The following is a 56,649-nucleotide window of genomic DNA, read 5'->3' as shown; positions in this document are numbered from 1 at the left end:
AACTCCCGTGGCCGTCGATCCCGGCGGACAGACGCCAGTACCGCGAGCGGATCGCCGACGACCCCGTCGTCCTGGGCCGGGTCACCTTCGAGTCGATGCTCGAGGACCTACCCGGGACGGCGCAGGTCGTGTTGAGCCGGTCGCGATCCGACTTCGACGTCGACACCGCATTCCACGCCTCGGGGGTCGACGACGCCGTCGGGGTCGCGGCGTCGCTTGGCGCCGAGCGGGCGTACGTGATCGGCGGCGGCGCCATCTACGACCTGTTTCAGCCCGTGATCGACCGGATGGTGCTGAGCCGGGTCCACGGCGAGTACGAGGGCGATTCGCACTTTCCGGAGTGGGACGCCGACGAGTGGACGTTGACGGACACCGTAGAATACGACCGGTTCACGCTCGAGGAGTGGGTCCGGAAGCGGTGAGGACCGCCCCGTACGGCACGCTCCCGGGAAACGGTAACCGTTAAACGCCGCGTGGTCGAACCCCGGCGTATGCAACGACGCGCCGCGGCGATCTACGTCGCACTCTTCGTCCTCATCGGTGCGGCCTCGTACTCGCTCATCGCGACCGCACAGCAGCCGACGGTCGAGTTCGAGGACCCCGCACGCGAACTCACGCAGGGCGACACGATCGACGCCGGCGGCCAGACCTACACGGTCGCGAGCGTCTCCGAATCCGGCGGCGAACTCCAGTACACCAACGAGTCGGCCCGGTACACCGCCACCTGGGAGAACGACTCCACACGGACCGTCGACGACGAGGAGTGGCGGGTGGTCATCGAGGGCGACGAGCCCACCGAGGTGACCCTCCGCGAGGTGCTCAACGAGAGCGCCATCCTCGCTTCGGACCCCGACGCAAGCGAGGAGACCGTCGAACGGAACGGCACCCGCTACGTCGTCATCAACAACTCCCGGTTGGTGCCGGCCTCGGAGTACTTCCCGGAGCCGAAGACCCGGGCCTACGCCGAGGGCGACACCTTCGACTACCGGGGGAACGCCACCACCGTTGGTTCGGTGACTGCCGGCGCCGCCGAACTGGCGTGGACCGCACCGCGAACGAACACCGTCGCGGTCGAACACGAGTCGAACGTCACGATCGGCGATCAGACGTACTTCGCGTACGTCCCCGACGGTTCGACGATCCAGTTGGTCACGGAGTACAGCAGCTACCAGCAGCAGACCGCCGCGATCGACCAGTATCAGACCTACCGGAACGGGTTGTGGGGCGTGAGCATCATCTCGTTGCTCACTGCGGTGTTTATGATCGGGTTCGCGTACCTCCCTTCGCGGTACTGACGCCGGCGGCGGAGCTCCTGACGACCTCCCGTTGCGCTCGCCGGCGACGCACGCGCCGACCGCTGAAATCATTAGGATCTGTACTCGGACCGATACGTTTGGTCCCGGTCAGTCTCGATCGTTGACATATGGAATCGGACTCGCGAGGCGTTTCGACCGTCCTTATGATCGCGGTGGCGGTCGTCCTCGGCGCGACAATCACCGCGTACACGGCGGATCTCACCTCCGATACGCAGCCGACCGCGCCGGCGATCGAGGCGTCCGACGACCCCGTCGCGGCCCTCGACGACGGCGAGAGGGCGGTCGTGATCACGCTCACTGCGGGCGATGCGGTCCGGACCAGCCACCTCTACGTCGTCGGCTCGAAGCCGCTCGATGTCGGTGGACGGCCCGGCGAAAGTTCCACACCCGCAAACGACGAGTACGCGAGCCGCCGGGAGAAGTTCACGGAGTCGAGCGGCGACAACCCCCCGCAGGTCGGGATCGGGGACACTTGGGAGGCCGGCGAGACGGTCTACGTCGATCCGGAGAGGAGCGTCGATGGGGTCACCATCTCGATCTACTGGACGAGCGACCCCGTCGAGGGGATCAACCCCGGCACGCCGAGGGGTGACGCCGCGTACGAACTCGTGACTGTCGAGATCGGATCCACGACTCAGCTCCGACCCGGTGACGCCGGTGTCACTCCGACATTTAATCCTGTTGCGTCCCTACCCCGTGTATGAGCGACGACCCGACAGTCACCGCGGAACGCCCCGACAGCCCGATCCGAACCACCGGCACCGACCACGTCACCATCTGGGGGAGCAACGAGGAAGACACCCTCGCCTTCTACCGCGACCTGCTGGGGATGCCGCTCGTGCTCCGGCAGCCCAACCTCGACGACCCCTCCCAGACCCACCTCTTTTTCGACACCGGCGACGGCCGGATCCTCACGGTGTTCGTCGGCGACCGGGAATCGAACCGCGGCCCCCAGCGCGGCGGCACCGGCTCGGTACATCACCTCTGTTTCAGCGTCGCCCCCGAGGACTTCGAGGACGTCGCCGCGGCGCTCGACGACGACGGCCGCAACTACAACGTCTTCGACCGCGGGATCTTCTTTTCGCTGTACACCCACGACAACAACGGCCTCGTGATCGAACTCTCCACCGACAAGTACGACATCCCCGACGACCGCCGCGGGGAGGTGCTCGCGAAGGCCCAGAAGCTTCGTGTGGAAGACGGCGCCGACTACGCGAAGGACGAACATCTCGCGGCCGCCCTGGCGGAACTGGGTCTGGACGCCGACGCCCACGACCTGCCGGACGCCGCCTCGGGCGTCGGCGGCGTGAACTGAGTCGGTCGCGACCCGGCGCCGGCCGCCCTCACACCTCGACGAGCACCTTGACCGCCTCCCGCTCGTCCATCGCGCGGTAGCCCTCCGCGACGTTCTCCAGATCGACGGTCTTCGTGAACACCGGCGCGGGGTCGAGGGTTCCCTGCAGGATGTCCGCCATCAGCTCCTCGGCGTACGCCCGGACCGGGGCCATCCCCCCGCGGAGCGTGAGGTTGTTCGGGAAAAAGTCGAAGAGGTCGAGCCCGCCGTCGAGGCCGTGTGGGACGCCGACGTAGCCGATCGTGCCGCCCGGCCGACACACCTCGGTCGCGAGTTCCATCGACGACGACGCGCCGACGCATTCCAGCACGTGGTTGGTGCCGCCGTGGGTCAGCTCTCGGATCCGCTCCCCGGCCGCGTCGCCGCGCTCGGCGACCGTGTCGGTCGCGCCGAAGGACTCGGCGAGGTCGAGCCGGTCGTCGTGGTGGCCGACGGCGACGATGCGTTCGGCGCCGAGCCTGCGGGCCGCCGCGACGCCACACAGCCCGACCGCGCCGTCGCCGATCACGACGCAGGTGTCGCCGGCGCCGACGCCCGCGCTGACCGCGGCGTGGTGGCCGGTCCCCATCACGTCCGTCAGCGGGAGCAGCGACCGGAGGGCGTCCTCATCGTCGGCGTAGCGGTCCGGCACGCGGACGAGCGTCCCGTCGGCGTGGGGACACCGGATCTTCTCGCCTTGGGCGCCGCCGTTGTCGCCGCCCCACCCCTCGCCGTTGACACAGGAGGTATGGAGCCCCTTCCGGCAGAACTCACAGGCGCCACACGAGATCTTGAAGGGCGCGAACACCCGGTCGCCCGGCGCGACCGACCGGACGTCGTCGCCGACCGCCTCCACGATCCCCATCGGTTCGTGCCCCACGGTCGAGGGCACGTCGCGGTCGCTGTCCCCGCGGTAGAACCACAGGTCCGACCCGCAGACCGCGGTGTGGGTCACGCGGACGACGGCGTCCGTCGCGGCCTCCAGTTCCGGTTCGGGGACGTCCTCGACCCGGACGTCCCGCGGGCCGTGGTAGACTGCTGCGCGCATACCGGACCTGGAGTGGGCGCGGACAAAAAGCCCGCTGCTCGTCCTCGCGGGGCCCGATATGTCGCGGCGGGACTGTTTACTCCCGCTACGACACAAAAGCGTTAAGACGAGACGGCTATATATCCTAAATAGCGGAAATACCAGTATATATTCGTATGGCTCCTACCCACCGAGCGACGCCGGCGGCTCCCGGACGATGATCCAGATCGTCCCCGAGGCGCTCCCGGTCAACGCGGACGTGTTCAACCTCTTCGTCGCGGGAGCCCTGGGTATGTTGCTCGGGCTGGAGCGGGAGTGGTCGAACAAGTCCGCGGGGATCCGGACGTTCACGCTCACCAGCCTGGTGGGCGTCGCGGCCGCCACCCTGGGACAGACGGTCCTGATGGCGCTGGGCGGTCTCCTGGTGCTCGGCCAGGGGCTCCTGCTCGGCGCCCGCGGGCTGGTGTACGACGCCCGCGGGGAGGACGTCGACGACGACTACGGGCTGGCGTTGACCACCTCGACCTCGCTACTCGTCGCGTACATCGTCGGCATCCTGGTCGGGATGGAACTCGTCCTCGTTGGCGTGGTGATCGCGATCACCTCGTCGTTCCTGCTCGTGCTCCGCCGGGAGCTCCACGGGTTCGCCCGCCAGCTCTCCCACAGCGAGGTCCGCGGCGCCGCGGAGTTCGCCATCATCGCGTTCGTGGTGTATCCTCTCCTCCCGACGGGCACCTACGGCCCCTGGAACGCGATCGACCCGCGGCTCATCTGGACGTTGGTGATCGCGGTCAGCGGGATCGGCTTCGCCAACTACGCGATCATGCAGCGGTACGGCGGCCGCGGGATGCTCATCACCGGCTTCTTCGGCGGGCTCGTCAACTCCACTGCGGTCATCGGCGAGATCGCAAACCGGGCGAAGGCCAACGACGGGATCCTGACGCTCGCGGTGGCGACGGTGCTGGTCGCCGACGCCGCGATGGCGGTCCGGAACCTGGTGATCGTGGTGGCGTTCGTCCCCCAGTCGGCGCTGAGCGTGGGGCTTCCCCTGGGGCTCATCGCGGTCGGCGGCGTCGGTTTGACGGTCTACGAGCGCAACTGGGGCGGCGACATCGACCTCGACCTCGAATCGCCGTTCTCCAGCCGAAACGCCCTGACGTTCGGGGTGCTGTTTCTCACGGTGCTCGTCGCCACCGCCGCGGCTCAGGAGATGTACGGGACCGCGGGCTTCCTGGTCACGAGCTTCTTCAGCGGCCTGCTCTCCAGCGGCACCACGACTGCGACCGCGGTCTCGCTCACTTCCACCGGACAGATCTCCCCGACGACCGCCGCACAGGGCGTGCTGGCCGGCACGCTCGCGAGTATTATGGTCAAGATCTGGCTCGCCGCGGGCATCAACCGGAACCTGTTCAACCCGGTCACGGCACGGTCGGGGTTCCTCGCGGCCTTAGGGCTCGCCGGGGTCGTCGTCGTCCAGTTCCTGTAGCCGCCGCCCGGAGCGACACGTCGCCGCGAACCGGCAGTCGTTGATGACCGCGCCGTCGACGCCCCGGTCGCGGAGCGCGAGGATCTCCGATTCGCTTTCGGCGGTCCAGGCGTTGACCCCGACCCCGCGGGCGCGGGCCTCGCTCACCATCCCGGTTTCGAGACAGATCCCGACGTCGGGGTGGACGTACGCGCAGTCGAGGTCGGCGGCGGCATCGAGCGCCGCTTCGACGTCGAAGTCGGCGGGCTCTTCGGCGTAGAACAGGTGTGCGACCGCCTCGGCGCCGGCGTCGCGGGCCGCAGCCACGTCGTCGGGGTAGAACGACGACACGATCACCTCGTGGCCGTACTCGGCGGCGGTCGCGACCGTCTCGGCTGCGACGTCACGGCCTTTGAGTTCGAGATTCAGGCCGACCGTTTCGGGGACGGCCTCGAAGGCTTCGGTCAACGTCGGGACCGACTCCCCGCTTCCGAGGACCGACACCGTCTCCAGTTCGGCCAGCGGCGTCGACGCAACCTCGCCGGTGGCGTCGGTCACCCGATCGAGGGCGTCGTCGTGGAAGATCACCAGCTCGCCGGAGCCACACCGCCGGACGTCGGTCTCGATCATTTCGACGCTCGGCGCACAGCCCCGGAACGCCGCGAGCGTGTTCTCGGGGTACTGCGTGAGACAGCCGCGGTGGGCGATCGGACGCACGCCGCCGGCCGGGTCGACCCCCGACGTCACGGTTCCGGCGTCGTGTAGACGGTGTCGGAGGCGGCCTCCTCGCGCTTCGAGGAGTGGTAGATGGCCCTGCCGGCGTCGTCGAAGACGTGCAGCCGCTGTTCGTCGACCGCAAGTTCGAGGGTGTCGCCGGGGTTGATCGCGCTCCGGGCCTCCGCCTTGACGTGGAGCTCGTCGCTTCCCACATAACAGTGGATCAGAAGCGACTCCCCGAGCGGTTCGGTGACCGACACCTCGGCCTCGAACGTCTGAGCGTCGTCGGGGGCGTTTGCGGCCAGCGACACGTCCTCCGGGCGTACGCCGAAGGCGGCCGCCGGCGGGCGGTCGGTGAACCGCTCGCCGTCCGGTAGCGACAGGTCGAACGCCCCGTGGACCGCGCGGACGCCGTCGCTGTCGTACTTCAGATCGACGGGGAGGACGTTCATCGCGGGACTGCCGATGAACTCCGCGACGAACCGGGTCTCGGGGTAGTCGTAGAGCACCTGCGGCGGGTCGACCTGTTCGATGTGGCCGTCGTTCAGCACCGCCACCCGGTCGCCCAGCGTCATCGCCTCGGTCTGGTCGTGGGTCACATACAGGGTGGTGGCGTCGAGTTCCTGGTGCAGCTGCAGCAGCTCCGCGCGCATCTGAACCCGGAGCTTCGCGTCGAGGTTCGAGAGCGGCTCGTCGAGCAGGAACACCTCGGGTTCGCGGACTAACGCCCGGCCGATCGCGACCCGCTGGCGCTCCCCGCCGGATAGCTCCCGCGGCCGGCGGTCGAGCAGCTCCGGGATGTCGAGGATCTCCGCGGCCTCCTCGACGCGTTCGTCGATCTCGTCGTCGGTGTAATCCGAGACCGACTTCATCCCGAACTTCATGTTCTCCGCGCCGGTCATGTGCGGGTACAGCGCGTAGTTCTGGAACACCATCGCGATGCTTCGCTCCTTCGGGGGCAGGTCGTTGACCCGCCGGCCGCCGATCCGGAGCTCGCCGCTCGTGATCGACTCGAGCCCCGCGATCATCCGGAGCGTGGTCGACTTCCCGCACCCCGAGGGGCCGACCAAGACGAGGAACTCCTCGTCCCCGATTTCGAGGTCGATGTCGTCGACTGCCGTTACGTCGTCGAACTTCTTTGTGAGCCCGTCAATGGATATGTCTGCCATATGGAATCACTTCTGTTGGATCGCCAGCGTCTCGAGCAGCGGCCGGTGCATCACGATCAGCACCGCAAGCGGCGGCAGCAGGGCCAGGATCGCGCCGGCCATGATCAGCCCCCACTGTGTGAGCCCCGACTGCGCGGCCCCCTGGAGGAACCGCAGCCCGACCTGGACGACCTGTTTGCTCTGGTCGGTCATGATGATCAGCGGCCAGAGGTACTGGTTCCACGAGTAGATGAACGTGATCACCGACACCCCGGCGATCATCCCCTTCGACATCGGGATCAGGACCTCCCACAGGAAGGTCAACGGTCCGACGCCGTCGAGGTGTGCGTTCTCCACCAGCGAGGCCGGAATCGACATGAAGTGCTGTCTGAACAGGAACACCGCGGTGGCGCTCGCGATGTACGGCCCGGTGATCGCCATCAGGGTGTTGCCCCAGCCGAGCCGCGCCATGAGGTCGAAAAGCGGCACGATCCGCACCGGCACCGGGAGCAGGAGCGTGAGGAGGATGAACATGAAGATCGCGCGCTCGTACGGCAGCTTGTAGTAGACCAGCGCCAGGGCGGCGAAAAGCGACAGGACCACCTTCCCGACCACGATGATCAGGGACATCACGATCGAGTTGATGATGTACTGGCCGAAGTTGAACTCGCCCAGCGCGTCCCCGTAGTTCGACAGGCCCTCGCTGCCGATCCCGACGTTCGTGACCTGATACACTTCGGAGGTGCTCTGGGTGCTCATGATCAACGCCAGGATCAGCGGCAGCCCCATCAGGAAGATGGAGACGATCAGGCCCCCGTGGATGAGCACCCGCTCGGCGTCGACGCCCTCCGGCAGCAGCCCCGCCAGCGCGGAGTCGGGGTTGGTTCGCGTCGCCATCTACGCTCCCCTCCCGGCCGGCGTGTGAAGGTATCCTGTCATACTAGCCTCCGTAGTGGGCGTGACTCTCCGAAATTCGTAACTGGACGTACATGAGTATTGCGACGATTGCGAACAGCACGACCGATTCGGCCGACGCGAGCCCGAGGTTGCTGAACTCGAAGGCGTCGCGGTACAGCTTGAAGATCAGCAGGTTCGTCGCGCCGCCCGGCCCGCCGCTGGTCATCAGGTCGACCAAGGGGAACGTCGCGAAGAACGCGTAGATGGTGTCCATAATCACCAGGAACACCAGCGTCGGCGACATCAGCGGCACGTACACCTTGTAGAGCATCTTCAGGTGGCCGACCCCGTCGAGTTGCGCCGACTCGGTCAGCGTGCCGGGGATGTTGTTCAGCGCGGCGACCATGAAGATGATGTTGTACCCCAACTGCTTCCAGATGGCGACGATGGCGACGATGAAGAACGCCTGCGGCCCGTTCGTGAACCAGTTCAGGGACGTCCCCGTCAGCAGTTCCAGGTAGTGGGTGATGATCCCGAGCGAGGGGTGCAAAAGGAACAAAAGCACCGACGCCGCGACCGCCGTCGGCAACGCGTACGGCCAGATTGCGGCGACGAGGTACGTCGACGACCCCACGTCGACCTGGAAGAGCAAGTAGGAGACGAAAAGCGACAGCGCCAGCGTCCCCACGACGACCACCGCGGCGAACGCCACCGAGATGGCGAAGCTCTTGTGGTACGCCGCAGACGTCGCGAGCGTCCGGTAGTTCTCGAGTCCGACGAACGTCTTCCGAGCGCCCAGCAGGATCGTCTGCTGGAGGCTCAACCGGAAGGTCTCCAGTCCGGGGTAGTAGAGGAACGCGATCAGGACGACGAACGTCGGCAGTAACAACACCAGCGCCTGCCACGTCGAATCGTACGGTTTGGTGAATTCCGGCATTACTGTCGGTGAAAGCGGTATATTAGCTCAGTACTCGACGTCGGGCCGGGAGCTTATGAAACCCGGTCGTTGTAGCTCTGGATCGCGCTGTCCACGTCGCTTTTGACGTTCGAGAGCGCGCTGGGGATGTCGGGATCGTTGCTCTGGATCATACTGACGTAGCCCTCCTCGATGATGGTCCGGACCTCCGGGAACGGCCCCATCAGCGCGCCGCTCGTTGCGGGCGTGCTCTCGGTCTCGTTGAGCTGGTCGATCGCCGTCCGGAACGACGGGTTCTCCTCGTAGAAGCCGTCCTCCTCTAGTTGGGTGATGGCCTCCTGGCGGACCGGGAAGTACCCCGTGCCGCGGTGCCACGACGCCTGCTGCTCCGGCTGGGTCAAATACAGCAGGAGTTCGCCGGCCGCCTGCTCCTGGTCGCTCGACAGCCCGTCGGGGACCCACAGCGACGCCCCGCCGATGGGGAGGCCGGTGCGGTTGCCCTCCGGAACTGGCAGGTACGCGGTGTCAAGCTCGAAGCCGTTGTCCGCGGCGCCCTGCTTCATCGGCGCGATGCTCGACGTCGAGTAGATGATCATCCCGGTCTGCTGGGTGAGGAACGCCTGCTGGGCCTCCCCCCACGCCTCGATGCCGGGGTTCAGGTACTGGTCTTGGTTGTAGAGGTCGACCCACCACTCGAAGATGTTCCGTGCGGCGTCGGAGTCGAGATTGGATTCGGTTGCACGGCCCGACCGCCCGTTGTCGTTGTTGACCAGGAGGGCGTTCTGCTCGGCCATCCACCCCTCGACGAACCACGAGTGGTTGGGGAAGGTGATCCCCTTCTCGATGTCGGTTTCGCTCGTCAGCGTGTTCGCGGCGTCGGTGATGCCCTGGTAGGTCGTCGGCGGGGAGTCGGGGTCGAGTCCCGCCTCCTCGAAGGCGTCCCGGTTGTACATCATGATCGAGTTACTCGAGTTGAACGGCATCGAGTTCAGCTTCCCGTCGATCCGGTAGAAGTCCAGCACCGGATCCAGGAAGTTGTCGTAGTCGATCTGGCCGCTCGGGATGATGTCCTCGACGGGTACGAACGCCTGGCTGTCCAGCGCGAGCTGGGTCCCGATCTCGAAGATCTGCGAGAGCGCCGGCGGATCGCCGGAGCTCACCGCCTGGGTCGTGGCGTTGAGGTTGTCGCGGTAGCTGTTCCGGGAGGTGGTCTCGACGGTGATCCCGTCGCTTTGCTCCTCGAAGCCCGCGACGATGTCGTCGATCCGCTGGGCGAGCGAGCCGCCCATCGCGTGCCAGAACTTGATCGTGACGGAACTGCCGCCGCCCGATCCCATCGTGGTGCTCTCGCCGCCGTCGCCGCCGGAGTCACCGTCACCGCCGGAGCCGCCATCCCCGCCGTCCCCGCCCTGACCCGAACAGCCGGCGAGCCCCGCAACGGTCGCCGCGCCGGCCGCTTGAATGAATCTACGCCGTGACTTGGCTGAGTTCATACTCACACGAGTCTCGTTGTAGGAAGCCTACATAATAGTTTGGATCTTCTATATATACCATTCCGATACGGCATCCGTTCGGCGGCGGGTGCCGGACACCGAACGCCATTTGGTTCTGGACGGCCTTTCTGACCGCTGCACGACCCGAACTCAAAAATATATCCACAAAAGTAGGAATATATAACACAATATAGGTATATATCCGGTTTTACGAAACGGAACTCCCCGGCCGGATCACCGGTCGTGTTCCCGCGTCTACGAGCGGTCAGTTCGATTTTGTGAAACTCGGTCCGGCAGCCACCCACGGGCGTCAGCGCACCTTCCGTCGCAGATACGCCGACACGACTTCGCTGACGATGACGATCCCGAGGATCGCGATCAGGATCGTGAGCACCTGTTGCCACGCGAAGAAGTTGATCGAGGTGTTGAGTTCGACGCCGATCCCGCCGGCGCCGACGAACCCGATGATCGTCGACGCGCGGACGTTGATGTCCCACCGGTAGGTGGCAACGCCGATGAACGCGGGTTTGATCTGCGGGACGATCGCGTAGATCGCGGCCTCGATCGAGTTCGCCCCGGTCGCCTTGATCGCCTCGACCTGCCCGGGGTCGATCTCCTCGATCGCCTCCGCGATCAGCTTCGAGCAGAACCCGATCGACCGGACCGCGATGGCGAGCGTGCCGGCCAAGGCGCCGGAGCCGAAGACGATCACGAACACCAGCGCCCAGATGATCACGTTCACCGACCGCGACCCCGAGATGATGAGCTTCCCGAGGAGGAACGTATACCGGTTTGGCGTGGTGTTTTCCGCGCCGAAAAGCGCCACCGGGATCGACATCAGGACCGCGAGTGCGGTCCCCAGGATCGCGATGTGGACCGTCTCGATCAGCGGCGAGAGGATCTCGCCGGTGTACCCCACGTTCGGGGGATACATCCGGTACATCAGGTCCATGAACTCCGTGGGCGCAGTGCCGAGGTAGTTGTACTGGATCTGCAGGAGCTGCCAGGAGATCGCGGCCGCGACGATCCCGATCAGGATCAGGACGTACCGCCCGATCCGCTGTCGCGGCGTCCGCCGTTGCCAGGTCCGGTAGTCGGTCATTGGATCCGCCCCCTGACGTAACTGCTGATCAGTTCACCGATCATGACGATCGCGATGATCGCGAGGATGATCGTGAGGAAGAAGTCGTAGTCGTACTTATCGAAGGAGTTCAGCAGGGTCGCGCCGATCCCGCCGGCCCCGACGATCCCGACGATGGTGCTGTGGCGGATGTTGATGTCCCACCGGTAGATGGTCAGCCCCACGATCCGCGGCATCACCTGCGGCACCACCCCGAACAGCATCGTCTGTATCCGGCTCGCCCCGGTGGCCTCGACGGCCTCCATCTGCCCGGTGTCGATGTCCTCGATCTCCTCGGCCAGGAGCTTCGCGAAGAAGCCGATGGTCTTGTACGACAACGCGATCACGCCGGCGAGCGCACCGATCCCGACCGCCTTGACCGCGATGATCGCGATGATGAGTTCGTGAAGCGCCCGGGAGCCGGTGATGATCCCCCGTCCGGTCCAGTAGACCGGCTTCGGCGCGATGTTCTCGGCGGCCATGAACGCCACCGGGATCGACAGGATCACGCCGACGATCGTGGCGATCACCGACATCGCGACGCTCTCGACTAACCCCTCGATCAGGAGTTCGTTCTTGAACTGGGTGGTGATCTCCGGCGGCACCATCCCCTGGACGAGCCCGACGGCGGCTCCCCACCCGGCGGCGACCCGTTCGAGTGAGATCCGCATGTTCCAGACGCTCCACAGCAGGAACACCGCGATGGCGAGGTAGACCGCCCACTTCACGTAGTGGTTGTAAAACGCGGTGGGGCGGGACCACTCCCGGCCGGGTTGTTGTTCGGTCGCCATTTCAGGTACTTCTGAGGCTGCCTTCTTCGGTGGCCGATTCGCCCGGGTCGCCGGCCTCCGCGGCGACCTTTCCGGTGGGGCCGGCGCCCTCGGGGATCTCCTCGCCGCGGTAGATCTGGCCCTTTGCGGTCTCGTCGAGGTCCCCGGGGTCGCCCTCGAAGACCTTCCGGCCGTCGCGGAGTCCGACGACGCGGTCCGCGTACTCCACCGCGAGGTCGACCTCGTGGATGTTGATCAACACCGGGATGTCGTCCTCGGCGGCGATCTCGGTGAGGAGGTCCATCACCGCACCGGAGGTCTCGGGGTCGAGGCTGCTCGTCGGCTCGTCGACCAGCAGGATCTTCGGGCGCTGGAGGATCGCCCGCGCGATCCCGACCCGTTGGCGCTGACCGCCGGAGAGCTCGTCGGCCCGGTTGTTCTCGTGCCCTTCGAGCCCGACGCGGTCGAGCACCTCGTAGGCCCGCGCGATGTCGTCGCCGGCGAACTTCCGGCGGAACGCGTCCCAGGTGCTGACGTACCCGAGCCGTCCCGACAGGACGTTCTCCATCACGGTCAGCCGCTCGATGAGGTTGTACTCCTGGAAGATCATCCCCATGTCCCGGCGGGCGTTCCGGAGCTCCTTGCCCGAAAGCCCGGTAACCTCCAAGCCGTCGAGCTTCACGCTTCCGTCGCTCGGTTCGGTGAGGCGGTTCACACACCGGATGAACGTGCTCTTGCCGGCCCCGCTTGGGCCGATCATCGAGACGGTCTCGCTGCCGGTCACGTCCAACGAGACTCCTTTCAGTGCCTCGTCGCCGGAGGGGTACGTCTTCTGCAGATCCGTTACTGAAAGCATTGTTGAGTCTGAAACGGGTGTTGTATAAAAACGGCGGGGGACCGCGGCCGTTACTCCCCGATGTTGCCGGTCTGGTACTCGACTTCGAGCGACTCCTGAATCTGGAGGATGATGTCCCAGACCGTCGCGTAGTCGATCTCCACCCAGGTCCCGCGGTTCTCGAACTCCTCGGCGATCGAGGTGTCCTGGTAGTTGTACTCAAGGAACGCCGCGCGGACGCCCTCCTGGATGTCGGGGTGGAGGGTGTTGACGTACGAGAACGCCGTCGTCGGGAACGGCTCGGAGGCGTACACGCACTTGATCCTCGTGGGATCGATCTGGCCGTCGGCCACGACGCGGGCGTAACACGTCGAGCAGACCGGGGCCGCCTCGTAGTCGCCGTTTGCGACGCCGAGGGAACTCTGCTGGTGACCGCCGGAGTAGCTCACCTCGTAGTCCTCGCCGGGCACGACGCCCTGGTTCGCAAACAGTGCACGCGGCGCGAGGTTTCCGGAGTTCGACGAGGGGTCGGCGTGGGCGACGTTCTCCATCGGGTCGCCCGCGAGGTCCTCCAGCGAACCGATGTCGGGGTTGTCGAGCTGGGTGATCAGGAACAGTCGGTAGCCGAACGACCCGTTCTCGCCGGAGCCGTCGACCTGGATCGAGAACGGCACCGCGTTGGCGATGTTGACCGCAAACGGGACCGTCCCCGTCGAGAAGCCGGCGAGGTGGAGCCGCTCGGAGCGCATCGCTTCGACCTGTGCGGCGTAGGAGTCGAGCGTGGCGTAGTTGACCTCCTTGCCGGTCTCCTCGGCGATGTTGTCGAGCAGGGGCCGGAGGGTCTCCTCGTAGACCGTCGGGTCCTCGGTCGGGGTCAGCGAGAACTCCAGCGTGTCGGGGTCGAGCCACTCGCTCTCGTCGTCCGGCGTCTCCGCGACCGGCTGACCGTATCGGGGCTCGTCGCGGGGGTCCGACTGGAGCCGTTCGAGGTCCTGAAGCGATCCGGTCTCGAAGCCCGCGTCCAGCAGCGTGCTGGTGAGTTGCGGGAACTCGGGGTCCGCCGGGTCGAACTCGGGGTACGTCGACGGGTCGGTGTGGGCGGGCATATCGCTCCCCGTATCCGTCTCCGTGTCGCCGCCGTCGCCGCCGGAGTCGCCCCCGCTGTCGCCGCCGTCGCCGCCGTCGCCGCTCCCGCCGCCACCGCCGCTACACCCGGCGATGCTTGCGAGGGTCGCTGCGCCGATGCCGCTCACGAACTTCCGTCGGTCAACTTTACGCATACCTGCATCTTTAATGATTCCTAACTTAATCCTTTTCATTGATCTTCATTCGCGTGGCTATCAGGCTGTACCACTCCGGAGACCTACTGATCGATATGGTACCACGCCCCAGTCCGGTGGTTCCCTCGACAGCCTCAGGTGACTCGGGATCCTCTGCCCCGCCCGTGCAGCTCCTGCAACGACTCCGACGCCCCGAGTATACCGGCGTCAACCGGTGCCGTGCCTGTACGGTCGTGAACGTCGCCGCCCTGGTCGTCGCGGTCTCACTCGTCGCGCTCCGAAGTCCGCCGGTCGCCGCCGGAATCGGCGGTCTCGGGGCGGCGGTGATCTGGCTCCGCGGCTACCTGCTCCCGTTCACCCCGCGCTTTGCGCCCGCGCTCGTCGACCCGCTCCCCGGGGAGTTCTTCGACCACGGCGCACCCGCCGACTCCGACGCGCTCGCGGATCCGGACGCCGACGACGCGGACCCGGACGCGGTCCTCGGAGCGCTCGCCGAGGCCGGGGTCGTCACCCCCGACGGCGACCGGCTGACGGTCTCGCCGTCGTTCGAGACGGCCTGGCGCGAGCGGATGGACGACCTCGCGGCCGCCCCCGACGACCGGCTCGCGGCGACCGCACGCGAGACGAGTTCGGCGGTCGCGTCGGCGCGGGTCGAGCGCGTGGGCTCGGACACCCTCCTGGTCGTCACCGGAACCGACGGCTCGACGAGTTGGCTTCACCGCCCGGTCGCGATCGCGGAGGTCGCCGCGGTCGCGGCCCTCCGCGACGCCGACGTCCTCCCGGCGCTCCGTGCGGTCGCCGCCGACGCGCTGTGTGCGTTCCTCGAAACCTGCCCCGACTGCGGGAACGACCTCGTGGAGGGGCCGCTCGAGGACTGCTGCGGCCACGACCTCGGGGAGCCGGGGGCGGAGCCGCCGGAGGGGCTGGCGTGTGCGCGGTGCGGGGTCGCGTTCCACCGGTTCGAGTGAGGCTCACCCGTCGTAGCTGAACCGCCCGACCGTGGCGTCGTATGCCGTCCGGCTCGGGTGCCGCGGGTGTCCCGCCCGCGTCGTGCCGATCGCGTACACCTCGGCGTCGAGTTGGGCGGCCACCTCGCGGCCCCGCTCCCCGCCAGCGTTGCCCCACCCGACGATCACCCTGTCAGCCGCCTCGCAGGCGGCCGCGACGTGGGCGTCGTTCTCGGGTCCCACGGGCGCGGGGTGCGACTCGAGGGCCGCGGGATCGGAACTCCGCAACGCGTAGAGGTTCACGAGCGTCAGCCTCCCGAACCCCATCCCGGCGGCGTACTTCACGCACCGCGTGACCGTCCGGTCGTCGGTGTCGGCGTCCGCGGTGCTGGGGTTGAGCAGCACGAACGCCGCGGTCGGCCCCGGCGCCCACGCCCGCGACAGCCGGTAGCGGTAGGTCCCGTCCCCGCCGAATGTCGCTCCCGTGTCGGTGTACGTCGGCTTCGGCGGGTCGGCGCCGGGTGAGTCGGTGACGTCCATCGCGCCGGTGGGTACGGCGGCCGGCGGGTTCAGTTTCACGCCGTCGGGCGCGGCCCGGCCGGCGTCGACTCCCCGGGGTCGGCCGCAGTCCGCGCTGCCGGCGTTCGGCCTCATCGAGGTGTCGGCGGCCCGCCTCGGCGCCGGGAGCCACGACGCGAGGGGATAACGATTATTACCGCGTCGGAACCCTTCGTCAACATGGACGCGAAACGGTTCGCCGTCGCCGTCTTCGGGCTCCTGGTCTCCGTGATCATCGCGGCGCTCGCCTACGAGTTCATCGCCCCCCTCACGGTCGCGGTGTTCCTCTACTACTCGACGCGCCGGTACCACCGGCTGCTCGGCCGGCTTCGGCTCCCCGGACTCGGCCGACGGGTCCCCGCCAACGTCCGCGCCATCATCGCCGTCGGGTCGCTTGCGCTCCCGCTGCTCTTGCTCGTGAGTTACGCCACGGTGCTTCTGGTGGTCGAGGCCCAACAGTTCGCCACGGAGTACGCCCTCGTCGACGTCGCCGCCCGCAACGTCGAGTGGTTCGGCGGCGTCAGTTCCCTCCCCGAGTTCTCGATCGAGGGGTTCTACGAGGCCTACCGGTCCGGCGACCTCGACCCGTTCGTTGCCTTCGCGACCGACCACGCCACGTTCCTGACCTCCCTGATCTCGCAGTTCTTCCTGAACCTGTTCATCACCCTCATCGTCACCTACTACCTCCTGGTCGACGGCCACCGCATCCACGAGTGGCTGCTCCGGTTCGACGACGAGGCCATCATCCGGGAGTACCTCGAAGCCGTCGACGAGGAACTCGAGGCCGTCCTGTTCGGGAACCTCCTGAACGTGCTCGCGATCTCGCTCATCGCCATCGGGGCGTTCAGCGTATACAACATCGTCGCACCCGCGCCCGCGGAGGTCCCCTACCCCGCCCTGGCCGGCGCACTCACCGGCGTCGCGAGCCTGATCCCCGTCGTCGGGATGAAGATCGTCTACCTGCCGGTCACCCTCATCGCCGCCCTGCCGATCCTCTTGGGGGGCGACCCGGTGAACCTGGCGTGGATCGCCGGGTTCCTCGCGGTCGCGGTCGTGCTCGTGGACACGATCCCGGACCTGATCCTCCGGCCGCTGCTCTCCGGCGAGGAGACCCACGTCGGGCTGTTGATGCTGTCGTACACCATCGGACCGGTAGTGCTGGGCTTCTACGGCCTCTTCTTCGCGCCGATCCTCGTCGTCGTCGGGCTGACGTTCGCCAACGTCGCGCTCCCACGGCTCCTGAAGGCCCAGCGCGCCGACGGGCCGGCCGACTGAGGCCGGGCGGGACCGACTCCACCGGCCACACCGTTCATACCCGCCCCGTCCCATACACCGATATGCACGTCTTCTGGCACCAGCGGGACCTCCGGATCCCCGACAACCGGGGGCTCGCCGCGGCCGCGGCCGACGACACCACCCTCCCGGTGTACGTCGTCGACCCCGACCTCCTGAAACAGATCGGTTCCCGACAGCGGGCGTTCCTCCTCGAGGGCGTCCGGGCGCTCCGCGAACGGTACCGGGACCTCGGCTCGGATCTCGTGGTTCGGTCGGGCGCGCCCGCCGAGGTCCTCGCCGACCTCCGCGAGGCCACCGACGCCGACCGGGTCTACTACAACACCCACTACCGGCCGGCGCGCCGGAACCGCCAGCGCCGCGTCGACGAGGCGGTCCCGACAGAGTCGGTCACGGATCTCGTGCTGGTGAACCCGGCGCGGTTGGACTCCGAGTACCCGAACCACAGCCGGTTCTACGACGACTGGCAGGCGGCGTCCAAGCTTCCGCCCGCGGCGACGCCCGACGCCGACGCCCTGGCCTCGGTCGCCGCCGACACCCCCGGCACGGTCCCCGCGGTCGACGCCGACATCGACCTCCCCGAGGCGGGGTACCGCGCCGCCCGCGAGCGGTACGACCGCTTTCTCGACGCCGGCATCGAGACGTACAACGATACCCGCGACGATATGCGGCTCGCGGTCGAACGGCCGGTCGGCGCGGTCTCGCGGCTCTCGCCGTACCTCGCGGCGGGAATGATCGGGATCCGGGAGGTGTGGGCCGACGCCACGGAGCGGTACGACGCCGCCACCGGGAACGCCCGGCGAAACGTCGGGAAGTACCGTTACGAGCTGTCGTGGCGCGAGCAGAACTACCACCTGCTGTATCACAACCCCACGCTCCTGGTGGAGAACTACACGCAGTTCCCCAACGCGATCGAGTGGGAGACCGACGACGACCACTTCGAGGCGTGGAAACGCGGTGAGACCGGCTACCCCCTGATCGACGCCGGGATGCGCCAGCTGAACGAGGAGGGGTACATCCACAACCGGCCGCGCCAGAACGTCGCCTCCTTCCTCACGAAACACCTGCTGACCGACTGGCGGAAGGGCGCACGGTACTTCACTCGGCAACTGATCGACCACGACCCCGCGAGCAACCACGGCAACTGGCAGTGGATCGCCTCCACCGGCACCGACAGCGTCGACGTCCGGATCTTCGACCCCGTCGCCCAGATGTCGAAGTACGACGACGGCGCCCACTACGTCAAGACGTACGTCCCGGAGCTCCGGGACGTGCCGGCCGACGAGGTCGTCGACTGGCCGACCCTCTCCCGGGCGGACCGCGAGCGGCTCGCGCCGGAGTACCCCCACCCGATCGTCGACCGCAACGAGGCGTACGACCGCGCCCAGCGGGTCTTCGAGCGAGCGCTCGGGAAGCGGTGACCGGCGTGTCGCGACGCCTCACTCCCCGACGACCTCGACGCCGGTGACCTCGAAGCGAGCGCCCCCGTCGTCGGCGTCGGTCACCGACACCGTCCAGCCGTGGGCTTCGGCGATCTGCTTGACGATACTTAGCCCGAAGCCGGTCCCCGACTCCGAGGAGGTGTAGCCCGCGTCGAACACCGCCTCGCGCTCCGCCGGGGGGATGCCGGGACCGTCGTCGGCGACGTAGAACCCGCGGCCGTCGGGGAGGGCGCCGACAGTGACCGTGACGTCGTCGCCGCCGTGCTCGACGGAATTCCGGAAGAGGTTCTCCAGCAGCTGCCGGAACCGTGACCTGTCGGCCCGGAGCAACAGCCGGTCGGGCTCGACCCGCAGCGACGCCGCGGCCGAGTCGGTGGTCCGCCACGCCTCGTCGGCGAGCGTCGCGACGTCGACGTCCTCCGGCGCTTCGACCTGCATCCCGTCCCGCGCCAGCGTCAGCAGGTCCTCGATCAGGGACTCCATTCGCGACAGCGCCCGCTCCAGCGGCGGGACGTGCTCGTTGTCGGTCGCCTCGCTCAGGAGCTCGACCCGCCCCACGGCGGTCTGCAGCGGGTTCCGGAGGTCGTGGCTGACGACGCTGGCGAACTCCTCGAGCCGGTCGCGCTCGCGTTGGAGCTGCGATCTGGCCTGCTGGCGCTCCAGTTCGTAGCTGACCCACCGGGTGAGCAGTTCCACGAACGTCCGCTGGGTGTCGGTGAACGCCTCCTCGCGTGCGTCGGTGTCGGCGAAACAGAGCGTGCCGTACAGTTCGCCGTCGACCGTCACGCGCCCGCCGATGTAGGTGCCGAGATCGAACCGGTCGTAGGCCGGATCCTCCTGCCACCCCTCGTCGGCCGCGTTGACAACGGTGAGGAGATGGTCGAGTTCGATCGTCCGCCTGCAGTAGGCCTCCTCCAGCGGGCAACTCTCGCCGGTCTGCAGCCCCGGGCGCGTCGCCACCGAGACCTCGATATGCTGGGTGTCCTGCGCGATCCGTGTGAGAAAGCCGTTCTCGACGTCCAGATACTCGGTTCCCCGCTCGAGGATCGACTCGATCTTCTCCTCGAAGGTGCGGTCGCGGTCCGACGACACCGCGTACAGTTCCTGGAGGGCCCGCAGGCTCTCCTGGCGCTGCTGCTCCAGCCGACGCTGCTCGGTGATGTCTCTGAGGTACACCGACAGCCCGGATTCCGACGGGAAGACGCGGACGTCGAACCAGACGCCCAGTGGGGCGTAGTACTCCTCGAAGGAGACCGGTTCCTGGGCGGCCATCGCCTCGTGGTACCGATCGTAGAAGGTGGTGTCGACCGCCTCCGGGATCGACTCCCAGAAGTGGAGCCCGTCGATTCCCGCGGCGTCGTCGAGGGCGTCGTCGGTCATCGCCGATTCCAGGAGCTCCCGCGCCGTCTCGTTGGCATACGTGATGTGCCAGTCGTTGTCGACCGCGAACACGCCGTCAGCCATCCGATCGAGAACCGTCCGCAGGTCGACGTCGGATGCGGATACTGACGAACTGCCGTCCATACGGGGTCTGCACTCCCGATTGAGTTAGTAGTACCGACTGACGACCGCAACTCGACGCATCGCTGTGGGACCGTCTCGACTGCAGAATCTCGGTTTGCGGCGTCGACGCGCCCGATCCGGACGCCATCCCGAGCCAGTGGTTCGAGTTCGGCTCCCCCGAAGGGTGTGAGGTGGTCCCCTGGCGGTGGTCGATGCGGCCGTGCTCCTACACCGCCATCGTCCGGGACCACAAGAGACGAACGCCGCTACCGGGTGGAGACGCCGACCCTGACCGGGTTCGAGCGGTACGTCCGCGAGGATCTGACGCGGTCGCTCCGGCAGGTCCTGATGCACCGCGAGGTCGGCGAGGCCAATCGGCGTCGCGAGGTGTCCGAGACGGCGGTCGCGGCGGTGCTCGACGACCACGCGGCGGCGGTGCCGGTCGACGCTGCTCCGGATCGTCTCCTCCCTCCGCCGTGATTTCGTCCGGTACGGCAGGATCGACCCGCTGACGCAGGACCCCGCGATCGAGGACACCTCCCGCGACGGGGCGGAACGACCTCGACGGGCGGCCGTTCGTCGACCGCGACACCACGTTCGGCGGCGGGACGCTCCCAGTGACGTTCTCCGACGGACTCGCCGTCGCGCTCCGCGACGTCGACGCCAGCGGCGACCTCGGAACCCCCGGGTTCGTCGACCCCGCCGACGCCGACGTCGTTTCACGCTGAGTTCGAAGACGGACGCTCGGGCCGGGAGAGGTCGGGTCCCGACCGCGCTCGCCCGAGTGGTGCCACCGAAAGGGTAAACCTGTCAGCGCCGCAGGTGTCACACGGACGGACCGAATCGATGACGCTCTCACAGATCGATCAGTACAGCCGCGATGCAGCCCCCGACGCCGCCGAGCGCCGCGGCACGGCAGTCGTCCTCGGCGGGAGTATGGCGGGGCTGTGTGCCGCCCGGGCCCTGCGGGACTGGTTCGCGGCGGTCGTCGTCCTCGAACGCGACACGCTCCCCGAGGGCCCGGAGATCCGCGACGGCGCCCCACAGACCGGGCAACCCCACGCGATGCTCGAGGCCGGGCGGGTCACCCTCGAGGACTTCTTTCCGGGGTTCGGCGACGACGTCCGTGACGCCGGCGGGCTGAAACTCGATATGGGCAGCGACGTCGTCTGGTACGACCAGGGCGGGTTCGTCGAGGAGACGGAGTCGACGCTGCCGGCGCTGTACGCCAGCCGACCGCTGTTCGAGCACGTGGTCCGCGAACGCGTCAGGGACCTCGACGGCGTCGAACTCCGGAGCCGGTGTAACTTCATCACCTACGACCACGACGACGGCCGCGTCACGGGAGTTCGGTTCCGCGACGAGACCGGCACGGAGGCGACGCTCGACGCCGACCTCGTCGTCGACGCGACCGGGCGGTCGAGCCGGACCCCGCGGTGGCTCGACCGCAACGGCTACCCGACCCCGCCCGTCGAGGAGGTGACCGTCGACGTGACCTACAGCACCGCGCGGATCGAGCGCCCGCCCGAGGACACCTACGGCGTGTTGGTCGCGCCGGAACCCGACCGGCCGCACGGCGCCGCGATGCTCCCGGTCGAGGACGGCCGCTGGGAGGTGGTGCTCCAGGGGATCCACGGGGAGCGTGCCCCCGCCGACAGGGAGACGTTCCGCGAGTGGGCCGACGACCTCCCGGTCGCGGACGTCGGACGGCAGGTCCGAACCCGCGAGTGGACGTCGGGGATCCGCCGCTACCCGTTTCCTGCCAGCGTCCGGAAGCGCTACGAGACCCTCTCGCGGTTCCCCGACGGGCTGGTCGTGACCGGCGACGCGGTCGCCAGCTTCAACCCCATCTACGGTCAGGGGATGTCGGTTGCGGCGCTGGACGCTCTGGTTCTCCATCAGGAACTGTCCGACGGGACCACCGGTCTCGGACCGCGGGTCTTCGACCGGATCACACCCGTCATCGACGAGGCGTGGCAGCTCGCGGTCGGCAACGACTTCACCTTCGAGGGCACGACCGGACCGAAGCCGTTCGGCACCGACCTGTTCAACCGGTACGCCGCCAGGCTGCTTCGCCGCGCGCAGGACAATGGGGCACTCACCGAGGCGTTCTTCCGCGTGTTCCGGCTGGAACGCTCCGCGACCAGCCTGCTGCACCCGAAGGTCGCGTGGCAGGTGCTCCGGCCGGAGTTCGATGTCGGAACCGGAACGCCCTCGGAGGAGTCGGACCCGCGGCGCGAGACGGCCGTCGAGTCCAACGCGGACTGAGCCGCCCGCGATGTGGGGCGCGACGTCCCCGCCCGAGGCGGCCACGCGACCATCGGACACGGGGCGGGGTTCGTCGGTCCCCACACCGCAACCGTCGGCTCCTCCTACTCCCGTCGTTGCACGCGGAGGTCGCTTCCCCGAATCACCATCGTCGTCAGCGAGGGGGGCGACCGCGAGCGGTTCCGCGGCCGCCGGTTCGCGGGTGACCCGACCGCTCGTACTGTCGGCTATCGTCCCGTGACGGATTTCGACACCCCGGGTGTCGAAAACCGTCACGTGGTTATAGCCAACAGTATCAGGACCGGAATGCCACTCCACGACAGTGCCGCCGAGGTCGTCATAGATCACGACGCCGGCACGCTCACGACCGACGCCGAAACTACGAGCTACACGTTCAGACGGCCCAGTGGGTACCAGCCCCCACCGAGCCGCGGCGGCTCGAAACGTTTCGCCGGTCGGTGACGGGCATCGGCGTCGCACATCAGCGCAGCGGTGGGCACTCGACACGCCACTGTGTCGTCCCGGCTGTCCCGCTTTTGGGCGCCGATACACGTTTGACGCTGGCACGCGAAGCGTGAGCCGAGCCAATTATGGGCTGGGCCGACCCCGGTGTTCTCGAAGCGCGGGTACGCCGCCTCGACAGTGAGGGTCTCGCGGCGTTCGTCGCCGACCTCTGGACGGCACGCGGGTTCCGGACGACTCGCAACGAAGCGTCCGTCACCGCACGCCGTGACGGGAAGACACAGGTACTCTACGTTCTGCCGAGTGGTGTGACGCGGCCGAGCGAGCCGGCCCGAAACGTGGACGTCGTCGTCGCGGCAGGGCGTCCACGATCGGGAGAGACGCTGGCTGCCGAACTGGACGCACAGTTTCTCGACGCCGCCGACCTGACCGAGATGCTCCGCTACGCGATCGGGCGCGACGTCGCTGCCGACCTCTGTGAGCGCTACTTCGGCGCGGGACCTGCCGAACTGACGTCCCCGCCGCGGGAACGGATCACCCGGACCGTCGCGGGGTTCGACCTCGAGCCGGTGGCGGTGGCTCTCGTCGCTTTGCTCGTCGTCGCTGTCGGGGCAGGCGCGGGTTTCGGACTGGCCGGTCCGGGCATCGGCGGGGGCGCACCCACAGATGGGGCGGCTGTCACTACTGAGACGGTGACGGACGCCGGACCCGACGCCCCTGTGACCGCATCGACCGAGGGCGGGTCGGCTCCGAGTGAGCCCGACGGCGTCGAATCGGTGAGCGCGCCTGGCGTGGACGAGGCGGGCATCAGCAACGCGAGTCGGCTCGCACAGGCACACGCAGCGACCGTTTCGGACACGGCGTCGTACACGATCTGGTTCGACTACTACGCAACCGAAAACGGGTCCTCCGGACAGGTCCAGTACGATACTGACGTGCGTGTTCAGGGCCAGCGGAGTACCGTCCGGGACAGTCTCGAACGGACAGGTGGCACCCGGTCGCTGCTCAGAACGGTCTACTTCGACGGGACGGACCGCTACACAGTAGCGGACGGCAGTGGCGACCGCAGGCGGATCGACGACCAGGCGCCGACGGCGACACCGCAAGGGGTGCCGTTTACGCGCCCAGCCGAGATGATTCGGACGTATCTCGCTACCCCGCGGAGTTCGGTCAGTCTCGCCGACCGCGACGCCGCAGGCACCCGGTACCGGCTCCGGGGGACAGGCAGGCCAGCGGGGCTGCCGGACACGGTTACCGACTACGAGATGACGGCTCTCGTCGACGAGCGTGGGTTCGTCCGGTCGCTCGAAGCCGAGTTCAGCATTCCCCGCAGCAGCGACGGCGACGGCGTTTTGGGCCGCGAACGCGTCCGCCTCACGTGGACGTACGACCGTCTCAACACCACCCGAATCCGGCTTCCCGCCGAATCGACTCCCTCGGCGAACAGTAGCGACTGAGTCGGCAGTCTGTGGCGTAACTGCGGCCGTCCCTCTCGTGGTCTCAGATCCTATTCCAACTTTGGCGGACTGTCGTCCGACCCGCCTTCGAGTCGATCGGTATGCTGCAAGCCCTCACGTTCGACATGGACATCCAGCCGTGGGAGGAGGTCAATGGACTCATACTGTTGGCTATAACTACGTGAAAATTTTCGACACCCCGGGGTGTCGAAATCCTTCACGTGACTATAGCCGACAGTATCACTGACCTATACAAGGAGGCACCGTTCGCCGACTCCAGAACGACGCAATCACGCCCCCGGTGCATACGCATCTGCTTGTACCACCCATAGTAACTGAGCGAACCGGTCTGAAGTTGACCGACGAGAGGAAACGGTTGTTCGACCAACCGAGCGACGTCGTCGCTGCGAACGCGAGCGATGACCCTCCGCGTAGCGACGTGATCGACGCGGCGCTGACTCACCTCATTGAATCCCACGAGAACGTAGAACAGGTTCGAGACGAGTACTCGCCACGGACGGTGAAAGATCGCCTGAACACGAGTGTCATTGGCTTACGCTACCGCACGTCCATCGAGTCACGGTGGCGATGACTACATCCACTCGTGGTTGTCCCACCCCTCGTAGTGTTTGAGCCGACTCCTGATCTCGTACGGTTCCCACTCGCACTCGTAGTAGAGTACGTCAGCGAGCGCTCCAAAGTGGCTGTTGTTCAACTCAATGCCTCGGTTGCCCTTTGACGTGATGTAGTCCTCGCTGCGAAGTTCGTCAAATACATCGCTTGCAGTGGGGTAGTCGTCCGTCTCGATAGCGGATATAGAGAGTAGGCTCTCCTCAACGATCGGCGATCCCCATCGGTGCTCAGCCACCATCGCCGCGAGGAGGGCACATTTCACTGACGGCTTGCGCATATTCTCCGTCTTCCCTCGTCCAATATAAATTCACGTTATCTCGCGTTTACGCCTATGCAAACAGTTATGTGTGTCTCCCGGTATACTGACCACATGAGCGAGTCAACGCAAACACACCCTGCAGAGGAGAAAGACACGAAGGAAGCGCGCCTAGAGAACCCCACTGGCGTCCTTCATCTCTTTCAGCACGAGAGCGTCCCTATTCTCATTGACGCCATTCTTACCCTTCCTCCAGGCAGGGAATTCAACAAGACGGAATTGGCCGATCACGCTGGAGTCACGCGCCAGACAGTGAGCAACTATATCGACCTCCTGCTGGAGACTGAAATCGTTGAAGAAGTCCCGAACACATCACCCCGTCGCTACCGAGTCGCCAGGAGCGAGGCAGTCAAAGAACTCTTTGAACTCAACAGTGCGTTAAATGTGGCTGGCGAGTAGCCAACCAACCGTCACCGGTCAGTAAACTCGACGCCGGTAATTTCGACCCGGGCCCCGCCCTGCTCGGTCACGGTAAGCTCCCACCCGTGTGCGTCGGCGATTTGCCTGACAATCCGCAGGCCGAATCCGGTTCCGTCCTCCCTCGTCGAGTATCCTGCCTCGAAGATTTCCTCACGGTCAGACTCAGGGATGCCAGGGCCCGTATCCGCCACGTAGAAACCCTCGTCCATCACACCGATGGATACTGTCACGTCGTTGCCGCCGTGTTCGACTGCGTTCCGGTAGAGGTCCTCGAACAGTTGCTGGATCCGACTCCGGTCGGCTTCGATGACGTGTGGTGCGTCAGCGTCAGGTGTCGCCTGTCGCGTCTCCAAAGTTTGCCAACTGCTCTCTGCCACCTTTGTAATCTCCACAGGTTCAGTCTCGTCCACCCTGTCGCCCTCTCGTGCCAGCGCCAGCAGGTCGTCGATGAGTGCCTGACTCCGGTCGATGGCACCGGTTGCCCGGGCCAGATGGTCGCTCTCGCAGGCCTCCGCGGCCAGTTCGAGGTGGCCCTCAGCAACGCTGAGTGGACTCCGCAGGTCGTGGCTGACGACGCTGGCGAACTCATTGAGCCGGTCGGTCTTCTGTTGGAGTTCCCGTGCTTGCTCCACGCGGTCGGTGATATCACGCGCCGTCCCGACGATGCGTGTCACCTCTCCGTTGGTGGTGACTGGCGTGAGAATCGTCCGGTAAACTGTCCCCGGTTCGGGGACTGGCAGTTCAACTGTATAGCTGACCGAGTTCTGTGTCTCAACACATTGTCTGTACCGATCAAGTATCTGTTGTCCGCCGGCCGCCGCAAATAGCTCAACCGGTGTCTGTCCTGTGACCGGAGTGTTGGCCGGCAGCCCCACGGTCCGTTTGTAATACTGGTTTGCGTGGCGGAGTTCGAACTCACCGTCCGCGACATCGACAATGAACTGGCACTCCTCAGCATGCTCGAACACCGTTTCTACGAGGTCAAGTCTCTGCTCGCGCCGTTTGCGCTCGGTGAGGTCCCGCCCGATTCCGACCAGCCCGGTCGTACTCCCATCAGCGTCGGTCAGACGCGCTCCGGTTAACTCGTAGGGGCGACGCTCACCGTCGGCAGTGAGCAGGTCGGCCTCGGCAGTGATTGTGTCACCCGAAACGGCCAACTGGATCGCGTCGGCAACTGTTTTGCGGTCGTCCTCGGGGAACAGTTCGATCGCCCGCATATCGGCCAGTTCCGAATCAGCGTACCCCGTCGTTCGCGGGACCTGGTTGTTCCACCGTCGGAGGGTGCCGTCCGTGTCGAGCACGTAGAACAGGTCATCCAGTGAGTCGAGTGCTCGTTCGATGGACCGTCGTTCCTCCCTGAGTTCCCGTTCACGCTCCTTGCGCTCGGTGATGTCGTTGCCAGACCCGCGGAGTTTCGTTACCTCACCGCTTTCGACGACTGGCGTGATCTTCATATCCAGGAGACGTTCGTCGCCGTCGCCTGGCTGGAGTCGCCACCTGTCGTGCAGTTCCTCGCCCGTTTCAAAGACTCTGTCGAGTGTTTGTTGAATGCTCTCGCGGTCGTCCGGGTGGAACAGTTCCCTCGCCTCCTGCAAGGAGATCTCGAATTTGTCGGGACGACCGATCATTCGCCGGGTGCCAGCAGTCAGCACGACCGTGTCGCTCCCTCTATCCAGTTCAAACCCGCCGGTGTCACCTGCGAACTCGGTCAGCCGCATCAGCTGTTCCTGCCTGTCGGCCCGTTGGGTCTCGCGGCGGGTCTTGACGGCGTTCAGGATTCGATTGGCCAGGAGTTCGTACTGTTCGGAACCCGACCCCTTCTGGAGATAGTCGGTGACGTCGGCAGCGATGGCCTCACTGGCAACGGCCTCGCTACCCTTGCCTGTATAAAGAATGAACGGGAGGTCGGGATACTCCTCACGGATAGCCTGCAGAAATTCGATCCCATCCATGCCGGGCATGTTGTAATCCGAGACGACACAATCGGGCGGGCGGTCAGTGATCCGTACCATTCCTTCGTCGGCACTGGTCGCCGTCTCGACAGTGAACCGGTCGTCCTCGCGTTCGAGAAACGTCCCGGTCAGATCCGCGAAGTCCGGTTCGTCGTCAACGTGGAGAACACTGATTGGACGGTCCATTAGTGACCTCCCTCCGGAGGCTCGATCCAAGAGCTCCTGTGAATGATCGATGGAAGAGTCTGATGAACGATGATAGAAATTAATGCCCGTAGCCAGGTATGGTTGGCTGTTGCGTGCGCAACACCATTAGTTGGGTCGAGGTGGCTGGTCAGCCTCCGTGGTGGCCAGTGTACTGGCGATGAGTTGACCGATGCCCCGCTTGAGGAGCGACGAGACGGCTTGACGCGTGATGTCGAGGTCGTCACCGAGGTCTTCTTGGGTGGCTCTGCGCGGGGACTCGAAGTAGCCACGGTTGTACGCCAGTTCTAAGGCGATCTGCTGGTCGGCTGTCAGGTTGTACTCCTGGCCGTCTTCGAGCGGGGAGACCGAATTAAACTGTGTGAGTTCAACCGAGAGTTCGTGGTTTCGGCAGTATGTCCGAAATGAAGAAATTTCTGCCTGTTCTTGAGCGCGGACAGTGAACACCCACTGGCCACCACGTCCCTTGCCGGACAGGAGCGTGACGTCGGTGTTGAGAATGGCCGTGAGGACGCTCTCGTGGTCGAGATTCCAGTTGACCCGGACAAACATTGCCTCTTTGACTTGATCGATGATCGTTACTTCCCTGATCCCGATCTCATCGCCAAGGTCGGTGTTGAGTTTGGTAGTGTCGTCGGTGTAAATCCAGAAGTAGGGGATTACAGCCGAGGTGGTTGGCACGACGCGGTCCAGTTCGATGGTGACCGATGATAAGTGCTCGAACACAGCACTCAGCGGGAACTCCGAGTCTTCAACCATGAACGATGCTTCAACTACCATAGAGACCATTGGAGGGGGAGTCTCGTGAGTGCGGTGCTCACTCTCCTGCCGTTCAAACACGTGCGATGTGACCGGCAATAATGTCTCTTAGTCAAGAAATTGGATCCCCGTAATCTCTATTCGTGCACCACCAGTCTCACTCTCGGTCATTCCGACATCCCATCCGTGAGCCCTGGCAATAGTCCGCACAATCGACAGTCCGTATCCATTCCCATCGTCATCGGTTGACACCCCGTGTTCGAAGACTTCACCACGCTGGTCCTGTGGAATACCGGGTCCGTCGTCCGCGATGTACATCCCGTCCGGTAGTGGCCCAACCGTGACGCTGACGTCCTCGCCACCGTGTTCGCTCGCGTTCCGAAAGAGATTCTCGAACAGTTCACACAGTCTGTCAGTATCGGCGGCGACTGTCCCGACCGAGTTGTACTGGAGTGTCGCTTCAGTGTTTGTCCCGATTGCTCCTTCCTATGCGGTGTCGATGACCGCTTCGATATCTGTCGGGTCCGGGTCGGTCACGACTTCGCCCTGATGGGCGACCTTCAGGAGGTCGTCAATGAGACGTTCCATCCGGTCGGTGGTCTGTTCGATGACTTCGAAGTGTTCGTCTGCCCCGGTCTCACGCGCGAGTTCATTGCGTCCATCAACGAGTTGAAGCGGGTTGCGCAGGTCGTGGGCAAGGATATCGGCGAATTCTTTGAGTCGGTCGTTTTGTCGTTCCAGCATCTGTTCGTATTCGTGCTTTTCAGTCATGTCTTTGCTCACGACAGCATATCCGTGGAAATCGTCGTTCCAGAGTGGCGAGATCGTCATGTGTGCCCAAAACACCGAGTCATCCGCCTGTTGATGCCACCCTCGCGTTTCGATGGCAGCCTCTTTTGCGTCAGTCAGAAGCGTATCGAGAGACTGATCGCCGCTTGTTTCGTCAGAGAATAGAATAGTTAGTGGTTGCTGGTCCACAGCGCCAGACGTGTACCCGTAGAGTTCGTGAGCGGCTGGTGACCAGGTGGTGATATTGCCGTCGGGATCGATCATAAAGATGGCGTGGGTAGTAGTGCCTTCGACAAGGTGTTGATACGTGTCGGTATCGGCAGTATCGGACACTGGTTGTGAAGCAGGTGGGCCGGATAGATCACTCACAAACCAACACCACAGAATAAAGACGCAACAGACGAGTTCATCTTATTTATCTACGGTACACGTCCGTGTATAACCCCGGGTTATCTCTTATTATCAAAACAGGATAAACACGCTTCCGAGCAGTCTGTTCATCAAATCTGGCTGGAATACGGCCCGGGTTGCGGCGCGGGGCACCGATAGCTCAGATTCGCGCTGCCCGGCCAGAGACATGAGAGATCAATCAGTCATTGCTTCCTGTCTGCAGGTTGTCCCACAGTCTCGAACCGCCTGCACAGTCGCTGACTCCGTCTCGACCTGAATCGCGTTTATTTCAGTGCGGAGATTGTAGCTTACCGCCCAATCGAGAGGCTCCAATTACTGCTGGCGGTCTTTGCGCTCGGTAATGTCTTGAACGATACCCCGAACGGAACTCAGTTCCCCGTCTACGTGCTGCGGTTCACCTATCGTTCGAACCCATCGGTGATCGTCCTCCGCGTCAGTAAGCCGGAGGTCGAGGTCGTACGGTTCACCATCTTCGACGGCGGCGTCGAATGCCTCCTCGATAATTGGCCGGTCCTCCGGATGGTAGTACTGGAAACTCTCCGTTTGAGACGGTGGTGTGTCTGGTGAAAGACCGTAGATGCGACGAAACTCGTCGCTCCACCACCATTCGTCAGCGTCGATATCGTACTCCCAAGCGCCGACGTTCGCAATATCCTGTGCCGTCGTGAATACATCGACCTGACGTTCGAGCTCACGCTTGCGATCGTGTAACGTGAGTGATTGCTCACGGAGTCGAAGCAGCGCCGCGAGTCGCCAGTGGAGCTCAGCCTGCTGGATGGGCATCGTGACGAGTTCATCAACCGTCTCTGTGACGACGTTATCGGCCAGCTGACCGGCATCTGTCTCGACGATATCAGATTCGGAGTCCGGAAGCAACAGGAGATATGGAAGCAAAACGGGGGCTGTCGTTGTTTTCTTCGTTCGAAGTTTGTCGTGATGTTTCCGGAATGCGGCTTTATCAAGGATACACACGTCGAACGTAGTCTCGCCGATTCCGTCCGCCAACTCAACCGGTTCGAGTGAGGGATGACCGTCGATCCACTCGACGAGCAACTGGCGGTTGCCCCCATCCAGAATGAGGGGGAGAACACGAGTCCCGGAGTCTGAAGTCGCTTCAGGAGTCACCATCGATCCCATCCACTTCGGCGGTCGGCTGTTTCGAGAGTTCTATCCCGATAGCGACACCTGATAGAGTCGAATCGGTGATCCGAAGCGTGCCGCCGTACTGATCAACGAGCGTATCAACGAGGTAGAGGCCGAGTCCCGCGGCGGGATGATTGGGTCCTTGCTCGGTTCGACCCAAGACAGCGTCCCGCCGGTCGGGCGGAATACCCGGACCGTTGTCGGCAATCGTGACGGTAACTGTCTCATCACCGTCTCGGACGGTTATCTCAACGCGTGGCGTGTCAGTGTCGTTGTGTTGGACTGCATTTTTCAAGAGGTTCCTGAACACCGACCCGAGGAGGTCGTTTGCCCTGACGTCTACCCGTGGAATCTCGCCGGTAACGACGAACTCGGTCTCATCGAACGTCGAACGATGGGTGGTGAGCTGCTCGGTCAACACGTCTCCGAGATTGATCGCCTGCAGGTCCGGTTCACCAGCCGTTTCGAGTATCTCACCGAATTCACGCACGACTCCCATGAGATCCACGACGTTCTGACTGCTGTCGAGAACCCGCTGGCAAATCTCGGCACCGGCGTCGTCCGTGTGGGCTTCGAGGCTCGCTGTGAAGCCCATGAGGACGTTCATTTCGTTCTGGATATCGTGATGCGTGACGCGGTTCAACAACAGGAGCTGGTCGGTCTTGCGCTGTAGTGCGAGCGACTGGTCTCTGATGCGTGTGAGCGTGGCGAGTCTGCGCCGCAACTCCGCGATGGCAATCGGCGTCGTCAGAATTTCATCGACCACCTGTCCGACCACCCTCTCTGTCTCCGCCTCGGTCTGGTCTTGGAGGCCGAGTCTATCCGCGGCGGTGTCGGAACGTACCAGAAGCACCGGGAGAAAAGCCTCTGTCTCTTCCTTTCGCTCTCGTAACGCTGTACCGTGCTCACAGAGCGACTGCTCGTCGATAATCACCATGTCGAAGTCCCTGTCCGGGACTCCAGCGTGGTCATCGGAGAGAGCCTCGTACTGGTCCTGTTGCTGTAGCCAGTTGACGAGCACCCGCTGATTGCCCGTCGAGGAGAGTATAGGCAAAATTCGGGTCGGTGGTGGTTCCGTTCCCGACGGGTCGGCGGGTGCAGGCTCGGGTGATTCAGTCAACATTCTCGTCCCATGTCGGTGTCCCGGTGAGAATTCCACGGAGTTCGGGGAGCGATTCTCCGACCCGCAGCCCGTGTTCGGTGATCTCCAGTTCCCGGAGCTGGTTCTCGAACTCGCTGGTGCGCATTTTGAGGACGCCGATTACTTTCCGGAGCGACCCTTTGTATTCGACGTGGCGCAGGACGACGATACTGTCGGCCAGATAGCTCATGCCCTGTTCGGTCGCGCGGAACTGGCCTGTGATATCGTGCACTTCGTTGGTTACGACTCCGGTCACGCCCATATTGCGGAGATAGCGACCGATCTTGACGAGATCCTGCATCGGTTCCGCGCCGACACCGCGCAGTGACTTCTCGAACCCGCTGGTTCCGTCTATCATTACGACCTCTGAGTCGTTGTCTTCGACTTCTGTTCGGATTTGGTGGGTGAACTCGTCGATTGTGAGTTCGTCCGGCCCGATCACCTCGACGTTGAGTGTCTCTCTGTCGATCATATCGGTTATGGGGATGTTGACGGCCTCCGCTCGCTCGAACAGTGTCTGTCGGTCCTCTTCGAAGCTGTAGAGGACCGAACGCTGGCCGCGCCCTGCGGTTTCTTTCATGAACTGGAGACCTGTCGTGGTCTTACCGACACCCGTGGGACCGCTCAGAAAGGTTATCGTTCCGCTGGTGAGGCCACCCGAGAGAAGCGAATCCAACTCCGGGACGCCCGAAGAGAGTTTCGCCGTCGAACGCTCCCGTTCGTGGCGATTGGGATCGAGCTGTGGCCAGACTCGCATGCCGTCATCGGTGATCTGGAGCGTGTGGTGGCCACGCCTGACAGAAGAGCCACGGAATTTCGAGACGTGCATCGTCCGACGCCCCGGCTCTTCCAGCATATTGATGACAGCATCGACGAGAAACTGCAGGTCGTCGTCGGGCATCGACGAGGCAGCCTGCGAGGTGAGCAGGACCGTTGCACCCTCGCTTTTGAGGAACTCGATGAGACCCAAAATCTGTGACCGGAACTGGTGGTCGTCGGGGGCGAGATATCTGAATTCGGTGACTGGATCCACGACGACCCGATCCGGGTTGACCTCCTGGACTTCTGTGCGAATGTTCTTGACCAGTGACGGTGTTTCCACCTCGTCAGCTCGAAACAGGGTGTACGTCTCCTCTTCCTGAAACCGGTCGCCGGAGGGAGAGAGGTTGAGAAACTCGACCCCATTGACATTGAGGTCGAAGTCCCGTGCGGTATCCCGAATGTAGTCTTCGGGTTCGCCGAGATTGATGTACATGGCGGTCTCGTCGGCATCAATGCCAGCGGCGAGAAAGTGCAGTGAGAAAATCGACTTCCCCGCCCCGGGTTCGCCTCGCACAAGCGTGGCGGATTCGGGGAGATAGCCGCCGCCAAGAATATCATCTGCGCCCCTGACGCCGGTTCCTACTCGCTGCTGTTGTTTGCCTTTACCGACTGTTGCCATACTCGTCTTGGATTATTCATACATATATACCCTCGCACTCAGTTTCAATAATTGATACTTTGAACTCGGCTTTGTACGCTTATGAACTCCGGAACTCAGTTATCGGCAGTATCAGGCGTTGAGAGTGTCTAAACCGTGCTTTCAATTAAATGCGCAGAGTCGAGCTGTGAAGTTATACTGTCGGCTATAGTCCCGTGACGGATTTCGACACCCCGGGGTGTCGAAAATCTTCACGTAGTTATAGCCAACAGTATCAAGCCTGCCGCCGGAGGATTTCCCCGACGCGGCGGTGTCCGCATCGATCCTTGTTCTACACGGTACGCCGTACCCGGCAGTCGACGAGAACGGATCCTCGATTCATCGAAACGATCCAAATCACTTGGACCTCCGGAAATTCCTCGACTCGGCTGATGATTGGTTAGATTTGGTCGTCTCGGGGCATCTGCACGTGGGAAGTCGTGGATCGATAGTGGGCTACGAGACTCCCCTACTCGTTACAGGCCCAACCGCGGAAATCAGCAAGTCGACGCAGGAGAACGATCCCTCAACGTGGTTGGTGACGATTGTGAACGGAGAGGTTCAAATCGAGCGGCAGGGTCTGGCGTAATCCAAAATAGAACTGGGGGAGGGGGGTGCGTCCGGCAAGACGGCTGGGATATGGGGCATCCACGTAGTGAGTCTACTGCACCGATGAACCCGTTCAGCAGTCAGTTGGATCCAAGCGCAGAAAGACGCGGTTCGAACTCTTCTTGAAACTCGTCCATAGCATCCACTCCCCATTCGACCAGGTACTCTCGCTGGTCAGCTGTTAGTTCGGTGATCGTCCCGTCGATATCTTCCGGCCGCTTGATTCGGCAGGCCTGTTTCCGAGGCAAACGCTCCCACTCCAACTCAACGCCCAAATTCTCCTCAATCTGCGTCTGTTCTCGTTTTAATGCCTCAAATATCTCCTCGTTACGTTCCTTATTCGACGTTGAAATATAGAGTTCGACGGAAAACTCCGGCCCCTGATGGAATACCCACCCGAATCTAACCCCTGAAATTCCAGCACTGAACGTCAGATAGTTTCGAGGCCCAGGGTTGAGTTTGTACCAGTTCGGACGCCTCTGGGAGTATGCATCGACCATCTCGGCGAAGAACTGTCGGTAGCTTTGCTCGGAGTCGGTAAGGGATTCGTCACTAACCTCCCGTTCCCATTCGTTGGGCTCAACGACGACTTCGAACTCGAACCCACGCTCCTCGGATCCCTCGATACTCACGACGCGGGGTTTGATCGCGAAGAACTTCGCACCTTTCGGTCCGGTTTCGTTCAACCATTCGAGCACGCTCCGGTGCTCCGGCCGAAACTCCTCGGCAAGCCACATCGTGAATCCGGCATTCTTGCCGGACGAGTACGTCAGGAGTTTACCCAGGTGATCGTGGTCCGTCTTGTTGTACTGATTCTCGATAACGACGGTTTCACCCGTGTTCATCTCCCGTGCAACGATATCAGCCGAGAAGTCGCCAACGGCTTCCTCTGCCCGTGCATCCTCAATCTCTATCCCCAACTCCGACGCTAACAGGTCGATGTTCTCCGTCAACCACCTCGTGAAATCCCGCTCCTCGTTTTCCCACACCGAACGAAGGTTATGCTCCCGGATTCGCGAAACGTTCCAGTCCATAGACACGCTTTCCGGGGAGTTTGAATAAAACGTCGTGGACTGTAGGTTCCCTGAGCGTGATCGTTGAGGGTTGTTGCCGGACGTACCCCCCCTCCCCGGGGAAGGTCGACTCCACATAGGATGCTGGACGCATCCCCCTCCGTCCCCGTCCTCCAGCCAACGTATGATATTGCCTCAAAAGCGCCCACAACGGCATTCTGGAAGGCAGATATGGCAGATTCTGAGGCTAAAACGGTGTTACGGAAATTAAAACACTGATCGACCTATCTTCGGCTCCACCCGTCCCAGTTGTCTCTTACAACGAATTCGATTTCCGAATGCTTGTACGTGTAGCGCTTAATATCGTTGTCCTCACAGTAATCCGCAAGTCCGACCGGAAGCACGCCGATCTCCTCGTAGTTTGGAAAAAAAGCGACGGTAACGTCTTCGCTCCCATCCGGAGTCTCTACCACGACGGCCGTATCCGGATCGGTGTGACTGGTCTTGATCACCTGATCTCCGGGCACGTACGGATTCTCGGCGAACGCGAGGTTCTCGTGTTTGTACGTCCAGAGCTTGATTCCTTGATCGTCGCAGTACGACGCGAGGATTGCAGGATGGTAGTCGCGCCACGCACCCGGCCCTTCATCGAGCGAACTCGGGAACGCGACCCGTACCGCTTCTCCATCCATCTCGTGTCCGAATGTACCGGTGTTCTGCTCCGGCGGCAGCACCTCGACAACAACCCCTACTGACGGCTCCGCGTCACCGGCTTTCACTACCCGATCACCCGGCGAGAACGGGTTCTCCGGCTTCTGGTTCATATGAGCGGTGTTTGGTCCGAGATCGAGCAGCTCGTTCATCGGTCGGGCCGCGAGGTGATCGAGTTTCTCCGGAGAGTTGCCGGAGAATTCCGCCTCGGTTTTGACCTTCGATTTCAACGTTTCGAGGCGCTCCCAGCCGAGCAGCATCAGACTGTCCTCGTTGTCGCGATGCCAAATCATCACTACGATATCGTCATCGGAATCCTGCTCAACGAGGGATTCGGGAAGAAACGCAGACACGTCTCGGGACGATTTTACGTCGACGGTGTACCCGAACACCTCGAAGTCGTAGCCGGAGAAACTCTCGGAGTTACACCGCCGGATCGCCTCCTCGTTTTTCCATTCCCACATCTCGACGGGAAGATACTCGCGACAGAACTGCTCGAACGCGAGCTCACCGAGATTGCCGATCCGCTTGATGTCCAGATCATCCGCCCCCTGGATGACCGCTTGGTGGTGAGCACGTTCGTGGTCAACCTCGTCCGTGGTAAATCGATACACTATTAATCGATCAGACAAGGGATAAATATACTTTCGTAAGGGAGTATCAAATCAAGGATTTGGACGAAACTGAACGTATCTTGAATATAAAAACTCGACAGTTGCTCCCCAAATCGAGATGATACGGCGTAAAGAGGCCGGTATCCGCCCAAAATAAGTTAATTTGATGAATACTTACGTATTTCACGAACCGCACGAAGGCGACGACCCCCGTTACGCTACGTAACGAACTCAAAATCGTAACTACGGGGTTAGCTTATATACACCCGGCCGCCGTCCGTTGAATTCGCCCCGCCAGAAACGCTGACGGACCCGACGGGAGTCACGCGAGTGAAACGAGCGTGACAACGTCGGGGGAGTGAGATTTCGCTTCGCGAAATCGAACGGACCCGACGGGATTTGAACCACGGTCGCTCACCCCGTTCGCTCCCTGCTTCAAATCCCGCAGCTGTCGCTGATTCGCTCTCCACTTCGTTCCGAACAGAATCAGCGGACCCGACGGGATTTGAACCCGCGGCATCCTGGTCCGGAACCAGGGACTCTGTCCACTGAGCTACGGGCCCTCAGCGAGAAGTATCGCTGCCGTCCGTTTAACGGTTGTGAACCGATCCGAGGTCAACACCGCCGGTTTATGGCGCTTCGCCCGTTTCGATCGTGAAGTCAGCACGCGGGTACGCCACACAAGTCAGCGTGTATCCTTCGCCGAGTTCGCCGTCGTCGAGCATCTGTTGGTTGTCGTGGACCACGTAATCCTCGGAGTTGCCGCCGGAGGTGATCTGGCCGGCACACGAGACACATTGGCCCTGCCGGCACGCATACGGCAGGTCGAAGCCCTCGTCCTCGCCGGAGTCGAGCAGGGGTTCGTTGTTGGGAACCTCGATGGTCGCGCCCTGCTTCGTGAACTCGACCTCGAAGTACTCCACCTCGTCGTCGGGGATGTCGGCGGGACTCGTCTCCTCGGCGGACTCGCCGTCCTCGAGTTCGCCCTCCTCGCCCTCGCCGGCCGGGACCGCCGCGGGGGCCGCACCGCCGCCGCCGATGGATCGGTTCATCGGCTCGGGGAAGTCCGTTTCCGGGACGGCGCTCGCCCGCCGTTCGAGCACCTCCTGGGAGATGTCCGCGGTGGGGGTCCACCCGGTGCCGCGGGCGTAGTGCAACGCCACGGCAAGCAGCGTCAGCGTCACCCCGAGGCCGAGCCCGACGAGGTTTATTTCCACCATATGCGCGGCTATGGAGTCGGAGGTTAAGGAGGTTGTGATTGTTTCGAAGCCCCCGCCGCCCGGACCTCAGCGCCGAGCGACCTCGTGGCGACCGAACCCGTACCGGAGCCGGTTGGCCAGCCGCCGGGCAAACCGACCCGTTCCGTCGCCGGTCGCCCGCGATCCGAACCGTTCGGCCAGCGCCTGGTAGATGAGCGGCACCGGCACCCCCTGCTCCAGCGCCTCCTGGACCGTCCACGTCCCGGTGGAGCCGCCGGCGACGTGGTCGGCGACGTCTCCCAGGTCCGAGCCCTCCTCGCGGAACGCCTCCTCGCAGAGCTCCAGCAGCCACGACCGGATGACCGCCCCGTTGTTCCAGGTCCGGGCGACGGCTTCGAGATCGAGGTCGTAGCGGCCGTCCGCGAGGAGCTCGAACCCCTCGCCGTAGGCCTGCATCAGCGCGTACTCGACGCCGTTGTGGACCATCTTCACGTAGTGACCCGACCCGCTCTCCCCCATCCGGTCGTGGCCGGCCGGCCCCGTCGCCACCGCGTCGAAGACGGGGGTCATCGCGTCGTAGGCCCACTCGGGGCCGCCGACCATCAGCGAGAACCCGAGTTCAGCCCCCGCCGGCCCGCCGGAGGTGCCGCAGTCGAGGTACGCGGCGTCTGTCGACGCCGCCCGCCGGACCGAGTCCTCGAAGTGGGAGTTCCCGCCGTCGACGACGACGTCCTCGGCGGAGAGGCGAGGTTCGAGTTCCTCTACGGTCGCGTCGACCGCCTCGCCCGCGGGCACCATCAGCCAGACGCGCTTGTCGTCGCCGAGGCGGTCGGCGAGGTCGTCCAGACCCTCGGCGGGCGTCGCCCCCGCGTCGGCGGCTGTCGCGACCGCCTCCCTGTCGAGGTCGAACGCCACCACGTCGTGACCCGCCGCGAGCACGCGGTCGACGACGATCTGTCCCATCCGGCCGAGTCCGACGACGCCCAGTTGCATACCGCCGACTGCGACGCGCGCGGAGGTAGTGATTGTGGTTTCGGCGTCGACGTGATCTTCCACCCCGTTCCGATGCCCGATTCGGCGACTTACTCCTGCGACTGCTGCCGAAGAGCCGCCACGGGTGGGACTGGAAGGGGCCACGGTCTCCTCGGACCCATCCCCGGTGACTGATTTCCGGACAAAACTGTACCGTCGAAACACGCTTCCCCCGCCCACCCAACCTGCGTACTATGGACGAACGCGTACGCGACCACGCCGAGGTGTTAGTGGACTGGAGCGCGCGGATCGACTCGGGCGACCACGTCGTCGTCCGCGTCGCCGAGGGCGCACACGACCTCGCGGTCGCCGTCGCGGAAAAACTCGGCGAGCGCGGGGCGACGGTCGCCACCTCGTACGCCTCCGACGAGGTCTCGCGGGCGTACCTCCGGGCGCACGACGGTGACTTCGAGACGCCGGCGCACGAACTCGCACTCTACGAGCACGCCGACGCCGTCCTCTCCTTAGGCGGCGGTCGCAACACCTTCGCGACCGCCGACGTCGACGGCGACACCCGGCAGGCGTCGGCGAAAGCGGTCGCGCCCGTCCGGGAGGCCCGACTCGCAACCGACTGGGTGTCGACCGTCCACCCGACCCGGTCGCTCGCCCAGCAGGCCGGGATGTCGTACGAAGCCTACCGGGACTTCGTCTACGACGCCGTCCTCCGCGACTGGGAGATGCTTGCAGAGGAGATGCAGCAGTTGAAGCAGCTCCTCGATGCGGGCAGCCAGGTCCGACTCGTGACCGAAAACACCGACCTCACGATGTCGATCGAGAGCCGCACCGCGGTTAACTCCGCGGCGTCGGTGGCGTACGACTCGCATAACCTCCCCTCCGGCGAGGTGTTCACCGCGCCGTACGCCACGGAGGGAACGGTCCACTTCGACGTGCCGATGACGATCTCCGGGTCCCGAATCCGCGACGTCACCCTCCGGTTCGAGGACGGGGAGGTGGTCGAGCACGCCGCGGCGGTCGGCGAGGAAGTCATCGGCGACGTCCTCGACACCGACGAGGGTGCCCGGCGGCTCGGCGAACTCGGGATCGGGATGAACCGCGGGATCGATCGAGTGACCGACAACGTCCTCTTCGACGAGAAGCTGGGCGACACCGTCCACCTCGCGGTCGGGCGGGCCTACGACGCCTGCCTCCCGGAGGGCGAATCCGGCAACGACTCGGCGGTCCACGTCGATCTCATCACCGACGTGAGCGAGAACTCCCGGCTGGAAGTCGACGGCGAGGTGATCCAGCGGAACGGCCGGTTCCGGTGGGAGGAGGGGTTCGACGCGGACGAGTCGGCATAAACGACCGCGGTCGACCGCGTCACCTCCCTGCTTCCGTCCTCAACGGTCCAAGCGCGCGCTCACGCCGCCGCTGCCCGCAGCAACGCTTTCGACGTGCTTTTTATTCGCGGCCGTCTCGTGTGGCGTATGGCCGAATTCCAGATCGTCGTCTCCGACGAGACCGGACACACAGAGCAGTTCGAGGTCGACGGACAGGACGCGAACCGCTTTCTCAACCGCGACCTCGGCAGCGAGGTCGACGGCGGCGCGGTCGGGCACGACGGGGTCACGCTCGAACTCACCGGCGGCTCCGACGAGGCCGGCCGCCCGATGCGGGCCGACGTCGCGGGCTCGGAACTGAAAGAGCTCCTCCTCGAGGGCGGCGTCGGCTACCACCCCTCCAACGAGGGCGAGCGGAAGCGCGTCACGGTTCGCGGCCGACGCATCTCCGAGGCGACCGCACAGATCAACGCCCGGATGGTCGACGGCACCTTCGGCGATGACGAGGCCGACGTCGACGAGGCCGACGCCGACGCTGAGGCGGACGGGAACGACGAGGAGTAAGCCGTGTCCGAGCGCGTCCCGAGCGACCACCCGTCGGTGACGACGCTCCGCGCGCACCTCGCCCGAAGCGGGGGCACCCGACGCCCCTGTCTCCGACTGCCCGACGACGCCGCCGTCGAGGCGGGCGACGTCGTCCGGCTGTTGCTCGACGGCACCACCACGTACGCCCGCGTCGACACCGACGCGACCGGCCCCTTGATCAGTGGCGCGTACGACAACGAACGCCTGGTCCGGTCGCCCCGGGAGGGCGACAACCGGCTCGTCGAATGGTGTGACGCCCACGACCGGGGGCCGGGCGACGCCGTCGAACTCGACGAACTCGACCCCGGCTTCCGTTATGGCCTCCGCGACCCCGGCGACCGGGTGGTCTACGACGTCCCCGCCCGCCCCGACGAGTCGCTGCGGGACATCGCCGCGTCACTTCGGGACTGAGGGCCGAACGTCGCCCGCGACGCTACTGCGCCACGTAAGCCTTACTTCCGCAGCCCGGGTTCACAACGTATGAGCCAGGTGCCCGAACGGAGCGAACTCCCGACCGAAGACACGTGGGACCTCACCAGCATCTACGCTGACGACGACGCGTGGCGGGCGGCCTACGAGGCCGTCAGCGACCGCGTCGAGGACCTCCGCGAGTACGAGGGTCGCGCGACCGAGAGCCCCGACACGCTCCTGGAGTTTCTGGAACTCCGGGAGTCGGTCCTCCGGGAGGTCTCGAAGGTCACGAGCTACGCCAGCCTCCGGAGCGCCGAGGACACCCGAAACCAGGAGTACCAGGCGATGCAGGCCAAAGCCGAGTCGCTGTCGTCGACGGCGAGTTCGGCCACCAGCTTCCTCGACCCCGAACTCCAGGAACTCGACCGCGAGGGCGTCGCGGCGTTCGTCGACAGCGAGCCCGCGCTCGCGGAGTACGAGCACTACTTCGACGACGTGTTGCGGACGAAGCCCCACACCCGATCGGCGGAGGTCGAGGAGCTGCTCGCCGACCTCGGGGAGGTCGCGGGCGCGGCCTCGGACGTCTACGGGATGCTCTCGAACGCGGATCTGACGTTCCCGACGGTCGAGCGCCCCGACGGCGAGTCCGTCGAGATCACCCAGGGCAACTTCACGAAGCTCCAGAAACATTCCGACAGGGCGTTCCGGCGGACGGTCTACGAGGCGTACTACGACGAGTGGGCGGAGATCCGGAACGCCGTCGGGACCTCGCTCAAGAACAGCGTCAGAAAGGACGTGAAGTACGCCCGCGCCCGCAACTACGATACCGCCCGCGAGGCGGCGCTCGACGGCCCCAACGTCCCGGTTGCGGTGTACGACACCCTGCTCGAGGCCGTCCACGACAACCTCGACGCCCTCCACCGTCACGCCGAACTGAAACGGGAGGCACTCGACGTCGACGAACTCCGGATGTGGGACCTCTACGCCCCGATGACGGGGCCCGAGAGCCCGGAGATCCCCTACGAGGAGGCCGCCGAGTACGTCGTCGAGGCGGTCGCGCCGCTGGGCGACGCCTACCAGGAGCGGCTCCGGGAGGGGCTCGACTCCCGGTGGGTCGACGTCTACGAGAACCGCGGGAAGCGCTCGGGGGCGTTCTCGGCGGGCACCTACGACACCCAGCCGTTCATCCTGCTGAACTACCAGGACGACATCTCCTCGATGTTCACGCTGGCGCACGAACTCGGCCACTCGCTGCACTCGGAACTGGCGAAGGACGCCCAGCCGTGGCAGTACGCCGACTACACCATCTTCGTCGCGGAGGTGGCCTCGACGGTCAACGAGACGCTCCTGACGCATCACCTGCTTGAAACCGTCGAGGACGACGACCTCCGGCTCCACGTCCTCGACGAGTACCTCGAACGGTTCCGGTCGACGCTCTACCGGCAGACGATGTTCGCGGATTTCGAGCTTCGGATCCACGAGATCGCCGAGGACGACGGCGCGCTCACGCCCGACCGGTTCGACGAGGTGTACCGGGATCTCAAAGCCGACTTCTACGAACCGGCCGTTCTCGACGACCGGATCGCCCGGGAGTGGATGCGGATCCCACACTTCTACTACAACTACTACGTCTACCAGTACGCCACGGGGATCTCCGCGGCGGTCGCGATCGTCGAGCGGATCCTTTCGGAGGGCGAGACGGCAGCGGCGGACTACCGCGACGCGCTCGCGATGGGCGGCTCCGCGTATCCGATGGACGTGCTCGACACTGCCGGCGTCGATATGGCGTCGCCGGAGCCGGTCGAGTCCGCGCTCGGGGTGTACGACGAGTATCTCGGGCGGATGGCGGACCTGATATAAGCGGTCGGTCGCGTCGGACTTCGTCGCCGACGCTCGCTCCCTGATGGCGGCGGTTCACCCGATTCGCTCCCGTCGGTCGGGAACCGCCGGACGGATTTATACGCTGGTGCTCGAATACGCACGTATGCAGTACCTCGTCGCAGTCGACGGTTCCACGGAATCGGACCAGGCCGTCGAGTACGCCGCGACGCACGCGATCGGTCTCGGCGCAACCCTGGAGATCGTCCACGTCTTGGAACCCGAGACCGAACTGATCGACGGCGAGATCGTCCTCCCGGGGGGCGACCGGGCGACCGACATCGGCGAGCAGGTCCTCAACCGGGCCAGACAGCGGGCGACCGAGGCGGTCGCCGACCGCGACGGCGGCCTCGAAACCGACACCAAACTCCTGACTGGGCGGCCGTCGGACGCGATCGCCGACTACGCCGACCGGGCGGGCGTCGACGCCATCTACCTCGGCCACCGGGGGCTCTCGGAGGAACGCGAACAGGTCGTCGGCAGCGTTGCCAAGAGCGTCGTCGACAAGGCGACCGTTCCGGTCACGATCATCCGGTGATCGGCGTCGCCGTCGAAGCCGGCGCAGGTCCGCACGTCGACGGGGTCGCGACACTCCCAGCGGCCGGGGGCGGCGCGGCCACAAACGGTAATCCGCGCGATCGGGTAGCCGCCGATATGGACCCACACCGTGACGCCCTGTCGACGGCCGCGTCGCTCCCGCTTGCGACCCTCTCGAACCGGCTCGCCGGCGACCTCGTCACTCCCGACGATGGCGAATACGCGGGGGCGCGCCGCGTCTGGAACGGGATGGTGAACGAGTATCCCGCGGCGATCGCGTACTGCAAGCGGGTCGACGACGTGACCGCGGCGATCGCGTTCGCCCGCGACCACGGTCTCGCGGTCGCCGTCCGGAGCGGCGGCCACAGCGTCGCCGGCGCGTCGGTCGTCTCCGGCGGCCTCGTCGTCGACTGTTCCGGACTGGAGTGGGTCCGCGTCGACCCCGAGGACCGGATCGCCCGCGTCGGCGCGGGTGCGGACTGGGGGCTGGTCGACCGCGCCACCCAGTCGTTCGGGCTAGCGACGCCCGGCGGCGTGGTCTCCGACACCGGCGTCGCGGGGCTCACGCTCGGCGGCGGCACGGGCTACCTCTCGCCGAAACACGGCTTCGCCGCCGACAACCTCCGGGCGATCGACGTCGTGACCGGTCGCGGCGAGCGCCTGACGGCGACCCCCGACCGGAACGAGGACCTGCTGTGGGCCGCCCGCGGCGGCGGGACCGTCGGCGTGGTGACCGCCTTCGAGTTCGACCTCCACCCGCTCGACCACGACGTGCTCTACGCGGAGTCGTGGCTGCCGGCGGACCGCGCGGCCGAAGTGCTCCGGGAGTACCGGCGGTACCAGGAAGCCGCCCCCGACGAGGCGTGCGTCTTCCCGTCCTTCGCCCGGGTTCCGCCGACGCCGGAGTTCCCCGACACCCGGCACGGTGACCCCGCGGTCGTGGTGGCTGGGGTGTACGCCGGCGAGCCGGCGGCCGGCCGCGACGAGTTCGAGTGGTTCGTCGGCGGCGCCGACACCTTCAGGACCTCCGTTGACGCGATGCCGTACGTCGACCTCCAGTCGATGCTGGACGCGGACTTCCCCGACGGACGCCGGTACTACTGGAAGGCCGTCCCGCTCGCGGAGCTCCGCGACGACGCGATCCGCGAGCTCCGGCGTGCGACCGAGCGGGCGCCTTCGGACCTCTCGACCATCGTCCTCTGGCCGATGCACGGGGCGGTCGGACGCGCCGGCGACGACGCGGGTCCGATCGTCGGCCGCGACGCCTCGGTCGTCGTCAACGTCGAGGCGGCGTGGGACGACCCGACGGCGACGGCCGCAAACGTCGAGTGGGTCCGGGAGACCTGTCGGGCCGTCGAGGGGGACGCGTCGCTGCCGGGTACGCTCCCGAACTTCGCCGGCGGGACGGATCCCGACGCCGACGACGTGTACGCCGACCGCGCCGCGCGGCTGCGCGAGGTCCGCGAGCGGTACGACCCGGACGGGATTTTCACGTACGAACGGGGGTGAATCGCCGGTTCTGCCGGGGATACGACGCTGAGCTGGTGGCGAACAGTCGGCACTCGGCTCCCTCCCGCGCCGGCGTGCCGAGCGATCGCTACCCGGCGCGGGGCTCTGCTCAGATCACGCGGCGGATGGTCCCGGCTTCGGAAATAAACCCACGGACGGCCGGGGCGTCCCGACGGGCGACGTCGGCCGTGTGATCCGCGGAGTCGACAGCCTGAATAGAGCGCCGACCAACGCTGGGGTATGAACGTCCGGACGCTCGGCGACTCCGACGTCGAAGTCAGCGAGGTCGGGTTCGGCGCGTGGGTGGTCGGCACCGACTGGTGGGGCGACCGCACCCGCCAGGACGCCATCGACCTCGTCCACCACGCGATCGACGAGGGAATCACCTACTTCGACACCGGCGACGTCTACGGCCACGGCGACAGCGAGAAACTCCTCGGCGAGGCGCTCGAAGACCACCGCGAGGACGTCACTGTCGCCACGAAGATCGGCTACGACTTCTACAACAACCCCCAGGCCGGCCACGGGGAACTCCCCAAGGAGATCTCCGGCGAGTGGGTCCGGAAAGCCACCGAACGCAGCCTCGACCGGCTCGAAACGGAGTACGTCGACGTGCTCCAGTTGCACAACGCAAACGTCGACGAGGTCGACGCCGACGTGCTCGAAGCCCTCGACGAACTCCGGGAGGAGGGACTCGTCCGCGCGGTCGGGTGGGCGCTCGGCCCCTCGATCGGGTGGCTCGCGGAGGGCGATATGGCGATCGAAGCGGAGTTCGATTCGGTCCAGCTGGTCTGGAACCTCCTCGAACAGGAGGTCGGCAATCACTTCCTCGACACCATCGCCGAGACCGGCTCCTCGACCAGCCTGATCCCCCGCGTGCCGCACTCCTCGGGCCTCCTGAACGAGCAGGTCACCCCCGAAACGGGCCACGACCTCGACGACCACCGCGGGTTCCGCCCCGACGCGTGGTACGAGACCGGGTGGGAGAAACTGGAGGCGCTGCGGTTCCTCGAACGGGATGGGGAGCGCACGATGGCCCAGGCCGCGATCGCGTACCTCCTCAGCCACGAGGCAGTCGCCACCGTGACGCCGACGTTCCACACGAAAGCGGACATCTCCCGGTGGGCGGCGGCCTCGGAGGTGCCGAAACTCTCCGACGACGAACTCGCCCGCGTCGCCGACCGCTACGCCGACAACTTCGGGATCGACCGCGACGACGGAATGGACGAACTCCGGTCGTCGGTCGACGGCGAGGACATCCGCGCGGCGGGGATCGACAAGCGGGCGACCGCCGGGCCGCGGAACTCCGCGTCGTCGGACTGACGGATGAACCGCACCCGGTTTCTCGTGGTGACGGCCGCCGTCCACCTCCTGCTCGCGGCGTGGGTGCGACGCGACGCCGACGCCCGCGGAATCGACCCCTCGCCGTGGGACGCGGTGACGCTTTTCGCCGGCGTCGTCGGGGTCGCGGGCTACCGTCGCAGTCGGTGAGAGACGGCCACACGCGGCGACCTGCGGAACGACTCTACGCCAGGAAGACGTGTCGCGGCCGGTCGGCAAGCACCTCGCGGCCCCACTCGACGGTCTCGCCGAACTCCTCCGAGCGGAAAAAGGCCATCGCGTTCTCGCGGGCGTCCCACTGACTGGAAATGAACATGTCGTTCTCGTCTTCGACGTTCGCAAACAGGTCCGTCTCCTGGTGGCCCTCCATCCCCTCGAGGATCCCCTCGACGTCGTCGAAGGTGTCGTGGAACTCCTCGCGGTAATCGGGCTTGACGGTGTAGAACATCCCCATCGTCCCGAAGCCCGACTCCTCGCCGGCGCGGGAGACGACCTCCGGCAACTCCGAGAGGAAACCCGCGGCGGTCTCGGCCGCGGAGGCGGTGTCCCAGATGCTCACGACCGCGTTGCGGTCGCGCCCGCGGGCCTCGTAGACCGCGGTCTTGACGTGGGTGTCGTAGTGGTCGAAGTTCCCGCGGAGCCCCTCGACCTCCGAGAACAGCTCGTCGGTGTCGGCCGCGGAGTAGAGCACCGTCGCGTAGACGTCCTCGCCGTGGGGCTGGCCCGCGTAGATGTCGAGGTCGGCGAGTTCCCGGCGGATGTCGTCGGCGTCGTCGCCGTCGTGACCATCCTGCTCGGCGTCGTCGTCGCCGTGACCGTCGGCGTCGCTTGCGTCCCCGCTGTCGGCGTCGCCGTGAGCGTGTGCTTCACTCTCGTGACCCGCTTCGCCCGTCGGCACCGTCTCGCCCGCCAGATACGCGCCGAGGTCGGCGGGCGGGAACCGGCGGCCGACGTAGAACTCCCCGAAGTCGCTGTACTTCGCGGAGACGTCGTCGAACCGCATCTCGTAGACGATGTCCTTGATGTCCGTGGGGTCGTCGGCGAACAGCGTCACGCCCCACTCGTGGTCGTCGAACCCGACCGAGGAGGCGATAATCTGGTTGATCCGGCCGGCGTACCCCTTGCCGGTCTCGGCGTGCTCGGCCATCAACTCCGCGCGCTTCTCGAAGTCGAGGTCGTACCAGTTGTACGATTCGCCGCGGCGCTTCGTCATGGGGTAGAAGGAGACGTACCCGTCGTCGGGGATCTCCGGGGTCAGCTTCCCCTCCATATACCGGCGCGTCCCCTCGTCGACCGCCTCGGGCTCTTCGAAGAACTCCGGGGTCGAGTATCCGGAGATCTCCGTGACCGACACGTACGAGGTGGTCTGCTCGGTGAACGACGCGAGCGCCGTCCCCTCGAACCGGCGTTCGGCCCGCGAGAGGGCGCCGAGCGTCGGCCGGAAGTGGAGCACGAGGAGGTCGGCCTTGTGGCCGAGTACCGAGAACACGCCGGAGTCGCCCTCGTCGGCGTCGTCGACGGCCTCGTGGGTCCGGAGGTACTCGACTCCCTCCTCGATCGCGCGGTCGCGTTCGCGGTCGGGCGCCTCGCGCCAGGCGTCCCAGTCGACGGTTCGGAAGTCGTGGAGGACGAACCACCCTTCGTCGGTCGGGGGAGCGTCAGTCATACCGCACGGTTGGCACGCCACCGGTATGGGCGTTGCGAGTCGGCGGCGGGATCCCGACGCGGGCCGACGTTCGCCGCCACAGTCCCGACCCTGCACCCGTGTCGCCACGGCTCACATCCCGCTTTATGTTCTCGGCGAACCATCACGTCGTATGCACCCGACGACCGTTCTCCGGATCGAGGGACTCGCCCTGTTCGGCGCCGCGACCGCGGCGTACGTCGCGCTCGGGGCGCCGGTGTGGCTGTTTCCCGTCCTCGCGCTCGCTCCGGACCTCTCGATGCTGGGCTACCTCGCGGGCCCCCGCGCCGGCAGCCGGGCCTACAACCTGTTTCACACCACGGTTGCGCCGATCTCCCTCGGGGCACTCGGCCTCCTGGTGGGCGTGACCCCCCTCGTGTGGGTCGCCCTCGTGTGGGCTGCCCACATCGGTGCCGACCGGGCCGTCGGCTACGGGCTGAAGTACCCGACCGAATTCAGACGGACGCACCTCACGCGCGCCGATGCCCACACCGACCCGGTCGGCGAACCTGCCGACGGCCACGCCGATGCCGTCCCGATCGGACGCGAGTAGCGGGGACGCGACTCCCGCAAAGCCGATACGACCGGCCGGCGCGTCGTGGCCGCCGCACGCCGACCCCGTTCGTTACCCGCCGAGGACGGTCGGCCCGAACACCAGGATGAGAAGCGACATCAACATCGTCACCCCGACCGCGGTCGTGATCGTGCTCACGACGCGGTTGCGGTCGGGGACCGGCAGCCGGGCGACCACCGCCTCCGCGCTGGTCCGGAGGATCCGGCCGCCGTCCAGCGGGTAGCCGGGGATGCAGTTGAACAGTGCCAACTGGAGGTTGATCCACGCCATCCAGAAGGCGACGTTCGCGAGGACGAACACGCCGCCGCCGAGGGCGCCCAGCGGCCCGCCGACGGAATAGAAGTTCAGCACGTTGCCGGTGAACCCCGGGAAGTTGGGGATCCCGAGCACCAGGGAGGCAAGCGGGAGCACGAGCGAAATGTAGACGGCGCCCAGCGGCGACTCCGCGATCGCCCCCGAGAGGCTGGTGGCGTCGGGGCCGCCGTCGCCGCCGAGGAGTTCGATGTAGGTCCCCGCCGGATACGCCTGCGCGCCGAAGTCGGTCAGGAGCAGCCCGCTCGTCCCCGGGAAGATGTTGACGCCGAGGAAGCCGGTGCCGTCCCGCGGGTTGGTGCCGAGCGTCACGTCGTAGGTCTCGGCGGCGCCGTCGTGGTACAGTTCCACCGACACGGTCTGTCCGGGGTCGGTGTCGTCGAGTGCGCGGGTGAGTTCCGCCGCGGTCACCACGCGCTCGCCGTCGATCGCGGTCACGATCACGCCGGGTTCCGTCGGCGCGCCCGTCTCGGCGAGCGGGCCGTCGGCGGCGACGCGGGTGAGATACGCGCCGGCCGGGATCGTGACGGCCCCGCGTTCGGTCTCGACCTCGACGACCCGGCCCTCGCCGACGGCCTCGACGAACCCCGGCCGGGTCGCCACCGCCGAGCCGTTGACCGCGGTGACGTTGACCGCCGACTCCCCGACCGAGAGGTTCGCGGGGTTGCCGGGGACCGAGTCGACCGCTACGAGCGACCGTTCGACCTCGGTCGTCCGAGCCCCCCGGTCGGCGGCGCTTCCCCCGCCGTCGAGTTCGACCGTCACCGTCCGGTCGTCGGCGTCGAGCAGGGCGGCGTCGAGCGTGGTCTCGTTGTCGACGGGGACGCCACCGACCGCGGTGATCCGGTCGCTGGGGCCGATCCCCGCGGTCGCGGCGGGCGACCCCTCGTAGGTGTCGGCGACGGCCATCCCGGGGGCGACGCCGATGCTCGCGACCACGGGGCCGAAAAGCAGCGCGAAGGCGACGATCGTCACGAAGAAGTTGTTCGTCACGCCCGCGGCGAACATCCGGGTCTTGCCCCCCCGGGAGGCCTCCCGCTGGCTCTCCTCGTCGGGTTCGACGAACGCGCCGAGCGGGACGATCGCGAGCAGGAACACCCCCATCGACTCGATCTCGATCCCCTCGACCCGACAGAGGATGCCGTGGCCCCCCTCGTGGACCACCAGTCCCACCAGCAACCCGAAGACGATCTCCGGGGCGACCGACAGCGGCAGGAAGTCGTTGACGCCGGGCACCACGAGGAAGTTCTGCGGCTGGTTCACCGACGACGCCGGCGGGGGCTGCTGGAGGATCGCGATCCCCTGGAGCAGCAAAAAGAGGAACATCCCGGCCATGATCACGAGTGCGGCGCCGACCCCGAGGTTGGTCCACGCCCGCCAGAACCGCTTGGGAGCGGCGATCCGGTCGATGAACTCCCGCCCCCGCTTCGTGTGGACGGTGGTAAAAGGGCCCTGGAGCCGCACCGAACTCGGCACCAACCCGCGCCGCGAGAGGAAGAGCGCGACGGCGGAGTAGGCGGCGAGTCCGACGAGCACCCACAGAAGCGTGTCCATTGGTGGACCGGACGAGTTGCGCGCAAAAAGACGTGTCGGGTCGGGGGGAGCCGCAGGTACACTCCGGCCCGCCATCGGAACCCGGCGTCCCGCCGGGAGACCTCCCGACCGGCGCTCCCGGACTATCCCGGAAAAGGTGAAGCCGGTGGGTTGCGAACGCCGTGGCAGGCCAATGTACGACCACATCGTGATCCCCGTAGACGGCAGCGACGAAGCCGCGGCAGCGGCCCGACACGGCTTCTCGCTCGCCGCCACCTTCGATTCGACCGTCTCGGTCCTGCACGTCGTCGAGCGGCGCGCGCTGCGGCTCACCGCGACCGAGGACGAGCGGACGCGGCTGCAATCGAGCGGGGAGGCGATCGTGGACGACGTCGCGGCACTCGCCCCCGACGAGGTCGGGTCCGTCACGACGGACGTGGTCGAGGGGACGCCCGCCGACCGGATCACCGCGTACGCGGGAGACCGGGGAGCGGACCTGATCGTCGTCGGTAGACAGGGCGTCTCCGGCCTCGGGAAGCGGCTCCTCGGCGGGGTCACCGAACGGATCCTCGGCCGACGAACCACCCCGGTGGCCGTCGTCCCGGGTGGCGCCGCCGAAACCGCAGCCGACTACGCCCGGATCCTGTTTCCGACCGACGGAAGTGACGCCGCCGACGCGGCCGTCCCGCACGTCGCGGCGGCCGCACGAGCGTTCGGATCGGCCGTCGACGTTCTGAACGTCGTCGACCTCCAGGCGGCGGGCGGCGTGTTCAACGCCGGCGGTCTCGAACCCGCGTTCGTCGACCGCTTGGAGCGACGGGGCCGGGACGCGGTCGACGCGGCCGCCGGGGAACTCGGCGCGAGTGCCCCGGAGGTCGGGATCCGGACCGCCATCGAACGGGCGACGGCGACCGGAGGCGCCGCCGCCGCCGTTCGCGACTACGTCGACGCGGCCGGGATCGACCTGGTGGTGATGGGGGCCTCCGGCCGCTCGAACCGCAGCCGACAGCTCCTGGGAAGCGTCACGTCGAGCGTGCTCCGGACGGTCGCGGTCCCGGTGCTGGTGGTTCCGCGGTCCGGGTGATTCCGTCCCCGGACGCCGTTATGCTGGTCGCCGTAGCGTGACGTATGTACGACCGGATCCTCGTCGCGACCGACGGCAGCCTCACCGCCGACCGGGCGGTGACACACGGCGTCGGCCTGGCTCGGCGCTCCGGCGCCGACCTCCACGCGGTGTACGTCATCGAGACCCGAACGGCGTACGACAACGCGATCGTCGACCCCGAGACCGTGCGTCAACCCTTCCGGGACGAGGGCGACGCGGCGCTTGAAACGGTCGAACACCGCGCGGGGTCGGATCCAGCAGTCACCACCGCAATCCGGGAGGGCGTCCCACACGAGGAGCTCCTCGGGTACGTCGACGACCACGACATCGACCTCGTGGTTATGGGGTCGCGGGGCGGCTCGGCGGTTCAGGACCGTCCTGCTCGGGAGCGTGACCGAGGCGGTCATCCGCGCGGAGACCGTGCCGGTGCTCGTCGTCGACGGCCCGGACGGGGAGGCGGAGTGATCGGCGGGGCTATCCCATCCGTCGGAGCCGCCGGACCACGAACTCGGAATCGAGTTCGCCGAGGAACTCCCCCAGCCGCGGCCCCTGCGGCTGATCGAAGAAGAGCAGGTAGCCAGCCTCGAAGAACTCGGAGACCTCGACCCCGTGGCGGCGGGCGGTCTCGTACATCTCGCCTTGGATCGCCTCGCCGTCGTGGCCCGCCGCGACGAACTCCGCGAGGTCCTCGAGCGCGGCCGCGACGTCGCCGTCGAACTCGACCTCGGGGAGCGTCTCCTGGATCCGGTAGTTGTACGCGTTGTCCATCCGCTCGGCCCAGGCACGTGCGCGGTCGACCCGTTCGAGCGCCCCCTCGATCGCCCACTCGGGGGCGTCGTCGTCGACGTACCCCTCGTTTCGCGCCATCTCCAGCCGGAGGTCGCGGTCGTCGGTCATCCCCAGCACGGCGGCGAAGGTGTAGGGTAGCCGGATCCGCTCCTCGCGGACCTCGCTCACGACGTAGGGGTACGCACGCTCGGCGAACGCCGTGATCGCCTCGTCGTCGACGTCGCCGAAGTACGCCCGCTCGAAGCGGTCGAAGTCGTCGACCAGTTGATCCAGCCGCGAGAGGTCCAGATCGCGGGCCCTCCGGGGGTCCAAGGCGAAGAAGTACCGGAGCACGTCGGGTTCCAGGAGTTCCAGGATCTCCGGGACGGTGACCACGTTGCCCGCCGACGACGACAGCGCCTCGCCGTTCAGCGTGAACCACTCGTAGGTCATCGGGACCGGCGGGTCGATCCCCAGCACCTCGCGGGCGATCTCCTGTCCGGAGGGCCACGACCCCTCGGCGTGGTCCTTCCCGAACGGCTCGAAGTCGACGCCGAGCACCTGCCACTGGGCGGGCCACTCGAAGCGCCACGGCAGCTTCCCTTCCCGGAACGTGGCGGTGCCCTCGAAACCGCAGCCCTCGATGGTGTCGCCGCCGGCGGTCATATCGGTGCAGACGTAGTCGACGGTGCCGGCGTCGAGGTCGATGTCCGTGACGGTCTCGGTGACCGTCCCGCAGTTCGCACAGATCGGGTTGAACGGGACGTACTCGTCGTCGACTTTCGACTGGTACGTCCCGAGCACCTCCCGGGCGTCGTCGACGCGTTCGAGCACGTGCTCGACGACCGGCTCGAAGGTACCGTCCCGGTATAGCTCCGTGTTTGAGACCATCTCGACGGGCACCCCGAGCCGCTCGGCGTCCGCTTCCAGGAGCGACGCGAAGTGGGCGGCGTACGACTCGGATTCGCCGAACGGGTCCGGAATGTCGGTGTAGGGTTTCCCGAGGTTCCGGCCGAGGGCGCCGGCGTCGACGTCGCCGAGACCGACGATGTTGCCGTCGGGATCCGCCAGTTTCCGCGGGAGCTTCCGGAGGGGGTCGCGGTCGTCGCTGGTGAACACCTGCCGCACCTCGAAGCCGCGGTCCCGGAGGACCGCCGCCACGAAGTAGCCGCGCATAATCTCGTTGAAGTTCCCCAGGTGGGCGACCCCGGAGGGGGAGACCCCGCCTTTGATCACGATCGGCTCGTCGGGGTCACGGGCCTCGATCCCGTCGGCCACGGCCTCCGCCCAGAAGTCGTGTCGGGACTCCGCGTCCGCTCCGTCGTCGGGCTCGTCCGCAGGTCGGTCACCGTTGCCCATCCGTCACCCCTCCGCCCAGTAGGTTGGTTCGCCGTCGTCGCCAGCGGGGACCACGTCGGTCCCGCCGTGGTCGCCGCGCCGGACCGCCGTGCCGATTCGATCGGGATCGGTGCCGTCGAGGACGATGGTCCGCATCCCCGAGCGCTCGATGAGCTTCGCCGCGAGCAGGTCGACGGGCGCGGAGGCGCCAGCCCCGCGGCTCATCGGCGCGATCACGTCTACGAGTTCCGCGGGGGTCAGCCGACCGTACTTTTCGGCGTCGGCGTCGGCGTCGGGGTCGGCGCTGTACACGCCGTCGACGCTCGTGGCGTAGACGAGCAGGTCGGCGCCGACGTACTCCGCGAGCGCCGCCGCCACCGCGTCGGTGGTCTGGCCGGGCATCACGCCGCCCATCACCGAGACGTCGCCCCGGCGGAGCGCGTCGCCGGCGTCCTCGTAGTCCTGCGCCACTTTCGGGTCCGCGTCGGCGCCGAGGGCGGCGATGAGCAGCCGGGCGTTGATCCGGGTCACGTCGATGCCGATCCGGTCGAGCTGGACCTCGTTCGCCCCGAGTTCGCGGGCGGTGCCGATGTAGTCCCTGGCGACCCCGCCCCCGCCGACGACGGCGGCGACCGAACACCCCTCGGCCGCCAGCCCCTCGATGACTTCGCCGTGTGCCTCGACGCGGCGCGGGTCTAAGTCCGGCGCGAGCACGCTCCCGCCGATACAGACGACGACTCTCATTGCCCCGTGATAACCCCGAACCGGGCTTAAGGGTTGTCAACCCCGGCCGCCTGGCGCCGGTGACGAGCCCGCGATACGACGCGACCCGCTGCCCTTGCCCGCCGTCGGGGCGTCCGACAGTGTAAAGCCGATCGGTGCCCCGATTGGCGGGTATGCAGGTACTCGGTATCGCCGGCCCCGGCGCGCGAACGCTGTGTGACCGCGTCGCCCCCCACCTCGACGGGCGCGTCGCGGTCGTGGACCGATCCGACGGGTCGCAGGACGGCGGCCCGCCGGAGGGGGTCGCGGCCGCCTACCGCCTCGGCGACGACGGCGCGTGGAGCGCCGCCGGCGCCGACCGGGGGCTGGACGACGTCCTCGACGACCTGGCAGCGACGTACGACCACGCGCTGCTGGTGGGGTTCCCCGGGGCTGACGTCCCCACGGTCGCCCTCGGCGACGCCGACCCCGAGCGGATCGCGCTCTCGGCCGATTCCGAACCCGAGGTCGAGACCGATGCCGTCCTCGATGCGGTTGCCGACGCCGAGCCGTACGTCACGCTGGAAACCCTCGTCGAGCAGGTGAAGGCGTCGCCCCGCGCCCACCGCGCCGGTGCCATCGCGACGTTCACGGGTCGGGTGCGGGCGAAGGACGGCGAGGAGGACCCGCGGACGCTCCGCCTGACCTTCGAGAAGTACGAGGGCGTCGCCGAGGACCGCCTGCGGAGCCTCGAATCCGAGCTGATGGAGCGGGCGGGCGTCGAGGAGGTGGTGATGTTCCACCGGACCGGCACCCTCGAAGCGGGTGAGGACATCGTCTTCGTGGTCGTCCTCGCGGGCCACCGCGAGGAGGCGTTCGAGACGGTCTCGGACGGCATCGACCGGCTCAAAGACGAGGTACCGATCTTCAAACGCGAGACTACAGTCGAGGAGGACTTCTGGGTCCACGACCGACAGTAGTCCCGCGCTGACCGCGCCTCGGAGCCGCGCTGCCGCCGCGCGCCCCGGATTCGATCGCCGTTTTTCCCCCGAGTCGGTCGTTTCTGCGGTCGACCCGAGCTGTTCGCGCCGAAAACAATTCCTTCAATCAGTCACGAAATAAAATTTCAGAGCTGGCTATAAACGGTTTTCGGGCCTCTGAACGATGAGTAAATGGTCCAGAAGGGAACGGTTTACGGCTAAATCGTTGCGAATTACGCCCAACGTTCCTCCGTTTATATACTCTACCGGCAACAAGCCGGAATCGAGGCGACAACGATGAGCGCAACTACGAAACCCTCCGTCGAATCCGCGAGTGACGAGCCGTGTAAAGAGGACCGTCTGAAGTCCTACCTCCTCGAGAAGGCCCAGGACGGGGAGATGTACTTCAAATCCAAGTTCATCGCGGACGAAGTCGGGCTCTCGCCCAAGGAGATCGGCGCACTGATGGTGAAGCTCCGGGACTCCGCCTCGGAGCTGACCGTCGAGAAGTGGTCGTACACGAGCGCGACCACCTGGCGGATCGAAGCCGCCCAGAACGCGTAACTGCTCGTCGCCCCGCCCTGCGCGCCGCTGTCCCCCGGCGCGTCCCCGTCGCGGAATTTATCCGCCTGAACCACGTACAGCGTTCCGATGGAACCGTCCGACTCGGCGTCCGAGCCGCCGGTCGACGCCCTTCGCTCCGTCTTTCACCTCCGTGAGACGCGCCGCGACGGCGATCGGGTGTTGTTCTACGGCGAGTCGCTCGTCCCCGAACAGATGCTGGTACAGGAGGTGTGGACCCCGTTCCGCGAGGCCGGCTACGAGGTGCAGGTGTCGACCGGCGGCACCGGCCGGTCCGACGTGGTGGTCGCCCGCCCCGTCACGGACGGGATCGACGGGATCCCCTGGACGAACATCGGCCTGCTCCTCGCGACTGTGGTCTCGACGCTGCTCGTCGGCGCGCTCACGTGGTACTACATCCCGCTGTCGGACATCCGCGCGAACCCGCTCGTCCTCCTTCGGGCGTGGCCGTTCACCGCCGCCATACTGGGCGTGCTCGCGACTCACGAACTCGGCCACTACGCCCTGGGGCGGTACCACGGCGTCGACGTCTCGTTACCCTACGTGATCCCGTTCGTCTTCCCGTTCGGAACGCTCGGGGCGATCATCCGGATGCGCGGCCAGATGCCCGACCGGAAGACCCTGTTCGACATCGGCGTTGCGGGGCCGCTCGCGGGGCTGGCGGCGACGATCGTCGTCACCGCGATCGGGCTGTCGCTGCCCCCGGTCGAAGTCCCGCCGTGGGCGCTCGAAGGGACCGGGCGGGCGCTGGTGTTCAACAACCCGCCGCTTCTGGACATCATCGCGACGCTTCTCGGCGAACCGACCGAGTACGCCGACCCCGCGGTTGCGGTCAACCCCGTCATCATCGGCGGGTGGGTCGGGATGTTCTTCACCGT

At 66.0% G+C, this 56,649-nt stretch carries 54 protein-coding genes, 1 tRNA gene and 1 pseudogene (2 of these 56 running past the window's edge); 27 read left to right on the top strand and 29 right to left on the bottom strand.

The features are described from left to right. The 4 genes from H5V44_RS11480 to H5V44_RS11465 form a co-directional block, all read left to right on the top strand. Positions 1–422, top strand: the 3' portion of a protein-coding gene (locus H5V44_RS11480; protein ID WP_185193282.1) for a dihydrofolate reductase. The gene continues 49 nt to the left of window position 1, outside the view; the window shows 422 of its 471 coding nt (coding positions 50–471); its start codon lies beyond the left edge, outside the window; the stop codon is at positions 420–422. Positions 423–491: 69 nt separating this feature from the next. Next, a complete protein-coding gene (locus tag H5V44_RS11475; RefSeq protein ID WP_185193235.1) occupies positions 492–1,295 on the top strand; it encodes a hypothetical protein in 804 nt (267 codons plus the stop codon). A gap of 128 nt (positions 1,296–1,423) precedes the next feature. After that, complete coding sequence (locus H5V44_RS11470) at positions 1,424–2,020, top strand: type IV pilin (protein WP_246403918.1); 597 nt, start codon at positions 1,424–1,426, stop codon at positions 2,018–2,020. After that, on the top strand, positions 2,017–2,631 hold the full coding sequence (locus H5V44_RS11465) for a VOC family protein (RefSeq protein WP_185193234.1): 615 nt from the start codon (positions 2,017–2,019) through the stop codon (positions 2,629–2,631). The genes H5V44_RS11470 and H5V44_RS11465 overlap by 4 nt, the downstream gene beginning before the upstream one ends. 28 nt (positions 2,632–2,659) lie before the next feature. Here the strand turns inward: H5V44_RS11465 and H5V44_RS11460 are convergent, their stop codons facing one another. Continuing rightward, positions 2,660–3,697 carry a zinc-dependent alcohol dehydrogenase family protein gene (locus H5V44_RS11460; RefSeq protein WP_185193233.1) on the bottom strand — a complete coding sequence of 346 codons (1,038 nt, stop codon included), beginning with the start codon at positions 3,695–3,697 and terminating at the stop codon, positions 2,660–2,662. Positions 3,698–3,893: 196 nt separating this feature from the next. Between H5V44_RS11460 and H5V44_RS11455 the strand changes: the two genes are divergently transcribed. Then, a complete protein-coding gene (locus H5V44_RS11455) occupies positions 3,894–5,162 on the top strand; it encodes an MgtC/SapB family protein (RefSeq protein WP_185193232.1) in 1,269 nt (422 codons plus the stop codon). Here H5V44_RS11455 and H5V44_RS11450 read toward each other — a convergent pair. The 9 genes from H5V44_RS11450 to phnD form a co-directional block, all read right to left on the bottom strand. Next, complete coding sequence (locus H5V44_RS11450) at positions 5,124–5,858, bottom strand: glycerophosphodiester phosphodiesterase family protein (RefSeq protein ID WP_185193231.1); 735 nt, start codon at positions 5,856–5,858, stop codon at positions 5,124–5,126. The genes H5V44_RS11455 and H5V44_RS11450 overlap by 39 nt on opposite strands. Before the next feature lie 26 nt (positions 5,859–5,884). After that, on the bottom strand, positions 5,885–7,027 hold the full coding sequence (locus tag H5V44_RS11445; RefSeq protein ID WP_185193230.1) for an ABC transporter ATP-binding protein: 1,143 nt from the start codon (positions 7,025–7,027) through the stop codon (positions 5,885–5,887). A gap of 6 nt (positions 7,028–7,033) precedes the next feature. Continuing rightward, positions 7,034–7,903: a carbohydrate ABC transporter permease gene (locus tag H5V44_RS11440; protein ID WP_185193229.1), complete on the bottom strand. Its 870-nt coding sequence runs from the start codon at positions 7,901–7,903 to the stop codon at positions 7,034–7,036. A gap of 43 nt (positions 7,904–7,946) precedes the next feature. After that, positions 7,947–8,840 (bottom strand): carbohydrate ABC transporter permease, encoded by an 894-nt coding sequence (locus tag H5V44_RS11435; RefSeq protein WP_185193228.1) that lies wholly within the window; start codon positions 8,838–8,840, stop codon positions 7,947–7,949. A gap of 53 nt (positions 8,841–8,893) precedes the next feature. Then, the gene (locus tag H5V44_RS11430; protein WP_185193280.1) at positions 8,894–10,312 is read right to left on the bottom strand and encodes an ABC transporter substrate-binding protein; all 1,419 of its coding nucleotides are present in this window, start codon (positions 10,310–10,312) and stop codon (positions 8,894–8,896) included. A 310-nt stretch (positions 10,313–10,622) separates the two neighbouring features. Then, positions 10,623–11,414: a phosphonate ABC transporter, permease protein PhnE gene (gene phnE, locus H5V44_RS11425; protein ID WP_185193227.1), complete on the bottom strand. Its 792-nt coding sequence runs from the start codon at positions 11,412–11,414 to the stop codon at positions 10,623–10,625. Beyond that, complete coding sequence (phnE, locus tag H5V44_RS11420) at positions 11,411–12,223, bottom strand: phosphonate ABC transporter, permease protein PhnE (RefSeq protein ID WP_185193226.1); 813 nt, start codon at positions 12,221–12,223, stop codon at positions 11,411–11,413. Before phnE (H5V44_RS11420) ends, phnE (H5V44_RS11425) begins: the two co-directional genes overlap by 4 nt. 1 nt (position 12,224) lies before the next feature. Further along, positions 12,225–13,058 (bottom strand): phosphonate ABC transporter ATP-binding protein, encoded by an 834-nt coding sequence (gene phnC, locus H5V44_RS11415; RefSeq protein ID WP_185193225.1) that lies wholly within the window; start codon positions 13,056–13,058, stop codon positions 12,225–12,227. 50 nt (positions 13,059–13,108) lie between these two features. Then, positions 13,109–14,317: a phosphate/phosphite/phosphonate ABC transporter substrate-binding protein gene (phnD, locus tag H5V44_RS11410; RefSeq protein ID WP_185193224.1), complete on the bottom strand. Its 1,209-nt coding sequence runs from the start codon at positions 14,315–14,317 to the stop codon at positions 13,109–13,111. A gap of 164 nt (positions 14,318–14,481) precedes the next feature. On the opposite strand from phnD, the gene H5V44_RS11405 reads away from it, so the two are divergent. Further along, positions 14,482–15,285, top strand: a complete 804-nt coding sequence (locus H5V44_RS11405) for a hypothetical protein (protein WP_185193223.1) — start codon at positions 14,482–14,484, stop codon at positions 15,283–15,285. Between the two features lie 3 nt (positions 15,286–15,288). Here the strand turns inward: H5V44_RS11405 and H5V44_RS11400 are convergent, their stop codons facing one another. Then, positions 15,289–15,918, bottom strand: coding sequence for a DUF1643 domain-containing protein (locus H5V44_RS11400; protein WP_246403916.1), 630 nt, complete (start codon positions 15,916–15,918; stop codon positions 15,289–15,291). An 84-nt stretch (positions 15,919–16,002) separates the two neighbouring features. Between H5V44_RS11400 and H5V44_RS11395 the strand changes: the two genes are divergently transcribed. Both H5V44_RS11395 and H5V44_RS11390 read left to right on the top strand, forming a co-directional pair. Continuing rightward, on the top strand, positions 16,003–17,097 hold the full coding sequence (locus tag H5V44_RS11395) for an AI-2E family transporter (protein ID WP_185193222.1): 1,095 nt from the start codon (positions 16,003–16,005) through the stop codon (positions 17,095–17,097). A gap of 62 nt (positions 17,098–17,159) precedes the next feature. Then, positions 17,160–18,536, top strand: coding sequence for a cryptochrome/photolyase family protein (locus H5V44_RS11390; RefSeq protein WP_185193221.1), 1,377 nt, complete (start codon positions 17,160–17,162; stop codon positions 18,534–18,536). Positions 18,537–18,554: 18 nt separating this feature from the next. On the opposite strand, the gene H5V44_RS11385 is transcribed toward H5V44_RS11390, so the two are convergent. After that, positions 18,555–20,081, bottom strand: coding sequence for an ATP-binding protein (locus tag H5V44_RS11385; protein WP_185193220.1), 1,527 nt, complete (start codon positions 20,079–20,081; stop codon positions 18,555–18,557). 252 nt (positions 20,082–20,333) lie between these two features. Here H5V44_RS11385 and H5V44_RS11380 point away from each other — a divergent pair, with 252 nt between their 5' ends. The 4 genes from H5V44_RS11380 (at position 20,334) to H5V44_RS18190 (ending at position 24,839) form a co-directional block, all read left to right on the top strand. Then, positions 20,334–20,540, top strand: a complete 207-nt coding sequence (locus H5V44_RS11380; protein WP_185193219.1) for a hypothetical protein — start codon at positions 20,334–20,336, stop codon at positions 20,538–20,540. A 366-nt stretch (positions 20,541–20,906) separates the two neighbouring features. Next, the gene (locus H5V44_RS11375) at positions 20,907–22,328 is read left to right on the top strand and encodes an FAD-dependent oxidoreductase (protein WP_185193218.1); all 1,422 of its coding nucleotides are present in this window, start codon (positions 20,907–20,909) and stop codon (positions 22,326–22,328) included. Positions 22,329–22,918: 590 nt separating this feature from the next. Beyond that, positions 22,919–24,247, top strand: a complete 1,329-nt coding sequence (locus H5V44_RS11370; RefSeq protein WP_185193217.1) for a hypothetical protein — start codon at positions 22,919–22,921, stop codon at positions 24,245–24,247. Positions 24,248–24,575: 328 nt separating this feature from the next. Further along, on the top strand, positions 24,576–24,839 hold the full coding sequence (locus H5V44_RS18190) for a DUF7386 family protein (protein WP_394354534.1): 264 nt from the start codon (positions 24,576–24,578) through the stop codon (positions 24,837–24,839). Here H5V44_RS18190 and H5V44_RS11365 read toward each other — a convergent pair whose 3' ends face one another. Continuing rightward, positions 24,840–25,157, bottom strand: coding sequence for a hypothetical protein (locus tag H5V44_RS11365; protein ID WP_185193216.1), 318 nt, complete (start codon positions 25,155–25,157; stop codon positions 24,840–24,842). It lies immediately after the preceding gene. 93 nt (positions 25,158–25,250) lie between these two features. On the opposite strand from H5V44_RS11365, the gene H5V44_RS11360 reads away from it, so the two are divergent. Beyond that, positions 25,251–25,595, top strand: a complete 345-nt coding sequence (locus H5V44_RS11360) for an HTH domain-containing protein (RefSeq protein WP_185193215.1) — start codon at positions 25,251–25,253, stop codon at positions 25,593–25,595. 11 nt (positions 25,596–25,606) lie between these two features. Here H5V44_RS11360 and H5V44_RS11355 read toward each other — a convergent pair whose 3' ends face one another. The 12 genes from H5V44_RS11355 to gnd form a co-directional block, all read right to left on the bottom strand. Beyond that, positions 25,607–27,754, bottom strand: a complete 2,148-nt coding sequence (locus H5V44_RS11355; RefSeq protein ID WP_185193214.1) for a PAS domain-containing protein — start codon at positions 27,752–27,754, stop codon at positions 25,607–25,609. A 126-nt stretch (positions 27,755–27,880) separates the two neighbouring features. Further along, positions 27,881–28,552, bottom strand: coding sequence for a helix-turn-helix domain-containing protein (locus tag H5V44_RS11350; RefSeq protein ID WP_185193213.1), 672 nt, complete (start codon positions 28,550–28,552; stop codon positions 27,881–27,883). An 87-nt stretch (positions 28,553–28,639) separates the two neighbouring features. After that, complete coding sequence (locus H5V44_RS18185) at positions 28,640–28,939, bottom strand: sensor histidine kinase (protein ID WP_221625709.1); 300 nt, start codon at positions 28,937–28,939, stop codon at positions 28,640–28,642. Positions 28,940–29,017: 78 nt separating this feature from the next. Further along, entirely contained in the window at positions 29,018–29,653 is a 636-nt protein-coding gene (locus H5V44_RS17285) for a PAS domain-containing protein (protein ID WP_221625681.1), read from the bottom strand. Positions 29,654–30,043: 390 nt separating this feature from the next. After that, on the bottom strand, positions 30,044–30,856 hold the full coding sequence (locus tag H5V44_RS18000; protein ID WP_185193212.1) for a PAS domain-containing protein: 813 nt from the start codon (positions 30,854–30,856) through the stop codon (positions 30,044–30,046). Further along, positions 30,846–31,994 (bottom strand): sensor histidine kinase, encoded by a 1,149-nt coding sequence (locus H5V44_RS11335; RefSeq protein WP_185193211.1) that lies wholly within the window; start codon positions 31,992–31,994, stop codon positions 30,846–30,848. The genes H5V44_RS18000 and H5V44_RS11335 overlap by 11 nt, the downstream gene beginning before the upstream one ends. After that, the gene (locus H5V44_RS11330; protein WP_185193210.1) at positions 31,987–33,456 is read right to left on the bottom strand and encodes an ATPase domain-containing protein; all 1,470 of its coding nucleotides are present in this window, start codon (positions 33,454–33,456) and stop codon (positions 31,987–31,989) included. Before H5V44_RS11330 ends, H5V44_RS11335 begins: the two co-directional genes overlap by 8 nt. Positions 33,457–34,163: 707 nt before the next feature. Further along, positions 34,164–35,117, bottom strand: a complete 954-nt coding sequence (locus H5V44_RS11325) for a DUF4268 domain-containing protein (protein ID WP_185193209.1) — start codon at positions 35,115–35,117, stop codon at positions 34,164–34,166. A 263-nt stretch (positions 35,118–35,380) separates the two neighbouring features. Next, positions 35,381–36,421 (bottom strand): hypothetical protein, encoded by a 1,041-nt coding sequence (locus tag H5V44_RS11320; RefSeq protein ID WP_185193208.1) that lies wholly within the window; start codon positions 36,419–36,421, stop codon positions 35,381–35,383. Between the two features lie 490 nt (positions 36,422–36,911). Continuing rightward, positions 36,912–36,984: transfer RNA gene (locus H5V44_RS11315), tRNA-Arg, on the bottom strand. Positions 36,985–37,050: 66 nt separating this feature from the next. Continuing rightward, positions 37,051–37,641 (bottom strand): 2Fe-2S iron-sulfur cluster-binding protein, encoded by a 591-nt coding sequence (locus H5V44_RS11310; protein WP_246403914.1) that lies wholly within the window; start codon positions 37,639–37,641, stop codon positions 37,051–37,053. 66 nt (positions 37,642–37,707) lie between these two features. Continuing rightward, complete coding sequence (gene gnd, locus H5V44_RS11305; protein WP_185193207.1) at positions 37,708–38,613, bottom strand: phosphogluconate dehydrogenase (NAD(+)-dependent, decarboxylating); 906 nt, start codon at positions 38,611–38,613, stop codon at positions 37,708–37,710. Positions 38,614–38,846: 233 nt separating this feature from the next. Here gnd and H5V44_RS11300 point away from each other — a divergent pair, with 233 nt between their 5' ends. The 8 genes from H5V44_RS11300 to H5V44_RS11265 all read left to right on the top strand — a co-directional run bounded on the left by H5V44_RS11300 (position 38,847) and on the right by H5V44_RS11265 (position 46,343). Further along, positions 38,847–39,953, top strand: coding sequence for an aminopeptidase (locus tag H5V44_RS11300; protein WP_185193206.1), 1,107 nt, complete (start codon positions 38,847–38,849; stop codon positions 39,951–39,953). A gap of 126 nt (positions 39,954–40,079) precedes the next feature. Beyond that, a complete protein-coding gene (locus H5V44_RS11295) occupies positions 40,080–40,496 on the top strand; it encodes a 30S ribosomal protein S6e (protein ID WP_185193205.1) in 417 nt (138 codons plus the stop codon). 3 nt (positions 40,497–40,499) lie between these two features. Further along, entirely contained in the window at positions 40,500–40,928 is a 429-nt protein-coding gene (locus H5V44_RS11290; protein ID WP_185193204.1) for a DUF7112 family protein, read from the top strand. A gap of 69 nt (positions 40,929–40,997) precedes the next feature. After that, complete coding sequence (pepF, locus tag H5V44_RS11285; protein ID WP_185193203.1) at positions 40,998–42,788, top strand: oligoendopeptidase F; 1,791 nt, start codon at positions 40,998–41,000, stop codon at positions 42,786–42,788. 124 nt (positions 42,789–42,912) lie between these two features. Continuing rightward, positions 42,913–43,344, top strand: coding sequence for a universal stress protein (locus H5V44_RS11280; protein WP_185193202.1), 432 nt, complete (start codon positions 42,913–42,915; stop codon positions 43,342–43,344). A 116-nt stretch (positions 43,345–43,460) separates the two neighbouring features. Then, positions 43,461–44,852, top strand: a complete 1,392-nt coding sequence (locus tag H5V44_RS11275) for an FAD-binding oxidoreductase (RefSeq protein ID WP_185193201.1) — start codon at positions 43,461–43,463, stop codon at positions 44,850–44,852. A gap of 240 nt (positions 44,853–45,092) precedes the next feature. Then, positions 45,093–46,175 carry an aldo/keto reductase gene (locus H5V44_RS11270; protein ID WP_185193200.1) on the top strand — a complete coding sequence of 361 codons (1,083 nt, stop codon included), beginning with the start codon at positions 45,093–45,095 and terminating at the stop codon, positions 46,173–46,175. Between the two features lie 3 nt (positions 46,176–46,178). Further along, positions 46,179–46,343 (top strand): hypothetical protein, encoded by a 165-nt coding sequence (locus H5V44_RS11265; RefSeq protein WP_185193199.1) that lies wholly within the window; start codon positions 46,179–46,181, stop codon positions 46,341–46,343. A 34-nt stretch (positions 46,344–46,377) separates the two neighbouring features. Here the strand turns inward: H5V44_RS11265 and H5V44_RS11260 are convergent, their stop codons facing one another. Beyond that, complete coding sequence (locus H5V44_RS11260; protein WP_185193198.1) at positions 46,378–47,859, bottom strand: heme-binding protein; 1,482 nt, start codon at positions 47,857–47,859, stop codon at positions 46,378–46,380. A gap of 151 nt (positions 47,860–48,010) precedes the next feature. Here H5V44_RS11260 and H5V44_RS11255 point away from each other — a divergent pair, with 151 nt between their 5' ends. Continuing rightward, positions 48,011–48,430, top strand: a complete 420-nt coding sequence (locus tag H5V44_RS11255; RefSeq protein ID WP_185193197.1) for a DUF4260 domain-containing protein — start codon at positions 48,011–48,013, stop codon at positions 48,428–48,430. 72 nt (positions 48,431–48,502) lie between these two features. Here the strand turns inward: H5V44_RS11255 and H5V44_RS11250 are convergent, their stop codons facing one another. Next, positions 48,503–50,317, bottom strand: coding sequence for a site-2 protease family protein (locus H5V44_RS11250; protein WP_185193196.1), 1,815 nt, complete (start codon positions 50,315–50,317; stop codon positions 48,503–48,505). Positions 50,318–50,489: 172 nt separating this feature from the next. On the opposite strand from H5V44_RS11250, the gene H5V44_RS11245 reads away from it, so the two are divergent. Together H5V44_RS11245 and H5V44_RS18180 are read left to right on the top strand one after the other, a co-directional pair. Then, positions 50,490–51,380, top strand: a complete 891-nt coding sequence (locus H5V44_RS11245) for a universal stress protein (RefSeq protein WP_185193195.1) — start codon at positions 50,490–50,492, stop codon at positions 51,378–51,380. A 44-nt stretch (positions 51,381–51,424) separates the two neighbouring features. Next, positions 51,425–51,709 (top strand): annotated as a pseudogene (locus H5V44_RS18180) (universal stress protein); the annotation flags it as partial. 166 nt (positions 51,710–51,875) lie between these two features. Here H5V44_RS18180 and lysS read toward each other — a convergent pair. Then, entirely contained in the window at positions 51,876–53,528 is a 1,653-nt protein-coding gene (lysS, locus tag H5V44_RS11235) for a lysine--tRNA ligase (protein ID WP_185193194.1), read from the bottom strand. 3 nt (positions 53,529–53,531) lie between these two features. Next, complete coding sequence (gene pyrH, locus H5V44_RS11230; protein ID WP_185193193.1) at positions 53,532–54,251, bottom strand: UMP kinase; 720 nt, start codon at positions 54,249–54,251, stop codon at positions 53,532–53,534. 152 nt (positions 54,252–54,403) lie between these two features. Here pyrH and H5V44_RS11225 point away from each other — a divergent pair, with 152 nt between their 5' ends. The 3 genes from H5V44_RS11225 to H5V44_RS11215 form a co-directional block, all read left to right on the top strand. Beyond that, positions 54,404–55,189 (top strand): molybdopterin synthase, encoded by a 786-nt coding sequence (locus H5V44_RS11225; protein WP_185193192.1) that lies wholly within the window; start codon positions 54,404–54,406, stop codon positions 55,187–55,189. A 297-nt stretch (positions 55,190–55,486) separates the two neighbouring features. Then, positions 55,487–55,753 (top strand): DUF7123 family protein, encoded by a 267-nt coding sequence (locus tag H5V44_RS11220; RefSeq protein WP_185193191.1) that lies wholly within the window; start codon positions 55,487–55,489, stop codon positions 55,751–55,753. Positions 55,754–55,840: 87 nt separating this feature from the next. Beyond that, positions 55,841–56,649, top strand: the 5' portion of a protein-coding gene (locus tag H5V44_RS11215; protein ID WP_185193190.1) for a site-2 protease family protein. It continues 331 nt past the right edge of the window; the window shows 809 of its 1,140 coding nt (coding positions 1–809); the start codon lies at positions 55,841–55,843; its stop codon lies beyond the right edge, outside the window.

The organism is Halobellus ruber (assembly GCF_014212355.1).
In the GTDB taxonomy this organism is placed as follows: Archaea; Halobacteriota; Halobacteria; order Halobacteriales; family Haloferacaceae; genus Haloquadratum; species Haloquadratum rubrum.
Note: the sequence above shows the minus strand (reverse complement) of the source record. Positions and strands in the feature narration are given on the sequence as shown.

What these genes read in the sequence shown, in the direction of transcription:
- H5V44_RS11255 (WP_185193197.1), top strand. Translation starts at nt 48,011, where the DNA reads ATGCACCCGACGACCGTTCTCCGGATCGAGGGACTCGCCCTGTTCGGC.
- H5V44_RS11245 (WP_185193195.1), top strand. Translation starts at nt 50,490, where the DNA reads ATGTACGACCACATCGTGATCCCCGTAGACGGCAGCGACGAAGCCGCG.
- H5V44_RS11370 (WP_185193217.1), top strand. Translation starts at nt 22,919, where the DNA reads ATGGGCTGGGCCGACCCCGGTGTTCTCGAAGCGCGGGTACGCCGCCTC.
- H5V44_RS11360 (WP_185193215.1), top strand. Translation starts at nt 25,251, where the DNA reads ATGAGCGAGTCAACGCAAACACACCCTGCAGAGGAGAAAGACACGAAG.
- H5V44_RS11295 (WP_185193205.1), top strand. Translation starts at nt 40,080, where the DNA reads ATGGCCGAATTCCAGATCGTCGTCTCCGACGAGACCGGACACACAGAG.
- H5V44_RS11430 (WP_185193280.1), bottom strand. Translation starts at nt 10,312, where the DNA reads ATGAACTCAGCCAAGTCACGGCGTAGATTCATTCAAGCGGCCGGCGCG.
- H5V44_RS11395 (WP_185193222.1), top strand. Translation starts at nt 16,003, where the DNA reads ATGGACGCGAAACGGTTCGCCGTCGCCGTCTTCGGGCTCCTGGTCTCC.
- pepF (WP_185193203.1), top strand. Translation starts at nt 40,998, where the DNA reads ATGAGCCAGGTGCCCGAACGGAGCGAACTCCCGACCGAAGACACGTGG.
- H5V44_RS11460 (WP_185193233.1), bottom strand. Translation starts at nt 3,697, where the DNA reads ATGCGCGCAGCAGTCTACCACGGCCCGCGGGACGTCCGGGTCGAGGAC.
- H5V44_RS11385 (WP_185193220.1), bottom strand. Translation starts at nt 20,081, where the DNA reads ATGGACGGCAGTTCGTCAGTATCCGCATCCGACGTCGACCTGCGGACG.
- H5V44_RS11260 (WP_185193198.1), bottom strand. Translation starts at nt 47,859, where the DNA reads ATGACTGACGCTCCCCCGACCGACGAAGGGTGGTTCGTCCTCCACGAC.
- H5V44_RS11310 (WP_246403914.1), bottom strand. Translation starts at nt 37,641, where the DNA reads ATGGTGGAAATAAACCTCGTCGGGCTCGGCCTCGGGGTGACGCTGACG.
- phnC (WP_185193225.1), bottom strand. Translation starts at nt 13,058, where the DNA reads ATGCTTTCAGTAACGGATCTGCAGAAGACGTACCCCTCCGGCGACGAG.
- H5V44_RS11465 (WP_185193234.1), top strand. Translation starts at nt 2,017, where the DNA reads ATGAGCGACGACCCGACAGTCACCGCGGAACGCCCCGACAGCCCGATC.
- pyrH (WP_185193193.1), bottom strand. Translation starts at nt 54,251, where the DNA reads ATGAGAGTCGTCGTCTGTATCGGCGGGAGCGTGCTCGCGCCGGACTTA.
- H5V44_RS11250 (WP_185193196.1), bottom strand. Translation starts at nt 50,317, where the DNA reads ATGGACACGCTTCTGTGGGTGCTCGTCGGACTCGCCGCCTACTCCGCC.
- H5V44_RS11375 (WP_185193218.1), top strand. Translation starts at nt 20,907, where the DNA reads ATGACGCTCTCACAGATCGATCAGTACAGCCGCGATGCAGCCCCCGAC.
- H5V44_RS11330 (WP_185193210.1), bottom strand. Translation starts at nt 33,456, where the DNA reads ATGGCAACAGTCGGTAAAGGCAAACAACAGCAGCGAGTAGGAACCGGC.
- H5V44_RS11265 (WP_185193199.1), top strand. Translation starts at nt 46,179, where the DNA reads ATGAACCGCACCCGGTTTCTCGTGGTGACGGCCGCCGTCCACCTCCTG.
- H5V44_RS11225 (WP_185193192.1), top strand. Translation starts at nt 54,404, where the DNA reads ATGCAGGTACTCGGTATCGCCGGCCCCGGCGCGCGAACGCTGTGTGAC.
- H5V44_RS11275 (WP_185193201.1), top strand. Translation starts at nt 43,461, where the DNA reads ATGGACCCACACCGTGACGCCCTGTCGACGGCCGCGTCGCTCCCGCTT.
- H5V44_RS11445 (WP_185193230.1), bottom strand. Translation starts at nt 7,027, where the DNA reads ATGGCAGACATATCCATTGACGGGCTCACAAAGAAGTTCGACGACGTA.
- H5V44_RS11365 (WP_185193216.1), bottom strand. Translation starts at nt 25,157, where the DNA reads ATGCGCAAGCCGTCAGTGAAATGTGCCCTCCTCGCGGCGATGGTGGCT.
- H5V44_RS11400 (WP_246403916.1), bottom strand. Translation starts at nt 15,918, where the DNA reads ATGAGGCCGAACGCCGGCAGCGCGGACTGCGGCCGACCCCGGGGAGTC.
- H5V44_RS11475 (WP_185193235.1), top strand. Translation starts at nt 492, where the DNA reads ATGCAACGACGCGCCGCGGCGATCTACGTCGCACTCTTCGTCCTCATC.
- H5V44_RS11455 (WP_185193232.1), top strand. Translation starts at nt 3,894, where the DNA reads ATGATCCAGATCGTCCCCGAGGCGCTCCCGGTCAACGCGGACGTGTTC.
- H5V44_RS11470 (WP_246403918.1), top strand. Translation starts at nt 1,424, where the DNA reads ATGGAATCGGACTCGCGAGGCGTTTCGACCGTCCTTATGATCGCGGTG.
- H5V44_RS11355 (WP_185193214.1), bottom strand. Translation starts at nt 27,754, where the DNA reads ATGGACCGTCCAATCAGTGTTCTCCACGTTGACGACGAACCGGACTTC.
- H5V44_RS11270 (WP_185193200.1), top strand. Translation starts at nt 45,093, where the DNA reads ATGAACGTCCGGACGCTCGGCGACTCCGACGTCGAAGTCAGCGAGGTC.
- phnE (WP_185193226.1), bottom strand. Translation starts at nt 12,223, where the DNA reads ATGGCGACCGAACAACAACCCGGCCGGGAGTGGTCCCGCCCCACCGCG.
- H5V44_RS11280 (WP_185193202.1), top strand. Translation starts at nt 42,913, where the DNA reads ATGCAGTACCTCGTCGCAGTCGACGGTTCCACGGAATCGGACCAGGCC.
- phnD (WP_185193224.1), bottom strand. Translation starts at nt 14,317, where the DNA reads ATGCGTAAAGTTGACCGACGGAAGTTCGTGAGCGGCATCGGCGCAGCG.
- phnE (WP_185193227.1), bottom strand. Translation starts at nt 11,414, where the DNA reads ATGACCGACTACCGGACCTGGCAACGGCGGACGCCGCGACAGCGGATC.
- gnd (WP_185193207.1), bottom strand. Translation starts at nt 38,613, where the DNA reads ATGCAACTGGGCGTCGTCGGACTCGGCCGGATGGGACAGATCGTCGTC.
- H5V44_RS11390 (WP_185193221.1), top strand. Translation starts at nt 17,160, where the DNA reads ATGCACGTCTTCTGGCACCAGCGGGACCTCCGGATCCCCGACAACCGG.
- lysS (WP_185193194.1), bottom strand. Translation starts at nt 53,528, where the DNA reads ATGGGCAACGGTGACCGACCTGCGGACGAGCCCGACGACGGAGCGGAC.
- H5V44_RS11435 (WP_185193228.1), bottom strand. Translation starts at nt 8,840, where the DNA reads ATGCCGGAATTCACCAAACCGTACGATTCGACGTGGCAGGCGCTGGTG.
- H5V44_RS11350 (WP_185193213.1), bottom strand. Translation starts at nt 28,552, where the DNA reads ATGGTAGTTGAAGCATCGTTCATGGTTGAAGACTCGGAGTTCCCGCTG.
- H5V44_RS11300 (WP_185193206.1), top strand. Translation starts at nt 38,847, where the DNA reads ATGGACGAACGCGTACGCGACCACGCCGAGGTGTTAGTGGACTGGAGC.
- H5V44_RS11325 (WP_185193209.1), bottom strand. Translation starts at nt 35,117, where the DNA reads ATGGACTGGAACGTTTCGCGAATCCGGGAGCATAACCTTCGTTCGGTG.
- H5V44_RS11220 (WP_185193191.1), top strand. Translation starts at nt 55,487, where the DNA reads ATGAGCGCAACTACGAAACCCTCCGTCGAATCCGCGAGTGACGAGCCG.
- H5V44_RS11440 (WP_185193229.1), bottom strand. Translation starts at nt 7,903, where the DNA reads ATGGCGACGCGAACCAACCCCGACTCCGCGCTGGCGGGGCTGCTGCCG.